Raw genomic sequence first — 56333 nt, 5'->3', positions numbered from 1 at the left:
CACAATCCAATGCCGGAGCCCACGCCGCTGTGCCCGGAACCGGACATTTCCGTGCTTTTACCGCACCTTATATAATTCTGGTCAGTGTAGGACATCAGAATGAGGGTCTCAGATGCGTTTCACCTACCGCCATAGACCCCGCACCGCGGCGCGCGAAGATGCCCCGGTTCTGCTGCAGCGTCTCGTGTCCGCCGGCCACCTGCGGTATTGGATCATCACGTGCTGGGCCCTGGCCCTTGCCACCGAAGTCTCCCTGTCTCACGTCGCCATCTGGTATGGGGTCACCATGGCCCTCGGCCTCGTCCGAGGCCTGATCGAGAACAAGGCGCGTCAGGCTTCGGTCCAGGGGATGTCGAGCCGCCACGTTGTCTGGGCAGCGTCGGTATCCTGCATCGCATGGGCCGCCGCGCCCCTCCTCGCCTTCCTGGAAGGCGGTCCCTACGGCGCCATGTTGGCGATCGCACTGCTCGGTGCGGGCTATACTCTGGTCTTCACCCAGATGCGGGCCGCGCCCCGCGAGGCGCTGATCGTCTCCCTGCCCTACACCGCCGTCCTCGGCGTCATGGTCTTCGGCCTCTGGGGAACGACCGGTTTCAACACGCTCATCGCGGTCATTCCGGTGCTGGGGGCCGCGCTCCTTATCAAGGTCGCCATCACCCAGATCAGGGACGGTGAGATCGCGGCGGCCGCGCAGCGGCAGGCGGATCTCATCGTGGAGCTCAGTGCGGCGCGAGACAAGGCCGATGCAGCCAGCCAGGCCAAGTCGAATTTCCTGGGGGTGATGTCCCACGAACTGCGGACGCCCATGAACGGCGTTCTGGGCGCCGCCCAGCTGTTGGCCGTCGGCGATCTGGCTCCCCAGCAGCGCGAATTCGTCTCCATCATTCAACAGTCGGGAGCCTCGCTCCTGACGCTCCTCAACGATATCCTCGACATCACCAAGATCGAGGCGGGCAAGATGGAAACGATGATCGCCGAGATCGCCTTCGACGATCTCTGCCGCAAGGTCGTCGGCCCCTTCCAGGCCCATGCCGAGGCCAAGGGTCTGTCTTTCACCGTCGAGATCGATCCAGCCGCGCCGGCTGTGATTCGTACCGACGCCCTGCGCCTGACCCAGATCGTGCAGAACTTCCTGAGCAATGCGATCAAGTTCACCGGCGAAGGTTCGATCAGGCTCGGCGTGGCCCTCCAAAGTCCGGCGGCGGGCGACAGCGCGCTGCTTTGTTTCTCGGTTCAGGATCAGGGCGTGGGCATCTCGCCGGACGATCTTGCGAGGCTCTTCCAGCCCTTCGCCCAAGTCGACGATTCCTCCACCCGCCGGTTCTCCGGCACCGGACTGGGGCTCAGCATCTCAAAACGCCTGGCGGAGGTAATGGGCGGAGAGGTGCGAGTGGAATCCTCGCCCGGAAAGGGTTCGACCTTCTCCGTCACGGTCAAGGTGGCGGTGGAAGCTTGGCGTGAGACGGTCGATGATCTCGACCCGGCTGAGGACACGACCCCGTCCGCTCAGCCCTACCATGGACTGCGAATCCTCGTCGCCGAGGATCACCCGGTTAATCGCCTGGTGCTGGAGGCCTACCTGAAGCCCGCAGGCCATGTTGTCACCTGCGCGACGGATGGACGCGAAGCCCTGGACGCCGCGCAGGTGGAGGCCTTCGACCTGATCATCATGGACGTCAACATGCCCGTCATGGACGGTCTCGCATCGACGCTGGCGATCCGGCGGTCGGACGGCCCCAATCGCGAGACGCCGATCGTCGTCCTGTCGGCCTCCGCCACCCGCGAGGATCACCTCAAGGGCTTCGCGGCCGGGGCGGACGCCTATCTCAACAAACCGATCGACTTCAGCGCCGTCGCTCACGTCCTGCAGGTAGCTCCGCGCGGCCGGGCCAGCGTCGCCACGATGGGCGCCTCGACACCCGGCGTCGAGGCCCGGGACGCCGCCTGATGCCTTTCAAACTGCAGCGGGTCGTCTACACCAGTCGAGGCGCCCCGGCCTCCCTTTCCCTTCTCGGAGTCGCCGAGATTCTCGGCGAGGCCAAGCGCAACAACGATCAACGCGACATCACCGGCGCCCTCGCGGTCGGCGAGACCCATTTCTTTCAGGTTCTCGAAGGCCCTGGGTACGCGCTCGACATGCTCATGCGGCGCCTTGAGCAGGACGTCAGGCATTCGGACATCCGTATCCTGGTCCGCGAGGGCGTCGCCGAACGCGCGCATGCGGGGTGGTCCATGCGTGGCCCGCTGTCCTCGACGCTGATCTCCCGGCTGGTCGCAGACGTCGTCAGCGGGCGGCGATCCGCTGAAGCCGCTGCGGCTGCGCTGGGTGAGGGAACCTCACCGTCTACGGCAGCGACGCCTCGCCTCTCCTGATGTTTGGTCATTCCCGGAGGCTGACGAGCTCAGGGCCCTGGCGGCGTTCCGACCAGGAGAATACGAGCCGCGGTGCGTGTTCCGGTCGCCGGCCTGGAGACGAAGGAGGCGCCGATGGCTCTCGCTTTCGCGTCACTCAGTACGGCCTTCCATGCCGTGTTATCCCGCGGCAGCCTGAGCGTCTCCTCTTTCCAAATGACGTCGCTTGTCATCGCTCATACCTTGTCCGCCGACATGTTTTGACCACGGCAGGCGGGCGACATCGCACGGGGCTGACGAAACCCTCCGCTTCTGACTTTCGCGGCCAAACAGAGTGGCCCGGCGAGCCGAAGGTCGCCGGGCCGCCGATCTGGAAGGATCGGGCCGCCTCCCCCGAGGACAGCCGGGGCGGACAGGGCCGCCCCTCTTCAAAGACGACGCCGACGTCCGGCCACCTCATCCCCCGGCAATGGGACGCGTCCCGCCGTTGGGACGGGGACGATCAGCCCGCCTTGAAGACGCGGTCCAGCGCGCCGACCGAAGGCTCTGAACACGACATCAGACCTGACCGGGAGCTCAGGCCGATACCCCGACCGCATGGTCGGAGCGTGGAGACACGCGTCTGCAAGCAGAGTCCCTCGGTCGCGCGGAACCGCCGGCTTCGTCGTCGCGTTTGAGCGGCTGGTCGTCAGGTCACATCAATAGACCTGATCTCGCGTCGAGCCTCCCGCGCGGCTCCGCGAAGAAGCCCGCCGTCTCCCGGAGGCGGCGGGCTTCATCACTCCCAGTCTCTAAGCATAGATTCATAGCCAATGGCGCGGGACCTCACGGGTGTATACGCCCTGAGTAGAGCGGATCCGCGAAACATTGAGCGACGCCGCCCCTGTTTTACGATCCCGCGCCATCATCCGAAAACCGTCTGCGCCCGTCCGACCCCATTGCGTTCCCGAAGCACAGGCCCGATGACGCCCCGCCCCGCCCGGAACGATATCTTCGCCGGATCATTCACAGCGCGGAACGGCCCAGGGCTCGGAAAAGACGATGATCAAACGCCTTCAGGAAGATCCGCCGCTGCTGATCGTCGGGCTCGCCACGCTTGCGGGTCTTAGCCTCACGCTTTCGGCGCTCGTAATCGCGTTCGTCTTCTGAAAGACGCCGGAGCGGGGTGAGTTCACCGCTCGACCGTGACGTCATCTCCATCAGTAGGCTCGCCCCGGGGACGTGCGGATGCTGATACTGTTCTACCTGGTCGTGGCCGCAGCTGCCGGGCTTCTCGCCTGGCTCTCGCTGCGGGATCCCCTGATGCGGCGAGGCCTCATCAGAAGGCCGAGACGAAAACGCCGCGGTGATTACGACTGAAGCGTCTCTCGCCCGGTGTGCGTTGCGCCGGCTCGAGGGCTGTCGCCTCTGACCAGGTTGGCGGCCTATGCAGCGATGCCCCGCAGGATCTTTCGTCTCGAGGCCCCGCCCCCGCGGCTGACGCGCCGGTCCCCCGCGGGCCAGAACTCAGCCGCCAGGGCGGCGCTCCAAGCCCGTCAGTAGACGGAATTGCTTCGCGGCCTGAACTGGCTGCTCTCCTTCGGGTTAGGCCATTATCAACAGCTCGAGGCCGTGATGATCTCTCTGGACCGTGTCGGCATTGCAGCCATGCCGTCGTTCACCAACGGCTTCCCCTTGGCGGGAATCGCCATGCTCGATCCCGTCGGTCACAGCCCCGGCAACCTGCACGATAAACAGTCCCGTGAGACGCTGGTCACGCGCCTGGCGACACTGCTCAGAATCCCGCGGCTCGGATCCGTCACCGACCCGGATGATGTGGGACCGGACGTTCTCCTGGTTCCTAGAGACACCCTCATCGCAGAGACGATGGCCTCGAAGACCCGGTTGTCGATCGGGACCTTGCTCGGCGGCCTGACGCCCTATCGCTTCGCCGCGACCAAGGCGATCACTCATGGATTGATCGGCAAGGATGCAGCGCATCCTGAAGGGTGGTGCGCCTCCATGGCCGAACGGCTCGGCGACGCCGCATTGGAAGGCTACACGGCCTTCACACCGGAGGACGCCGTTGAAGGGGGCCGCCGGCTCCTGCGCAACGGTCCCGCGCGGGTCAAGGAGGTTTGTGCTCGAGCAAGCCTCGGCCAGACCGTCGTGGAGACCGAACGGCAGCTCATTTCTGTGATCCAGGAGCAGGATCCGCGGCAGCTGGCGACGTTCGGCATCGTGATCGAGGAGAACCTCTTCGATGTCGAGACCTACAGCGTGGGCTCCCTCTCCGTGGCCGGACTGGAGATCAGCTATGTGGGCGACCAGCAGGAAACAATCGATCACAAGGGCCGCAACGTGTACGGCGGATCGAGCCTGCGATCGGTCCGCGGAGGGCTCGACCGGCTGACCCACCTCGGTCTGGACACAGAGGCCACCGAAGCTATTCGCTGCGCCGCCGTCTTCGACGACGCAGCCCGGCGCGCCTACCCATCCATGGTGTTGACGCGCCGAAACTACGACGTCATCGCGGGCCGCGACGCGCGTGGCCTGCGACGGGTCGGCGTCCTCGAGCAATCCTGGCGGATCGGCGGAGCTACCGGCGCGGAGATCGCCGCGCTAGAGGCGTTCGCCGACGCTCCGGAGCTGACTTCGGTACACACTGTCACCGTGGAGCGGTACGAGGTTTCCGAGACGCCGGAGGGGGCCGTTCTCTATTTCAAGGGCGTCGATCCCGTGGTCGGCCCGATGACCAAATATGCGATGAGGATTGCGTGAAGGCCGCCATTCAAATCGACGAAGGCCGGGTGAACCTCACCGTTGAAGGACAGACCCTCACCGGCACATTGCTTCAGCCGGAAGCGCCGGTGCCCGGCCTCCTCTTCGTTCATGGCTGGGGCGGCAATCAGGAGGAAGATCTCGGTCACGCGGAGGAACTCGCCCGCCTGGGCTGCATCTGCTTCACCTTTGATCTCAGAGGCCACGCGGGCAGTGACGCCCGGCGCGACGAGGTGACCCGCCAGGACGGGTTGGACGACGTCAGGACCGCCTATGATTATTTGGCGTCCCAGCCGCTGATCGATCCGTCCGCCATCGGCCTTATCGGCACGAGCTATGGAGGATACCTCTCCGCCCTCCTCACCGCGGAGAGATCGATCCGCTGGCTTGCGCTGCGCGTCCCTGCCCTTTACCCAGACGAGCATTGGGATGTTCCCAAGGCTCGGCTGGACAAGGACGACGTGCGAGCCTACCGCCAGACGCTCCGGTCGCCCGACGAGGATCGGGCGCTCGCCGCCTGCGCGGCCTTCGAAGGCGACGTCCTGATTGTCGAGTCCGGGGAGGATGACCGCATTCCGACGGAGGTCATCCTTTCTTACCAGGCGGCCTTCAAGCGCGCGAACTCCTTTACCCACCGCATCATCCCCGGTGCGTCCCACGCGATGCGCGATCCTGACCATCAGAAGGTTTACACGACGATTCTGATCAACTGGGTCGAGGAGATGGTGCGGGCCAGCCGTCGCGCATTTCGCTAGGATCGGACGCCGACCGCCTGATCGCATCGTCGGCTTGCGTCAGGGCGGTTATGATGGGGAAACGGCGTCCCGACCGGCTTGATCTTGGCCGCCGTCGCAGGCGGCCGGGCCGCGCTGCGCTGAAACTCGGCGTCTTGTCGCGCGATCCGGGCCGGAGCCGACGAACGCTCCAGGGTGACTGGCGGCAGTCCCGTTCAGGACGTGAACGGCAGACGCGCGGCGGCTACGGGAGGCTCTCCGGTCACAATAAGGAGGGGTGGATGTGACCCGGACTGTGAACACCGAAGCTTTGCGCAAGGCAGAGGCTCACAACATCGCATCCGGGGGCCAGGCGCGATCAGGCCTCATGTCATCAGCTGGCTTTCAGCCCCATCCCATTTGCCGGCGAGCCCCGGGACCTCCTCAAGCTGGCGCACGGCGTCGAACCCTCCCCGCTCCTCGCGGTAGCGGACGATCTCAAATCCGTGGCCTTGCAGTTGCGGGACACCATCCAGCTCGGCGGCGGTTGCGTGGTTCAAGTTGATCATACGGTCGCTCTCACGTGGTGTCCGCAACTCGGCGGTGCGGCCCAAAACTCCAGCGTGGTTCGCAGGCCCCGGTTCCGTGACCAGGCTGCGGACCGCACCGCCGCAGGCGCCTGCCCCAACGCTCCTGCAGCTCCACGATGCAGAGGCCTGATCTCTCGAGGTGCGGAACCGGCCATCGGCTCACGCACTGCTCCAACGGCTGAAGGAGCGCCCCTTTGAATAGGAATGCGAAGCGCCTGGTTCTCGATCTGCTCTCCCAACGACGGGCGGATGCGACGGTCTGCCCGAGCGAAGTCGCTCGCGCCGTCGCGGCTCAGGAAGCGACTCCGTCGGCATGGCGACAGGCCATGCCGGCCGTGCACCATGCCGTCGATGACCTGATGGCGGCCGGTGAGATCGGACTGAGCTGGAAAGGCGGAGCCCTGCCCGTGCGCAGGGGTCCTTATCGCATCGGTCGTTCAGGTGGAGTTGCTCCACCACCGCAAGTCAGCCGGGATGACCTTTGATCTCCGGCCGCAACCCGGTCGACGCCCTACGCAACGCCTGCGTCGGCTCCGCGGTCTACAGCGCCGAAGTCGGCCTGTCGCCTTCCCCTAACCGCGAGTGAAACATAGCCCCTTGAGCGCGCCAGAGCCGATCTCCTGAGCGGTGGGGGCGAGCCGGACGCCGGCGGCTTGGCGGCACAATGCACCACGCGCCCCCCGATCTGCCGGAAGGTCTGAGAGCGCCGCCGTAGGTGCAGCGTGCGGCGCTTACAGCCTTACCAACGGCTGCAGCCACCGTCCCAACCAACCGTCCAGATGGATCTGTCCATCAAGTGCGGCGACACACAGACAGGGCTCGGCGGAAACGACCCGCGGCTGGTGCGTCACGCTCTCGTCCGCCTCCTCGATATCGCCCGCCTCAAAGCGGGCGGTTTCTGTGGCGTAGGCGCCGGAGAGAACGCAGGTGAGCTCCACGCCGCCGTGGGTATGACGAGGCGTTCGCTGTCCGCTGTCGATCTTGAGCAGGATCACCCGGCAGTCCCCGTCCCGCAGTGCGCCGACATCGCGGACCCGTACGCCGGGGCCGAGCCAACGCCAGGGCCCCAGCGGGTAGATGCGAAGGCAGTCCGGCAGTTCAGGCATCTCGTTGAGAGTCGGAGCTGATACCGCAGGCGGCCGGGTCTCGATCCTGGCCAAGGCGTGATCTAGGGCATCTGACGACATCGCTGCGGGAGGCTGGGCGTCCAGGACCTGTCCGCCCAGGATCTGCAGATCCCGGACGAAGGCGGCCTCCTGCGGCTGAAACGAGAGCCAGGCATTAACGACGACCGCCTCCGGCGGGCTCAGGGCGCCGGCCGCGAAGGCCAGCAGGCGCTCTTCTGACAATCCTGTCTTGCCGCTCACTTCCTCACTCCATCACGCGACCCCAGGAGCTTTCTCAAGCGGATCATCCCCTTGCGGATCTTCGACTTCACCGTACCGAGCGGCATTCCGAGCTGGCGGGCGACCTCGGCATAGGGATGGTCCGAAAAATAGGCGAGTGTGAGAACCTCGCGTTGATCTTCTGGCAGACGCTCCATCGCGCGGCGGACGCGATCAGCGTCCTGTTCCGCGTCCAGGCGGGCATCGGGCAAGGCAGGGGCCTCGCCCGCCAGCTCGACCTCCGGCGCCGGCATGGGCAGCCTTTCGCGTCTCAACGCGTCGAGGCGGCGGTTGCGGGCGATCACATAGACCCAGGTCGCCGCGCTGGCCTTGCCGGCATCGAATAACGCCGCCTTGCGCCAAACGGTCAGCAGCGCGTCCTGCGCGAAGTCCTCGGCCGCCCCCGGCGTTGCTCCCGCCCGCATGAGATAGGATTTGAGGCGGGGCGCATAGAAGGCGAAAAGGTTCGCGAAGGCCTCCCGGTCCCCATGGGCCGCGATTGCCTGGATCCACCGGGCGTGCTCATCACCTTGTGACATCGCTCGCGACGTCACCCCGACTTCAGGCCGTAGAATTTCGATCTGTCCATACATCGGCCTGCATACGCGATTCAGCGCGCTTCGGATGCGCCTAGGTGAATCGTCCCGAACTAGGCCAGTCGTCACCCCATGATGGCCGGGAGGCGCCGCGACATCGCGCCGCTGTTGAGGATGCGGCCGGGGACGGTAGGTCACCCGTTCCATTGCCAAGAGGACCCTCCCCATGCGTGTGCCTCCCCTGCTCGCCGCCGGCCTCGTTGTCGCAACCGCAGCCTGCCAGACAGCCCCTGCTCCGCTGAGCGGCTATCTGACCGGCTACGAGGGTCTGGCGACCAAGCCGGGAACATTGCGGGTGTCTGTGCGCGAGCGCCGGGACGACGCTCGCGCCGCGACGGTGGAGACCCTGTACATTCAGCCCGCAGCCCTCCATCCCGGAGCCGCCGAGGGGTTGCCGCCGGCGGATGTGGCCCTGGTTCTCGGCGAGGTGGATCGCCAGGCCTGCTATGAGCTCAGCGAGCGTTTCACCCTCACCGAAACCCGCGGACCCGATGTCGGGGTCGTGCGTCTTGCGATTACGCGCCTGCGCGGTAGCGAACCGGCGGCCTCCGGCGTCGCCGCGGTGGCCAACACCTTCATCCCCGGCCCGATCGGCGTGCGCGCCGGGCGCCACAGGCGCCCTGGCGGCGGAGGCGGAGCTCGTCGGCGCCGACGGGGTGCAGATCGCCGCCCTCGCCTTCGCGCGACAGGCCAATGTTGTCGGAACCGACACCCCTTCCCTGTCGCGGGTCGGCGACGCGCTCCAGTTCGCGGAGGTGCTGGGCGACCAGGTCGGTGACAGCTTCGCCGCGCCCCTCCGAAAGGTGCGGGCCATTCCCACGCCTGATCCCTGCGAACGCTTCGGCCCGAGAGCTCAGCCTGCGGGCTTCCTCGCGCGACTGGTGACCGGCCTCTATGTGCCTCAGGCCCAGGGCGTCAGACCGCAACAACCGAGGGAGCAGGATTCGACGGTCGCGAGGCAAGATCTCGGGACGTCCGCCGAACCCTGAAAAGCCGCGCACCGGACTGACGAACCTTCGGAACGCGCGCCCTGTCCTGTCGTTGTCGCCTCCATGAAAAAAACATTTCCCCTCCTGCTTGTGACCGGCGCGACCCTGGCGCTCGGCGCCTGTGCGACCCTCCAGCGCGGCCCTGTGGGCAACATCAGCGTGCCGCAGCCCGCCCGGCCCGTCGATCTGCAGCGCTATTCCGGCCTCTGGTACGAGATCGGTCGCTACGAGAACGGCTTCGAACGGGGCTGTGAGGGCGTGACGGCGGAATACACACTGCGGGACGATGGGCTGGTGGGGGTCAGCAACCTGTGCCGCGAGGGTCCCAGCGGGCCGGAGCGGCGCTCGGAGGGACGCGCCAAAATCACGCCGGGCAGCGGCAACGCCAAGCTCAAGGTTTCCTTCTGGGGCCCTCTGTTCCTCGGCGACTACTGGGTTCTTGACCGGGCCGAGGACTATTCCTGGGCGATCGTGGGCGAACCTACAGGTCGCTACCTGTGGCTTCTCAGTCGGACGCCTCGTCCCTCAGAGGCGGTCTCCACGACGATCATGACCCGTGTCCGCAACCTGGGTTACGACACCAACATGATCAGAGCGACCCGTCACGACAGGTCTGAGTAAGGTCGCTCCGGACGTCTTCCGTCCCTTGGAGGGACGCGATGGGGCGTCGGTTCGGGCTCGATCAGACTATGGGGCTGCCACGCCCGCAGCGGGCGGCCCGGCCCGCCTTGACGCAGACCAGACCGCCTTCACTGCCGTCGAGGGACTGGAGCAGTGCGCCCGGCCTCGCGTGGGGGACGCGGGATAGCCGAACAAAGGCTTCAGCCTTCACGCTCCTCGTCGCACGCGACCCATGGTTTTACAATCCGCAAGACCGCGACCTGCGTGCTCTTGAGCTCCGGGAACGGCTGTCCGCGTCAGGCGGGCGGCCTCCTCCGGCCAAGATTGACGGATCCTCTCGCCCCAGTTCTTTTGGTCAGGCGGCGCAGATGAGAAACGAGGCTGGAGGGCTTATCGATCGGCGTGCTCTGCGCGACGGTACAGCCGTCAACGGGATCAACAGGCCGTGGCCGCGGGCGGACTAGCAGGCCCGTCCCGCGCCGAAGAGGAAGTCGTAGCTGCCGTCGGGGCCTCGCCGCGCCCGCTGCAGCGCGACGCCTGCTCGCGCGTTGAGGCTCAGCCTATGCCCTACCCGACCCTTCTTCCGCCTGTCATCTACCACCCGGCCTACGGTGCGCCCATGCCGCCCGGTCATCGCTTCCCCATGCACAAATACGCCAGGCTGGCGCAGATGCTGGGAGAAGAGAATCTGATCGGCCCGGAAGGGCTGTACGTCCCCGAGCCTGCCAGCTTCGAGATGCTGTCTGCAGTGCATGACCGCGCCTATGTCAGACAGGTTCTGGACGCGGCGGTTCCGGCGAGTCTGGAGAGGGTCATCGGCATGCCCGTGACGCCCGGTGTCGCCCGCCGCGCCCAGGCGGCCGTCGGCGGCACCCTCATGACGGCGCGTCTCGCCTTACGACACGGGCTGGCGTGTAACACGGCGGGCGGCAGTCACCACGCGCGGCAGGAGGGTGGAGCGGGATACTGCGTCTTCAACGACGTGGGCGTCGTCGGCCATGCCCTGCTGGAGGCCGGCGAGATCAGGCAGGCGCTTGTCGTCGATCTGGACGTGCATCAGGGCGACGGAACGGCCTTTCTGTTCGAGAACGAGCCGCGTGTCTTCACGTTCTCCATGCATGGCGCGAAGAACTATCCCACCCGACGCGGCCCGAGCGATCTGGACATCGATCTTCCGGACGGAACCGGCGACGAGGCCTATCTGGCTCAACTTCGCGCCGTCCTTCCCGCGCTTCTCGAGGGCGTGACTCCGGACCTGGTGTTCTACAATGCCGGTGTCGATCCACATGTCAGCGACCGTCTCGGCCGTTTGGCCCTCAGCGACGAGGGGCTCGCCGCGCGGGACGCCTATGTTCTGGAGACCTGTCTGCCCGTGGCGCCCGTCGCGGGACTTATCGGCGGGGGTTATGATGACGACATCGACCGGTTGGCCGATCGTCACGCCATTCTCCATCGCGCAGCTGCCGACGCTTGGCGCCGAGGTCTCGCCCAGGCCGGGATCTGACCATCCTGGAGCGTTGATCCCAACTTCCGCCCTCGACGTCGGCGCCTCCGCCCGGTTTCAGGGTTTGCGTGAGTCCATCTCCCACGACACGAAACCAGGGCCACGCTCACCTCCGTCTTCGATGCGCTTCCGCGAGCGCAAAAAAGTCCTCACCCACGCCGCGCCCCGGAGCGCCGCTCCTCATGCGCGCAGGCATGCCGGAGCCTCACCCGTGGAACACAGCGTCACTTTCAGGCTCACCGACTTCGAACTCGACGATTGTTCTGTCAATTCACCCGACCTTTTCGAAGGGCCTGCAGTCAGGCCCTTCGCGCAAGGCGCAATCCGGGGTGAAGGCCGCATCAGGACTGGGCATGGCCGAAGTCCGAGCGTTGGCGCCCGGGTCCGGTTCTCGCCCCGTTGCGCAGCGCGGCCTGAACCCGGTCAATGAGTTCCTTCGGCTTGTACGGCTTGCCGAGGACATCCATGGCTTCCGCCTGAGGGCCCTCAAGCGCCATCTGATCGTTATACCCCGTGGTCATGAGGATCGGGGTCGCGGGACTGAGACGGTGAATCTCTTGCGCCAGCGCCACGCCGTTGACCGGACCGGGCATGACCACATCGGAGAAGACAAGATCGAAGGCGCCGGCCTCCTGGGACGCCTTGAAAATTTCCAGCGCCTTGTCGGCGTTGTGAGCGACAACCGTGCGGTAGCCGATTTCTTCCAGGATATCCTTGGCCATCGCCGCGATCTCCGGCTCGTCCTCGACGATCAGTATGCGTGGCGGAGCTGTAAGATCGACAGGTCGGGGATTGAAATCCGACCGCGTCGACGGCGTATCATCCCGATCGGCGATGGCCGGCAGAAGAATGCGGATCGTCGCGCCCTCGCCCTCCTCGCTTTCGATTTCGAGCCGTCCGCCCGACTGCGACGCGAACCCGTGGGCCATGGCAAGCCCCAGGCCGGTTCCTTGCCCGGGAGGCTTGGTCGTGAAGAACGGCTCGGCGGCGCGGGTCTTCACATGAGGCGGCATGCCGGGACCGTTATCACTCACCTCGATCGAGAGGTAATCCCCGTCGGCCAGGCGGGGCGCAACGCTGTCGCCCTCCAGGCGCGCCAACTTCACCGACAGGGTGATTTCGCCTTCACCGCCCATCGCGTCGCGCGCATTGATGATCAGGTTCAGCAGGGCGGTCTCGAGCAGGATGGGATCGACCTTCACCGGCGGCAGACGACGCTGAAGATGGAACTGCAAGGTGCAACCGGCTCCAATCGTGCTGTCCAGCAGTTCGGCAACGGAGTTGACGAGCAGCGAGACGTCCGTGGCGCGCGGCTCGAGCCGGCTGCGGCGGGCGAAGGCCAGAAGTTGCTTGGTCAGCGCCGCCCCACGCGAGGTCGCCGTCCGCGCCGCGCCCAGAAACCGGTCCATGGCGACGGGATCGCCGCGCCGGCTGTCAATGCGCTCCAGGCTGCCGTCGATGATCTGCAGGATATTGTTGAAGTCGTGAGCGAGACCGGCCGTCAGCTGGCCGATGGCTTCCATCTTCTGCGACTGAAGCGTCTGTTGCAGCGCTTCACGCCGGGCGGTCACATCGAGCTGGCTTGCAAAGAAGTAGAGGAGCTCGTCATCCTGCCCATAGACAGGCCCAACAAAGACGGCGTTCCAGAAGGCCGATCCATCGCGACGGTAGTTGAGAATCTCAAGCGCGATGGCCTCACGCGCCGCGACCGCGCGCCGAAGCTCTGACACGGCGGCCGGATCCGTCTCTGCGCCCTGGAGGAAGCGGCAGTTTCGGCCGGCGATCTCCTCGGCCTCGTAGCCGGTCAGGTCCAGGAAGGCGTTATTGGCGAAGACGATGGGATTGTCCTCGAGTCTCGGATTGGTGAGGATCATCGGCATCCGGGTCATTTCGAGGGCTGCGAAGAAGACGCCGCCGCGCTCATCCAGGCCGTCATGGGAGATGACGCTCTGTTTCCAGTGCCGCATGCCCGTCCGCCCCATCAGGGTCTCGTTCGGTGTCTCCAGACCGCCGGCGGCCGGAACGCCGGTGGCGCTTTCGGTATCCTCTGTCATAGGCCGTGAATCCCCTGATGCGCCGCGCGGGTCAACCCTGAGCGTTAGCGACGCTTGGCAGGAAGAAAGCCTTTCCCATCCGACGGTTCCGGAGTGCGCCTCGGCCAATCCTCGGACGGCAGCAATGCTTCGCAAGGGCGCCGGATGCAGGGCTCTGCCAGTGTCGTAACGACACCCAGCATCAAGGGCTCCGCCAGCGGGCGCCGACATGCCAGTCGTGTCCTTGGGGTTGGAACCCTGTGTCGAGACGCGGCTTTATCGGACAGAGCCGAAGGCTCTGAGTAGCGTACCGATCGATTTGACGATCAGAAGCCCGTCGCCTCGTCGGAGGCGGCGGGCTTTGCGTATCCAAGGCCGCAGCCGCAAAGACCGCGCCGGCATGCCCGTCGTGACATCTGGGAGGCGGCCGCGATGGCGGCCCTGCCGCCCTTGCGCCGTTGCCCCCTCGGACTCGACGCCTCGCGTCGATGCTGCTCGGGAGCCGCACCCGACCGTCCTTCGCCGGACGCGAACACAGGGCGACGAATACCTGCGGATCTGACGCCTGCGCGAACGGAGCCGCGATGGGTTGCGGGCAAGCGCGTCCACGCCAGTTCGCCGAGGGGCCGACCGCCCCCGTCGGCGCATCCATGTCCAGACGCTCTCAGCCGGCGAGTTGGAGCGCTTCCCCATGCGAAGGAACCTTCGCACTCATGCGGTCTTCCCTGCCCTGTATGGGAGCCCGCACATGAACCTTCGTCTGGAACGCGTCATCTACGTCAGTGAGGCAACTCAGACGGATCCGACAATCGCGATCCTGGCCGATATTCTCGCGGTCTCCGATCGGAACAATCGTCGAGACGGTGTGACGGGAGCCCTCGTGGTGACCGCCACCCGCTTCCTTCAGATCCTCGAGGGCGCGCGGCAGGACCTGGACCGAACGCTGGATCGACTGCGCGACGACAGCCGGCACCATGATATCGCGATCCTGTGCCGTGGCCCCATTCACCACCGCCGGTTCGCAAACTGGACGATGGCCGCCGCCGGTATCTCGATCTCGCGGGCCCCCGAGATGGATGAGATTGTTGAACTGGCGTCGTCGGACCCTGAGACGGCGACCTTGAGGGTGCTCGCGCTTGTGGAGGCGCAGGTCCGGGCCCAGACCTGATCGAGCCGTCGAGAGCGGAAGGTCTTTCTCACCACCGCCGTTGCCCCTAGCCTCGCTGAATGGGCTTTGAAAACCTTTTCCTCGGGTGGCGAACGGCGGCGCTGGGTCTGTTGATCATAGAGATTGTCGTCCTCGCCGGGATGATCATGGTTGCGGACCCCGACAGGGCGCCGCCTCGTCTTCTGGCGGGCGCGCTTTTGGTGATCAGCGGGCTTCTCACCCCCTACGCCTTCGGGTTCGCCGGAGCTTATGATGTCTGGAGAGACCTGACTTTCGCGCCCTTCGCCATCCCGTTGGCGCTCGGCCCGCTGCTGTACGCCTACGCCTCTGCGCTCGAAACAGGCAGGACGCCCCGACATCTAGTTTGGCACGCCGCGCCCGCGGGTCTCCAGCTGGCCTATTTCATCGTCTGCTTCCTGCTGCCGACGGATCTCAAATGGGCCTGGTACACCGGAGGGCATAACGCCTTCGTCGCCCCCCTGTTCAGCAGCCTGACCCTGATCAGCCTGGGCGGATACGCCTGGGCGATCGGACGCGTTCTCGCCCGGTACCGCTCACGCCTGGCCGACAACCGCAGCGACGACGACCGCTTCTCGGCGAGATGGCTCACGCGCGTTCGGTTCACAATTCTGATCGCTCTCGTGGTCGAAGTCGGCTTCTGGCTGTGGGCGTTCCTGACCGGCGGCATCGACTATTTCCAGGAAACCGGCCTCTATCTCGTGCTCGGGGCGATCGGCCTCTATCTGGGCGTCGCCGGATGGCGCCAGACCGGACTGCCGGCTTTCGCCGAGGACACGGCTCTTCTTCCAGTACGGCCGCCAGCTGCGGATCCGACCGAGGCCGGACAGGGCCGCCCGGACTGGGCGACTATCGCCGCCGACTTCGCCGCACGCACGCGCGCGGAAGCCTGGTGGCGCGAACCGGGGCTGACCCTCCCGGGTCTGGCGCGACGCCTCGCCACCAATACCGGCAAGCTGTCGCGCGCCATCAACCTCGGTCTCGGAATGAACTTTTCCACCTTCATCAACAGCCTCAGGGCGGAGGGTGTGGCCGAGGCGCTTGCCGCCCGCTCTGAAGCCGACATTCTCGATCTCGCTTTCGAGATGGGCTTCGCCTCCAAGGCCAGCTTCAACCGGGCCTTTCACGCCCGTTACGGCATGACGCCTTCGAAATACCGGCGAAACGTCTCAGATCGTGACTCAATCGCGGCGGCTACGGATCTGAGGCGCGCCGGGACATAGGTTCGGTCACGGTCGCGCGATGACCTCTGCAGGAGCTTCCATGTCTTCGTTGAACCGACGCCGCCTTCTCCAACTTTCGGCCGGCCTCGGCCTTGTCTCCGCAACGCCGGCCTGGGCCCGTGTTTTCGACGACGACTGGAGCGGCGATGTCGCCATTCTGCGCCAGACGTGGGAGGCCATGCATCCCGGACTGTATCGCTACAACACCCCTGCAGACATCACCGGGCGACTGAACGGTCTGGCCGCGGCCTGGAAGGCTCCGACGTCCTTTCGCGACCGCTTTCTCGCCCTGACCCGCGTCACCGCCTCGATCCGGTGCGGCCACACCTATCCCAGCCCGTATAACGGCTCTGACGCCATGGTGGCGGCGCTCTACCCCGGCGCGTCCCTTGTTCCCTTCCGGTTCCGCTGGATCGACGGATGCATGGTCGTCACCGATGATCACAGTGCGGGACAGACGTTTTCTCGAGGGTCGGTGGTCACGGCCATCGACGCCGCCCCGACCGCCGAGCTCCTCGCCCAGCTTATCCCCCTCGCCCGCGCGGACGGTCACAACGATCCCAAGCGGATCAATCTGATGGAGGTTCGTGGCGAAGACCGGTTCGAAACCTTCGACATCCACCTGCCTCTGATTATGCCGATCAAGGACACCGCGACCTTCACGCTCGCGGACGGGAGCAGCGTCCAGGCTCCCCTGCTCTCTCTTGAGGAGCGGCGTCGCCGTCTCCCGGCCTCCGCCGATCCCTCGGGCGGAGACAACCCCTGGACGCTGCTGAAGCGACCTGACGGCATCGCGATCCTGACCATGCCCAACTGGGCCCTGTACGAAACAACCTTCGCCTGGGAGGCCTGGCTGGGTCAGGCGATGGATGATCTATCGGGCGACGGGATCAGAGGACTGGTCATCGACCTGAGGGGCAATGAAGGCGGACTGGATTGCGGCAACGTCATTCTCAGTCGGCTGGTAGAGAAGGATTTGCCGTTGTCGCGTAACCAGCGCTGGACACGCTATCGCAGCGCGCCGGACGCTGTGCGTCCCTATCTCCACACCTGGGATCGCGGCTTCCTGGATTGGGGAGATCAGGCTCAACCCTCGGCGGAACGTCCCGGCTACTACCGTCTGACCCGCTATGATGACGGCGACGACAGCGTCCTCATCAGACCGTCCGGCAAGCGGTTTCGCGGCAAGGTCACTGTGCTCTGTGACGCCTCCAACAGTTCCGCCACGTTCGGCTTCGCCCAGGCCGTTCAGGAGAGCGGCGCAGCGACCCTCGTCGGCCAGCCGACCGGGGGCAACCGGCGCGGCATCAATGGCGGCGCCTTTTTCTTCCTGAGACTGCCGGCCTCCGGTCTTGAAGTCGATCTGCCTCTGATCGCAAGCTTCCCGTCGACGCCGCAGCCTGATGCCGCCATTCTGCCGGACATCGCCGTACCGACGACCGCTGAAGACATCCGTCTCGCGCGCGACCCCCAGATGATCGCCGCACTTCACCATCTTGCCGCCTGAACCTTGCGAGCCTCGATGGCCCGCCTCTTTCCACGGAGCTTCCCCGTGCTGATCGCGACTCTCCTCACCATGACCGCCTTGTCCGCAGCCGCTGCGCCACCCGAAGCTTTGCGCCCCCAGGCCCTGTCCGGCGACTGGACGGTCGACCTGTCGACCGACCCGACGGCCCCATACTTGAAGCCCATGCACCTGAGGCTCTCGCCGGACGGCGCGGTCACCGGCGACTTCTATGAGAGCCCGATCGAGGCCGGCCGTTGGAAGGCTCAAAACGGAAGGCTGTGTGTCTCGTTTCGAACGACGGACGGGGTCGGCCCTTATCACACGGCCGCCTGCCTCGCAGGCGATCACATCGAGGGGCAGACCTGGGCCGAACACCGCAGCTTTGTTTTCATCTGGACCGCGACGCCGCAGAGCCCGGCGCCTTGACGCGCCCACCGCCATCCACGCGCATTCAAACGCGATCGCTGTGCGCTCGCTGCAGCCAAGCCTGAAGCCGCTCGGACCATACCGCGACCCCCTCGTCGGTCCTCAGATGGTCCTGACGGATCTCCAGTTCGACATAGGGAAGCCCGGCGGAAAAGGCATGCCGGGGCACGGTGTAGTCGATACCGTCCATCCGGTAGGGTTCATTGTCACCGATGGTCAGACCAGGCGTGGCCTTCATTTGCTTCAGCATGCTGAGCGCGAATGCCGGATCGCCGGCGTCGTGCAAAACACCCGCGTCCCAGGGCCGGTCGAAACCGCCCATCCGCGGCGCGAAACTGTGCAGAGCCACCAGTATCGTCTCGCGCCCTTCATCCGACCGTCGACGCAGTTCTGCGGCGATGGCCTCCTGGTAGGGGTTGTGGATTTCATGGATGCGCGCCGCCCGCTCCTCAGGTGTGAGATCCGCATTGCCCGCGATCGTTGATCCGTCGCTGACCTCGGGAATGGCGTCGGGCCGTTCCGGATCGCGATTGCAGTCGATGACCAGCCGCGACCAGGTCTGGGCGATGAAGACGGCATCCAGCCTGCCGGCCATGGCTTCCCCAAGCGCCCGGACGCCGATGTCCCAGGCGATGTGCCGGACCCGATCCTCTTGCGATAGCCCCAGATCACCGAGGGCTTCCGGAATGGCGCGCCCGGCGTGGTCCCCGATGAGCAGGAACGGAGAAGCTCCGGTCGGGTTTACAAGCGACACCGTTCGCGGATCCCGCGGCCCCAGAAGTCCGCCGCCGCTCATTCCGCTCTCCGTCATGCCAATCCTCACCCTCTCCCACCTGACCGTCTACCGGTACAACCAGCCGGTCGCCTTCGGCGAGCACCGGCTCATGGTGCGGCCGCGAGAGAGCTATGACCAGCGGCTGATCGAGGCCACACTCGACATCGATCCGGCGCCCGTCGACCTGCGCTGGGTCCAGGACGTGTTCGGCAACGCCGTGGCCCTGGCCCGGTTCGACCGCCGCGCGATGGAACTGCGCTTCGACAGCCGGGTGCGCATGGAGCACGCCCCCGTCGAGCCCGAGCGCGTCGACATCGAGGACTACGCCCGCGACTATCCCTTCACCTATTCGTCGGAAGACATGCCGGACCTGCTGCGCTCGATCGAGCGCCAGCATCATGATCCGGACCGGGTGGTCGACCAATGGGCGCGGCGCTTCCTCGACACCGACACCCGTACTCCGACGCTCGGTCTGCTGACCGAGATGACCCGGACCATCAAACGCGAGTTCACCTATATCCCGCGCCCCGAGAAGGGGACCCAGTCGCCGCTGGAGACTCTCAGGACTCGCCAGGGCACCTGCCGGGACTATGCCGTGCTGATGATCGAGGCGGTGCGGTCGCTCGGCTTCGCGGCCCGGTTCGTCTCCGGCTATGTCTATTCCCCCACGCAGCACGAGGGCCGGGTCGGCGGCGGAAACACCCACGCGTGGGTCCGCATCTTCATTCCCGGCTCGGGCTGGGTGGAGTTCGATCCGACCAACGGCATCATCGGCAACCGCGGCCTGATCCGCGTCGCCATCGCCCGCGATCCCTACCAGGCCCTGCCCCTGTCCGGCGCCTGGACCGGTTTTCCCGGCAGCGCGACGGGCATGGACGTTACCGTACAGATCGACGTCGAGCCGGAACCATTGCCCCCGGTTCCGCTTTCTCACGCGCCCCCTGCCCCCTCCGCCCCTCAGGACGTCCGCTGACCATGCTTATCCGCGTCGGATACGACATCCGCTTCGAGACCGACCGTCCGACGCCGATGCTGGCCCTGTTGAGCCTGCACCCGTCACGCCACCACGACCTGCGCACTCCGCACCGGATCGTCGCCTCGCCCGACGTGCCGATGTTCGAATACGCCGACAGCTTCGGCAATGTCGTCAGCCGCTTCACCCTGCCGGCCGGCGGCCTGGACCTGTCCTGCGACTTCGTCGTCGAAGACTCCGGCCAGCCCGACCCCGTCATCGCCGATGCGATCCAGCACCCGGTCGAGGATCTGCCGGAGGATGTGCTCGTCTATCTCCTCGCCAGCCGCTACTGCGAAACCGACCGGATGCTGGACGCCGCCTGGGCCGCCTTCGGCCATACGGAGCCGGGCTGGGCGCGGGTCCAGGCCATCGTCGACTATACTCATGAGCGGATCGCCTTCGGCTACCATCACGCCCGGGCGACCAAGACGGCCTACGAGGCCCACGATGAACGCGCCGGCGTCTGCCGGGACTTCGCCCACCTGGCCATCACCCTGTGCCGTTGCATGAACATCCCCGCCCGCTACTGCACCGGCTATCTGGGCGACATCGGCATTCCGCCGATTGATGCGCCGATGGACTTCTCGGCCTGGTTCGAAGTGTATCTGGGCGGGGCCTGGCGCACCTTCGACGCCCGTCACAACAGGCCGCGTATCGGTCGGATCGTCATGGCCCGGGGTCGGGATGCGGTGGATGCGGCCCTGACCACCGCCTTCGGGCAGGCGACCCTGACCCGGTTCAAGGTGGTGACGGAAGAAATCCAGTCTCTACCCTGACGACCAACGGCCAATCGGCGCGGAGCGTGATCAGATCACGTCCTGGATGAGCCCCAGCGCCTTGGCCTCCTGGGCTTCCAGATACCAGTTCTCCGGCGCGCGTCTCAGGACCTCCTCCATCGTCACTTGCGATCCGGCGATGAGGTTTTCAAAGCCCTCGTTCTGGATCGCGATCGAGTGTTCGATCTCGTGCAGCGCCGCCTTCACCCCGGCGATGCAGGTGGTCAGCGGCCCGTTGATCTCCAGCGTCTTGCACAGTTTGCGCTCGTGTATCATCAGCCGCGTCCCGCGCGTCAGATAGCGATTGCCGCGCGCGAAGAAGCTCATGAAGGTCGCACCGGCCGAATAGATGGCCGCCTTGCCGAGGAAGACGAACCGGCGCTCGGCGGACAGTTCGCTGTGAAAGCGAACGTCCTCGCCCATCATCCGCGCCACCTCGGGGTCCCCGCCGAGAGTCGACAGCTCGATCACGACCAGACCCGTCGCCGGCGCTGCGGCAAACTGATCCCGAAAGCGGTGATACATGTCGTAGTCGACCGGACCGGCCAGCAAAATCCGCGGCGCGTCGAACGCCTTGGGGCTCAGGGTCTCGTTCCAGTCCATAGTCATCGCGTCACTCCGGGGACGGCGAAGCGTCTGTCGGATCGACGGGTTCCGTCTTGGCCTCAGGCTCGGTGCCGGATGGACCAGATTTACGGTCGGACAAGGGATCTTCCGGAGCCCTGAGATCAAGGCCGTGCGGGCGAAGATCGCCCACGACATAGACGCCTTCGGCGGCGAGGGCGCGCGCCAGGCGCGCCGTGTTCTCGGCGGCGAGGATCTGGCGTTTTCGATCTCGATCCATCGAGGAGCCCTTCTCCGCATCCCGTTTCAGGGAACGGCGGCATAGGCCGCTTCCCTCCCCGCCGCCAGCGCCTTCATGATCTTCAAGCCCTTGTGTCCGCTAACGTTCTCGCCGGGCTTGGCGAGAGGGCAGGCCGCGACCCGACAAGGTCCCGGACAAGCGCGAGCATAAGGAACGCGCCGCCAGCGGCGGGGTTGTCTTGCACTCAAATCCCGGAGCTTCCTCATGATTTCATCGATCGCCTATGGCGCAAAGTCCGCCGGTTCAAAACTCGAACGCATGGAGATCGAACGCGAGGAGCCGAAGGACAACGAGATCCAGATCGAGGTGCTCTACGCCGGCGTCTGTCACTCCGACATCCACCAGGTGAAGAACGAGTGGAAGAACACCCTCTATCCCTGCATCCCGGGCCATGAGGTCGTCGGCAGGGTGACGAAGACGGCGACAGGCGGGCGGTTCAAGGAGGGCGACATCGTCGGGGTCGGCTGCATGATCGACAGCTGCCGCCAGTGCGCGCCGTGCCAGTGCGGCGATCAGAACTACTGCGAGGGCCACAACGGCTGGCTCGCCACCTACAACGGGCCGATGGTCCCGGCCGGCATGACCGACGACGGGATCAACACCTACGGCCGCGACAACACCTTCGGGGGTTATTCGGACACGCTGGTGGTGGCCGAGGACTTCGTGCTGTCGATTCCGGAAAAGCTCGACATCAAGGCCGCCGCGCCGATCCTGTGCGCGGGGGTCACCGTCTATTCGCCGATGAAGCACTGGGGCGTGAAGGCCGGAGACAAGGTCGGGGTGCTGGGGCTCGGCGGCCTCGGCCATATGGCGGTGAAGATCGCCAAGGCCCTGGGCGCCGAGGTCACCGTCTTCACTTCCACGCCGGAGAAGATCGAAGAGGCGAAAAAGATCGGCGCCGATGCGGCCTTCATCGAGACGGACAAGACCGCGCTCGCCCCTCTGACCGCCAGCTTCGACCTGATCCTGTCGACCGTGCCGGACAAGCATGAGGTGACGGGCATGCTGAAGCTGCTGAAGCGAGACAGGACCCTTGTCGTGGTCGGCAACCTCGACGTCATCGACGGCGTCGACAACTCCCAGATGGCCTTCCACCGTCAGGGTATCGCCGGCTCCCTGATCGGCAACCTGGCCGACACGCAGGAGATCCTCGACCTCTGCGCCGAGCATGGCATCGCGCCCGAGACCGAGCTGATCGACATCAAGAACGTCAATGAGGGCTATACGAAGGTCGAGAACGGCGAGAGCCGGTTCCGCTGCGTCATCGACATGAGCACCCTGTCCTGACCCCAGCGGCCGCCCCCTTTGCGGGGCGGCCGCTGATTCTTGCCGGTCCGGCTGGCGTCCGCTGGCATGTCCGCCTCACGACAATGGAACCAACGGCGTTCGCCGAAGTTTCTTCGGCAACTCAAACACTTCCCGGACAATCTCGATGATCAAGATCTTGCTTGCGGCAAGCGCCTTCGCCTGCCTGCTCGCCGGCGCCGCCTCGGCCCAGACGTTCGAATACAGCTGGACGCCCGCCGGCACTGTAGCCCCCGCGCCATCCGCTCCGACCTTCCTGATGTTCTCCGGCGCCGGCGATCTCTATGAAATCCAGTCGAGCCAGCTCGTGCTCCAGACCACGCAGAACCCCGAGATTCGCCGGTTCGCGCAGATGATGGTCGAGCACCACACGAAGACGACGCAGGACGCCGCCGCTGCGGCGATGCGCGCCGGTATCACCCCGCCGACGCCCATGCTCGACGCGCCGAAGATGGCGATGCTGGCGTCCTTGCAACGGTACGACGGCGTGGAGCGAGACCGTCTGTACCTGGCCCAGCAGATGATGGCCCACAAGGAAGCGCTGGGCCTGATGAAGACCTATGCCGAGACTGGCGACACACCGGAACTCAAGGCCGCGGCCCAGGCCACGGTCATGATCGTTCAGAGCCATCTGTCGATGGTCGAGCGCCTGATGCGCTGAGCGCCGACGCGCCACCTTCCCCTTTTTCTGATCAGAGACTTTCCATGAAATCGACGCTCACCCTGCTGGCGACCTCGGTCGCCCTCGCCGCCACTCTCACTGCCTGCGCCCCCGGCATGGGAATGGGCATGAAGCCCTCCGCTCCGCCGCCCAGCGCCATGGCTCCCATGGGCATGACCGCCCGGCCCGATGCCGATATGCAGGCCGTGATCGATGCCCAGTCGGCGCTCGGCGCCAAACCCATCGAGACCCTGACCGTCGAACAGGCGCGCACCCAGCCGTCGCCCGCCGACGCCGTCAACCGCGTCAAGATGATGACGGGGATGTCGACCCTGCCAGACGCCAGCGTCACGACCGTTGACCTGACCTATCCGACCGGCGGAACGACCCAGCCGGTTCGGGTCTACAAGCCCGCGGGAGCCACCGGCGCCAACCTGCCGGTCGTCGTCTACTATCACGGCGGCGGCTGGGTGATCGCCAACCTCGACGTCTATGACGCCACGCCGCGATCGATGGCCAAAAGCCTGAACGCGATCGTGGTCTCGGTCGAATACCGCAAGGGACCCGAGAACAAGTTCCCGGCCTTCTACGAGGACGCCAACAACGCCTGGAAGTGGGTGCAGGAGAACGCCGCCTCCTGGGGTGGTGATCCGAAGAACATCGCCATTGCCGGTGAAAGCGCCGGCGGCAACCTGGCCCTGAACGTCGCCATTGCGGCGCGCGACGGCGGCTGGACCCAACCCAAGGCCATTCTCGCGGTCTATCCCATCGCCGACGCCAACCCGCAGCTGCCGTCCAAGATGGAAAACATGGCCAGCCTGCCCCTGCGCACGCCCACGCTCGGCTGGTTCGGTCAGTATGCGCTGCGCAGCCCGGCCGATCACAACGATCCGCGCTACAACCTCGTCGCCGCTGACCTGCATGGTCTCGCGCCGGTCACCATCGTCAACGCCCAGATCGATCCGCTGCGCTCGGATGGCGAGACCCTGATGATGTCGCTGCGTCGCGCCGGCGTTCCCGTCGAACGCCGCGTCTGGGACGGCGCGACCCACGAGTTCTTCTCGATGGCCGATGTCGTCGCCGACGCCCGTGAGGCCCAGAGCTGGTCGTTCGGTCGCCTGCGAATGGCCCTGCGCTAGGACCTGGGGACTACCGCCCGGGATGGGAGCCGCCATATGTCGAGGATGAAGCTGTTCACTGTCGGATATGAAGGCGCCACCCAGGCGGAGGTCATCGGCCGGCTGAAGTCGGCCGGGGTCGAAACCCTGGTCGACGTCCGCGCCGTTGCGGCCTCGCGGCGCGCAGGCTTTTCCAAGACGATCCTGTCGACGAGCCTCGCGGCCGAAGGGATCGGCTACCGGCATATGCGGGCGCTGGGCACGCCGAAGTCCGGCCGTGACGCCGCCCGCAAAGGACGTGTCGCGGAAATGCGCGCCATTTTCGTGGATCACCTCGCAGAACCCGCTGCCCAGCTCCAGTTGGCGGAGTTGCAGGCCTTGGCCTCGGAGACGTCGGTCGCCCTTCTATGTTTTGAAGCCGACCATGCCGGATGCCACCGGGCGGTTCTGGCCGAGCGGCTGGCGACGCGCGACGGCTTTGAGATCGTCAACCTGTAAGGCCGCCTCCAGGGGGCTGCCTTGCCATGCGATCTTTCTGCCGCGCTGTCTCCGTTCGTGACCGGCTCGCACGGATGGTCTAGCGTGCGGACCGTATTCGAAAAAAGGTTCGTGAATGGCGCTGGTCAAGACGACAGCATTGTCAGGTCAGGGCGGCGGACGCACGCCAAAGGCTTCGCCCCCGACGCCCCGGCGGACGTCGACGACGATCACCGGGAGCGGCCAGACCGCCGTCGAACGCGTCGCCGCCGCGACCCAGGAACTTTCCGGCGGCATCGCGGAGGCCGCGAGCGCCGCAGAAGAGCTGCGTCGCGCCCTTGAACAAATCGCAGGCGGCGCCGAAGAGGCCGCTGGAGCAGCGCACGAGTCTCTCGCCTCCGTCGCCAGCCTCGGGGAGGCTTTCGGAGAGGCCCGAACTCGCGCCGAAAACGCGCGCTCGCGCACCGAAGCCCTGCAGACAGCGATCACCGAAAGCGTGGTGCAGGTCGAAGGCTCGATCGCGTCGGTGAGGTCGACGGCCGAGCGGCAACTCGCTGCGGTCGCCGCCATCTCGGCCCTTGAAGAGCATGCCGGCGCGATCGGGGAGATCACCCGGGCCGTAGCCGACATCTCGGACCGCACCAGTCTTCTTGCGCTGAACGCCGCCATCGAAGCCGCGCGCGCCGGCGACAACGGACGCGGGTTCGCCGTGGTCGCCGACGAAGTGCGGGCGCTGGCGGAGACGGCGGAAACTCGGGCTCGCGACGTTCAGAGCCTGGCCGACACCATCGCCTCCGAGGTCCAGACCATCGCGACACGCGTCAAGGCGGCCGCTGAAGCCGCCGCCGAAGGAGCCGCGTCCGCCGACAAGGTCTCTACCGACCTGCAGTCCGTTCGGCAGGAGGCGGGAGAGATGTCCCGCGACGCCGGGACAGTCCTTTCCTCCGCCGTCGAGGCCGACATCGCGCTGCGCGAAGCCCAGAAAGGCGCCGAAAGCGTCGCCTCCGCCGCCGAGGAACAGGCCGCGGCCGCCGGCGAAGCCCAGCGCGCCGTCCAGCAGCAGACCGTCTCTCTGGAACAGAGCCAGCAAACCTCCGAAGAACTGGCCCGGTTGAGCGAGGTCCTGCAGGGCGAGACCGGCGCCGCCGCCGCCGAACAGGTCAGCGTGTCCGCCGAGGAACTCTCGGCCGCCGTGCAACAGCTTTCCGGCGCGGCGACCGAAATCCTCGCCGCCGTCGACCAGATCAGTCGCGGCGCCCAGATCCAGGCCAGCGCGACCCAGCAGGCCACGACGGCGATGAGCCAGATCGAACGGTCGGCCGAGGTCGCGCGTGACGTCGCCGAACGTTCCCTGTCCCGCACCTCCGAAACCCGGACCCGCGTCGCTGACAGCCGCGCCGCCGTCGCCGCCCTGTCCGCCGGGGTCGCCCACGGCCTGACCGAAACCACCGAGGTGATCGCCCTGCTCGGCGGCCTTGAGACGCTCGGCCGCCGGATCGACAAGATCGTCGACGGCATCGCCCTGCTGGCCGTCCAGACCACGATGCTGGCCGTCAGCGGATCGGTCGAGGCCGCCCGCGCCGGGGACGCCGGGCGAGGCTTCGCCGTGGTCAGCTCCGACATTCGCGGGCTGGCCCGGGACGCGGGCGAGAACGCAGACCAGGTCAAGGATCGCGTCTGGCTCATTCAGGCCCAGACCCTCGCGTCACGGCGGGAGCTGGAGACCATCGTCGCCAGCGCGGGCGCGGAGGTCGTGCGCAATCGCATGATCGACGAACGTCTGGCGGAGGTGGAGAGCGATCTTTCCAACATTCGCGACGGCTCCGAAGCGATCCTGGACGGATCCCGCACGATCCTGACGACCGTCAATGAGGTGCTGGCCGGGACCCGTCAGATCGCCGCCGCGGCCGAGGAAGCCTCCGGCGCCGGCGTCCAGGCGGCGGCCGCCGCCCGCCAGCAGGCCCAGAGCGCGGAAGACCTCGCGGTGGCGATCGAGGAGATCGCCTCTCTCGCGGACGCGCTGAAAACCGGCACGGCATGAGCGCGCGCGAGGCCGCCACGGATGCGGCATCCATCCCTGTGCTGAGGTTCCGGGTGGATGGCGTGACCATGGCGGCGCCCTCGGCGATCGTCAGCGAGGTCGCTCGCGACCTCGCGATCACCCGTGTGCCCCATGCGCCTGCCTGCGTGGACGGGGTGACCAGCGCGCGCGGCGCCGTGCTGCCGGTGATTTCGGCGGCGCGGCTTCTGGAACGGGCGGAGACGCCAGTGACGGCTGCCAGCCGTTTCATCGTGATGGATCTCGAACGCCCCCTCGCCCTCAAGGTCGACGCGGTCATCGGCCTGGGCGAGATGGAAACGTCCGGGCACAGCCCGGCCTCGGTCTTCGTCGCCGAGGGCGAGGCGATCCGGGTGGTGGATCTGGACGCCGCACTTCTGGCGGCCTTCGGAACCGCAAGGACCGGGGGCGCGTCAATCCTTCCGCTCGCAGCCGGGCCGACGCCAGAGGTCACCGAACAGGTCGAAGCGACGACGCAGATCCTGACCTTCACCGTCGCCGGGCAGACCCACGGCCTGCGGATCGACGCCGTGGTCGAGGTGATCAACACGCCGCAAGGCATCGCCCCCCTGCCGCATGGAGAGCGCGCCGATCTCGGCGTGATCCCCTATCGGCGCGGCGTTCTGCCGGTCGTCGACCTCGCAGGTCTGATGGGACTGGCCACGCCCACGGCAGCCGGAAAATTGGTCGTCGTGCGGATCGGCGCCGCCCTGGCGGGGTTACGGGTCGACAGCCTGCAGGTCGTTTTGCGAATTCCGGACAGTGCCATCGGCTCCGCCCCCGCCCTGCTCAATCGCGGTGGCGGCGAAGCGGCCATCGAGGCGCTTGCGCGTGTCGGATCAGGTCGGGTCGTCAGCCTTCTGTCGCCCGAACGCCTGTTCCGGCCCGAGGCGCTCGAACAGATCATGGCCGATGGCCGACAGGAGCTCGAGACGGTGACCGTGGATACGACGCAGGACACGGAAACCTTCCTGATCTTCCAGCTGGGCGGAGAAACCTACGGCCTGCCCATCGCCGACATCGACGAGGTCGTGACGGCGCCCGAAACACTCACGCGGGTTCCCAACGCCCCGGCCTTCATCGAGGGCGTGATGGACCTGCGCGGCCGCGTCGTCCCGGTGATCGATCAGGGTAAGCGTTTCGGCGCAGACCGCGCGACCACAGGCGTCCGCAAGGTGATCGTCACGGCGGCGGGCGCACTCCAGGCCGGGTTTATCGTCGACGCCGTCGCCGGCATCCGGGCCATACCGCGGTCCGATCTGGCCCCGGCGTCCGAGCTGCTGGCCGACGACCGCGCGATCTTCGACCGGGTGGCCCGCAATTCCGACGGGACGGTGATCCTGATCGCCTCGGCCCGGACCCTGCTGGACCAGGCCGAGGCGGACGTCCTGACGGCCCTTTCCGCGGAGCTCGGCTCCCCCGCGTGATCAAGCTTCTGGTCGTTGACGATTCCGCCCTGATGCGTCGTCTGCTCGCGGACGTCTTTGGAAGGGACGACGGTTTCGAACTCGCCTTCGCCCGCGACGGCGTCGAGGCGCTGGAAAGGCTCGAGACTTTCCGCCCCGACGTCATCACCCTGGACATCAACATGCCGGGCCTGAACGGGCTGGAGACGCTGGACCGCATCATGCTCCAGCGCCCCTGCCCCGTGGTCATGCTGTCCGCCCTGACGACCGAGGGCGCCGAAGAGACGCTCGAGGCCCTGACCCTCGGCGCCGTCGATTTCGTCGCCAAGCCCACCGGGGCGGTATCGATGAAGATCGACGCCCTCGCTGATGAGCTGATCGAAACGGTGCGCTCCGCGGCCTCGGCGAAGGTCCGTCGCACGCATCGTCTGGCCGAGCGGGTCCGGATGAAGACGCAAGGCTTGGCGCGCTCCCCCATCGCCTCAACGCGCCAGACGCGCGAGCCTTTAGACGCGCCGTCTGGCGGTGATCTGCCCGGGCTGGTCGTGATCGGCGCCTCGACCGGCGGCCCGCCCGCGCTGGATGCGGTTCTCGGCGCCCTGCCCGAGGATTTCCCCTGGCCGGTCGTGATCGCCCAGCACATGCCCGCAAGCTTCACCGGCTCGCTGGCGCGTCGGCTGGATGGCTTTTGTCGCCTGCGCGTGGTCGAGGCGGCGCAGGCGACGCGTCTGGAGCCCGGTCTGGTCGTCGTGGCCCGCGGCGACGCCGACATGATCCTGTCGCGACGCGCCGGCGGCATCGTCGCCCTCCCCGCGCCCCAGGACGAACGCCGGCGTTGGCATCCCAGCGTCGATCGGCTCGTCGAAAGCGCGCGGCAAGTCATGCCGGCCGAGCGGCTCGCCGGGGTGCTCCTCACCGGCATGGGCAATGACGGCGCGACCGCCCTGGCCGCCCTGCAGGCCGACGGGGGCTGGACTATCGCGGAATCCGAACAGACTGCCGTCGTCTGGGGCATGCCAGGGGAGCTGGTTCGGGCGGGCGGCGCGACCGTCATCGCAGACCTCGGCGACATCGGCGCCCATCTGGCCGCAGCGGTTCGTGCGCGATGAGCCGGGGCACGCCGGGCATGGCGGATTTCCACCTGACCGCCGAGAGCCTGGAGCGGATCTGCGACTTCCTCTATCGCCGCACCGGCATGATCTTCGGCGAGAAGAAGCGCTATTACATCGAGCGGCGGGTGGCCGACCGAATGAAGGCGAACGGGACGGAGTCCTTCACCTTCTACTTCGGGCTTCTGCGTGCGGATCCGGCCGAGGGCGAAGCCCTGATCAACGCCTTCACGGTCAATGAGACCTACTTCTACCGCGAAGACCACCAGCTGAAATGTCTCTCGGAAAACCTGCTGCCGGAACTGATCCGCGGCAAGGCGCCGGGCTACAGGATCCGCATCTGGTCCAACCCCTGCTCCAGTGGCGAGGAGCCCTATTCCATCGCCCTGTGGCTGCTGGAGAACTGGCGGCTGGTGGACGCCTATAATGTCGAGATCGTCGGCTCCGACATCGACAGCCACGCCCTGGCGGCGGCGGCGGCCGGAGAATACGGTGACCGCGCGCTGTCACGGCTGCCGACCGCGGTGCTCGAAGGCTATTTCGAGCCGACGCGTCATCACCGGCGCCAGATCATCGACGACCTCCGGGAATCGGTCAGCCTGTCCCCCGCCAATCTGATCGACCGGGCCTCTATGGCCGACCACGGCCGGTTCGAGGTGATCTTCTGCCGCAACGTGCTGATCTATTTCGACGACGAATCCCGCAAGATCGCCGTGGGCCATCTGTTCGACGCCCTGGTCCCCGGGGGTTTCCTTTGCCTCGGACATACGGAATCCATGAGCCGGATTTCCGATGCCTTCGAGCTCCGGCGCTTCCCGGATGCGATGGTCTATCAAAGGCCAGTGTGATGGACGAACTGCTCGAACAGTTCCTGATCGAAGGCCCTGAACTGGCGCAACGCGCGGGCCAGGATTTGCTGGCGCTTGAGCGGACGCCTGACGACGCCGCCCTGATCGACAGCGCCTTTCGCGCCATTCACACCCTGAAGGGATCGGTCGGTCTTTTCGATCTGGCCCCCATGGCGCGAGTTCTTCATTCGTCCGAGGATGTGCTGGACGCGGTTCGCAAGGGCCGGCTCGCGGCGACCGGCGATCTGATCGACCTGCTTCTGGCTGTCGTCGACCGCACCGAGAGTTGGCTGGAGGAGCTTCGCCTCGAGGGTGCATTGGCCGCCGCCGCCGATAAGGACGCCGATCGTCTCGTAGCGCGGCTCACCGAAAACCTCGGCGGGGCCGACGACCGGGCGACGACAAAGGCCGCGTCGGATTTCGACTGGGTGGAAGCGCTCAGGCTGCGCCATCCAGACGCCCGGGGACGACTGACGGCCGTCCGTTATCGCCCGGACACCCAGGCCTTCTTCCGGGGCGACGATCCCCTGGCCATCGCCCGCGCGGTCCCGGACCTGCGCGCCCTGGAGGTTTCGACGGATCGTGCGGACCTGTCGCCCGACTACGATCCCTTCCTCTGCAGGCTGGCGTTTGAGTTGCTGTCCGGGGCTGCCCCTGAACAGGTCGCGGAGGCCTTCCGGTTGGTGAAGGACCAGGCGGATATCGTCCTGTCGACAGATCATGAGACTGTCGAAAGCGCACCGGCCGCTGTCCCATCCGACAAGACGAGCACAGCTTCGAGCAGCTTGCGGGTCGATGGACGCCAGATCGACGCCCTCGCCGATCAGGCGGATCAGCTCGTCATCGCCAAGAACGCCCTGCTGGGCCTGGCCGACCCGGACGGCGAACTGGCGCGGGTTCAGGCCATGATCGACCGGCTGACGACCGATCTGCACCGCAGCGTGATGCGCCTTCGCATGACCCCCCTGTCGCCGGTCCTGCGTCGGCTCGAACGGCAGGCGCGCCAACTCGCGGCCGAACTCGGAAAGGCCGTGGACATCGAGGTCAGGGGCCATGCGGTCGAGGCGGACAAAGGGGTAGTCGACGGCCTGTACGAGCCCCTGCTCCATCTCGTGCGGAACGCGCTCGATCACGGCGTCGAGGACACGGCCAAACGGCTGGTCGCCGGCAAGAGCGGTCGGGCCACCCTGTCCCTCCGCGCGCGTGTCGACGGTGACGAGGTGGAGGTCGAGGTGCGTGACGATGGCCGCGGCATGGACCCGGCGCGCCTGCGCGACGCCGCCAGGTCGCGAGGCCTCGGCGACCGCATCGATCTCGATGCCCTGAGCGACCAAGCGGCCATCGAACTCATCTTCACTCCCGGCTTCTCCACGGCGTCCAGCGTCAGCTCCGTCTCCGGACGCGGCGTCGGGATGGACGCCGTGCGGGAAGCCGTCACCGGACTGGGCGGCCGCATTGCGATCGACAGTACGCCGGGCCATGGCTCCGTCGTCACGCTGCGGCTGCCGCTGACAGTGGTGATGACGCGGGTTTTGATCGTCGAGGCGCGCGGCGAGCGGTTCGGTCTGTTGCTTTCCGAAGTTCAGGAAACCCTTCGCATAGGCGCCGAAGAGATCACGCCCGCTCGGTTGGGGGCCGCGATCGTCGTCCGGGAGACCGTGCTCCCCTATGTGCGTCTGGGTGATCTGGTGTCCGCGGGCGTTCCGTCGCCCGACGGTGGGCTGACGGTCCTGATTGTCGAGGGCGCGGAGGGTCGCCTCGCCCTGGGTGTCGACGCTGTTCAGGCCCGGCTGGACGTGGTGCTCAAGCCTCTGGCCGGCCTGCTGGCCACGGTTCCGGGTGCGACCGGCACCACCCTGCTCGGCGATGGAAAACTGTTGCTGATCCTCGACGTAAAGGCGCTCGTCCGATGAGCGTCACCATAGACTCCGACCGGATCATCATCGCAGGTGTGGCGCGGGTCGAGGACGCCGAGCCTCTGGCGAACGCCCTGATCGCATCACCGGACCAGACGATCGATCTGTCGGCCTGCACCGATCTTCACGGGGCCGTCCTGCAGGTCCTTCTGGTCTTCTCGCCGAAGGTCGCCGGTTGTGTCGGGAACCGGTCTCTTGAGACGTGGTTGGCGCCGATTCTATCGCCAAAGTTTCAAGCCAAACCCGAGACTTGACGGGACAGACCGCATAGCGACGCTTATAAGATGATAAAACCGACCATCCCGGGACCAGGGAAGTAACCGCGTATGACCACCCTTCTCATCGTCGACGACAGCAAGCTGGCCCGAATTGTTCTGGGCAAGGCCGTCGCGGCCCTGCAGCCGGATTGGACCCGGGTGGAAGCCGGGAATGCGGACCAGGCCCTGGCCCAGATCGCAGACGGCGCGGTGGACCTCGCCATTCTCGACTTCAACATGCCGGGCCGGAACGGGCTGGATCTGGCCGAAGAGCTTCGGGCGGCCCACCCGGCGATGCCGATCGCCCTGGCGACCGCCAACGTCCAGGACGAGATCATCGCGCGGGCCCGCGACGCCGACGTCTCCTTCATCGCCAAGCCGGTGACCGAGGACAGTGTCCGGGGCTTCCTGTCGGGCGCGGCCCTCAAGCTCCGGTCGACCAGGGCGTGACCCAGACCGGGGGATATCTGGACGAGCTTGAGCAGGACGCCCTGACCGAACTGGTCAATATCGGCGTCAGCCGCGCGGCGGCGAGCCTGCGCAAGATGATCGGCCATCAGGTCCTGCTCTCGGTGCCGGCTCTCGAGATCGTCAGCCGAACGGTCGCCGCGACCCTGATCCGTGAACGTGAGGGCGGGGATCTGGTCGCCGTCCGCCAGGACTTCGAAGGCGCCTTCTCGGGCCGCGCCCTGCTCATCTTCCCCGAGGCCAACAGCCTGGCCCTCGTCCGTGCCGTGACCGGCGACGAGCTGGACGAGGCCGGCGTGCTTGAGATGGAGGACGAAGCCCTGTCCGAGACCGGCAATGTGGTCCTCTACGGCTGCCTCGCAACCATGGCCAATATGCTGAAACGGCCCCTGGAAATGTCCCTGCCGGCCGTCATCCGCGGTGATGGCCAGGTTCTGTTCGAACTGTCCGATACCGACCCGACCAGCACGACCGGGGTGGTCCTGTTCCTTTACATCAACTTCTCGGTCAGCGGCCGCGACATCCGCGGCTATATCGCCATGTTGATGGACCTGCCCTCGATCGAGGCTCTCAAGGTGCTGATCGCCGAGTTCCTCGAGCGTATCGTCGGCGCCGATGCCTCCTGAGTTTTCGCTGACGCCCGAAGGGCGGCGGTCCCTTGAGGGCGCCAGCGGCGCCTGGGACTGGGACATCGCCGGAGACCGCCTGCGCGCCGACGCCCGGTTTGCCGAGCTGTACGGTCTTGATCGCGATACGGCCCGCGATGGCATGCCGACCGCGACCTTCTTTTCCGCGATCGACGAGGCGGACCGGATGCGGGTCCGGATCTCCGTCGCCGGTGTGCTGCACGGCGCGGAGGTGTTCGCCCGCGAATACCGGCTGCGGCATCCCGACGGCGGTATTCGGTGGGTGCTGGCCAAAGGCGGCCTGACTCTGGATGAATCCGGCGCGCCCGCGCGTTTCACCGGTGTGCTCAGCGACATCACCGAACAAAAGCGCGTCCAGCAACAGCTCCGCATCGCGCAAACCGCGGGCGGCGTCGGCAGTTTCGAATATGTCAGCGGCTTTGGCACGGCGACCGTCTCGGAGCAGTTCTGCAACCTGCTCGGCCTGCTTCCAGCCGACGCCCTGCCCGTCCGCACGATCAATGCCGTCGTGGCGCCGGGCGAGCCGCCGATCATCCTCGGCGCGGATACCGCGCCCGAGCAGCAGTCGGCCTATTCGGAATTCCTTATCCAGCGCGCCGATACCGGAGCCGAGCGCTGGCTCGCGCGGCGCGGCGAGCTGATCCGCGACGGCGGTCCGCTGGGCGTCCGCTTCGTCGGCGTGATCTATGACGTCACGGACGCCAAACAGGCCGAAGCTCGTTTGCGGGAGCTGGCGGCGACCCTGGAACAAAGAGTCGAGGCCCGGACCCAGGAACGCGACCGCGTCTGGGCCCTGTCGCGAGACCTTCTCGTCGTCGCCGACCGCTCCGGCCTGCTGCGCGCCGCCAACCCGGCCTGGAGCCGCCTTCTGGGACACGAAAGCGGCGATCTCGAAGGCAAGGTCTTCGACGCCCTGATCCATCCCGACGACCGGGCCGGTCTGCGCCGGATGATCGAAGGTCTCGGGGACCAGGGGCCGGTCGAGAGCTTCGAAAGCCGGGTGTGCGACGCGGACGGCGGCTATCGCTGGATCGACTGGAGCGGCGCCGGTCAGGACGACGAGCTCTTCCTCACCGGACGGGACATCAGTCAGCGCAAACAGCTCGAGGAACAGCTCCGCCAGAGCCAGAAGATGGAAGCGGTCGGCCAACTGACCGGCGGTCTGGCCCACGACTTCAACAATATGCTGACCGGCGTCATCGGCAGCCTCGACATCATGCGGCGTCGGATCGCCGACGGACGAACCCAGGACCTCAGCCGCTTCATGGATGCGGCCTCGACATCCGCCGAGCGCGCCGCCGGCCTGACGCACCGTCTTCTCGCCTTCTCCCGGCAGCAGTCGCTCGACACGAGGGCTGTAGACGTCAACGACCTGGTCGGGTCGATGGAGGATCTGCTCACGCGAACGCTCGGCGAGCAGACCCGCCTGCAGGTCCGCCTCGATGCGACGACCTGGCCGGCGTGGAGCGACGCCAACCAGCTCGAAAGCGCGATCCTTAACCTGGCGATCAATGCGCGCGACGCCATGCCGCGCGGCGGAGCCCTGACCCTTGAGACGTCCAACGTCGCCTTTGTCGCGGATACGGATCTCGGCCTTGCAGCGGGCGACTATGTTCGTATCCGCGTCGAGGACACCGGCGAGGGCATTCCTTCGGATGTGATCGACCGGGTCTTCGATCCGTTCTTCACCACCAAGCCGATCGGACAGGGGACGGGTTTGGGCCTGTCGATGATCTACGGCTTCATGCGCCAGGCGGGCGGCAGCGTCTCGATCGCCAGTGAGCCGGGCGCCGGGACGACCATCGACCTCTATCTGCCGCGCGCGGCTTCGGTTTCGGCCGTCGAGGACGATCACGCGGCTCCCACGCCCCGCGGCCAGGGCGAGACGATCCTCGTCGTCGAGGACGATCCGTCGGTGCGCCTTCTGGTCCTGGATGTCCTCACGGAGATCGGCTACGCGCCGCTGGAAGCCTCGGAGGCGGAAAGCGCCCTGGCGCAGTTGCGTGCCCAACATGTCGATCTGCTCGTCACCGATGTGGGCCTGCCCGGGCTGAACGGCCGGCAGCTGGCGGACATGGCGCTCAAGCTCCAGCCGCATCTGCGCGTGCTGTTCATGACCGGCTATGCGGAACAGGCCACCGATCGCGGCGCCTTCCTCGGTCCCGAAATGTCGATGATCACCAAACCCTTCACCATCGACACACTCGCCGGCCGGATCCGCGAATTGATGAGCGCCCTTCCCGCCGCCTAGCCGTCTCTTGGGGCTGAAATCCAGATTCCAGCTCTATTCATCTACCGCCTTCCGGCCACGTGCCGATGACATCTGGCGATGTACACGCTGGATGCGTTGTCATCCGGATCGCGACGTCCAAAAATGCCAACCGGTTCGTACGAACATTGTTTCCGCGAGCAGAAGTTCGGAACCGCCGCGTTCAGCCCTTACCGGACGTACGCCTAAGCCAAATCGGGTAGCTCAATAGATGATAATTTTTCCATCTAAAACGGTCGAGTTATCAGCTTTTAGCTACGAAGTTGGCTTGTAGGCGGTTGACTAATATTGCAAATGTATACGCTCCCCCCCACTTCGCTCATCGATACTCAATAAGCCTAAGCTCTTAATCAGCGGGTCGTAGGTTCGAACCCTACATCACCCACCATCGTCCTCTCATTTTCCTGACATGACGACGGCGCTTCCCCTCACGGGACAGGTCCGACCTCGTCTGGTCGGCGGTCATCGACGCCCCTCCGTAGCCTTCTGACATCAACGGAAACATCTCCCCGGACGACGCGACGGAAGAATCGACACAGTCTTTGTGCCAGTCTGCGACGGAAGCTTGGCGGAGCGCCGTTCAAGGGTATCAAAGTCTGCATCGCCCGGTCGTCCTCCCCTTTGGCGGCCCCGGATGCGTGGGATAGTCACGGGAGTTACGACATGGCGCGCGGCGATGGTGATACCGCCCCCAATCCTCATCCGGTTGACCGCGTGGTCGGTCGCAGGGTGGCCGAAAAGCGTGTGGCCCTGGGATACAATCAGGGCGACCTCGGCCGGGCTCTGGGCCTGACCTTCCAGCAGATCCAGAAATACGAGAAGGGGACCAACCGGATCTCCGCCTCCAAGCTGTGGATGATCAGCCAGTTCTTCGGGGTCGATATCAGCTACTTCTTCGAGGGCCTGCCGCGCGAGACGGCGGAAGGCGAGCCCGAGACCCTGACGCCTACGCCCAACCTCGACTATCCGCCGACGCGGATGACGCTGGAAATGTCCGCCCTGGCCCCGCAACTCACGAGCCGCCGCCAGAAGATCGCGCTCGAGATGATCCGCGAGATGCTCAACACGGCGCCCCCCGAGAGCTGAGACCTCGCGGTTTCAGGCCTGACATTCGCAACCCCGCGAACCATGCGAGATCGGGGCATGACCGATCCCGTTCCCCACTATCAGGCCCGGACCCTCGACCTAATCCGGCGCGCTATCGTCGAGCCGGATCAGGAGACGCGGGCGGATCTGCTGCGTCAGGCCGCATACTGGCTGGACCTGTCCAGGCGCGCTGTTAAGGCCAAGCTTCACTAGCCGACGCCCCTCTTCTCATCAGCTCAAAAAAGGGCCGTGCGATCACGCACGGCCCTGAAAGGTTTTGGGAGGGAAACGCCCGGGAGGGGCGTGCGCCGTGGCGCATCCCTCATCTAGCCACGCGACGAGGCGGTACGAAGGCGGCTTTGTTGCAGATCGGCGACGCCGGTCAGCGGCTTGCCGTATTTCCGGCGGCTTCCACTATCCGGGCCCGCGGCGCGCCGGGTCCCCGAACGAAGACCGTGAACTCCCGGACGGTCCAGGACCGGTCGGACGGGCTCTGTCCTCCCGCCGGGGCCTCGACGATGCGGACGCCCCGGTCGCCATGGCTCTGCCAGGCCTTGGCCACCTTCAGCGCGGTCACAGCCTCCATCGGGTCGGAGCTGGCCCGCAGACCGTTATGTTCGACGTGAACGACGTACATCATCGTCCGCAGATAACACAGTCGCAGGTTGTAGAAAGTTAATTGCAGCTATAACTTTAGCTATAATATCCGTGGTTTACGCCCGGCTCGCGAAGTCTTCGTGCGTCAGAAGAATTTGGGGATCGGACCCAGTTGCGGCGTCTGGTCAGGCAGGTCGACCTGGACCTCGTCGACATAGCACCAGCCCCAGCCCTCGGGCGGATCGTAGCCCTCGATGATCGGGTGATGGGTCGCGTGGAAATGGGCGCGGGCATGCTTGCTCGGAGAGTCGTCGCAGCAGCCGACGTGGCCACAGCGGCGGCACAGGCGCAGATGCACCCACCAGCCGCCGGTCTTCAGACATTCCTCGCAGCCGCGCGCGCTGGGCGTGACGGTCAGAATGGTAGGGGAATGGCCGCACGACAGGGTCAAGATCAGGCTCCCGGATGACGGAAGGCATCGTGCAAAGCAAAGGCGGCCCCGGTCAAGCCGGAGCCGCCTTCATGGTCTCGGAGATCAGACCTCAGGCCTTGCGGGCGTGGGTGGTCTCGCGGTTGATCCACAGGGCGATCAGGGTGCCGGCGGCGCCCGACAGCAGATAGACGCCCGCGGCGCCCAGACCGAAGTTCGAGGCCAGCAGCAGGGCCGCCAGCGGAGCGAAGCCCGCGCCGAACAGCCAGGCCAGGTCCGAGGTCAGGGCCGAGGCGGTGTAGCGGTTGATGGCGGCGAAGTTGGAGGCCAGCGAGCCCGACGACTGGCCGAACGACAGGCCCAGCAGGATGAAGCCGCTCATCATGAAGACGATGCCGCCGATTTCCCCTCCGGCCAGCATCTGGGGCGCGAAGCCCGAGAAGGCGGCGATGGCGGCGGCCGTGGCGGCCAGCAGGTTGCGGCGGCCGTAGCGGTCGGCCAGCGGCCCCGACAGGATCACGCAGATCAGGCAGACGACGGCGCCGATCAGCTCGATGACCAGGAAGCGGGCCGGCGGCTCCTTGGTGTAGAGCAGCACCCACGACAGCGGGAACACGGTCACCATGTGGAACAGGGCGAAGCTGGCCAGGGGGGCGAAGGCGCCGATGACGATGTTCTTGCCCTCGGCGCGGACCGTCTGGCGGAACGGCGTCGGCTGCAGCTCACGGTCCTCATAGGATTCGATGAAGGCCGGGGTCGCCGAGATCCGCAGGCGGGCGAACAGGGCCACCACGTTGATGGCGAAGGCCACGAAGAACGGATAACGCCAGCCCCAGTCGAGGAAGTCGGCGGTCGACAGCAGGGACACGAAGAAGGCGAACAGGGCGCTGGCCAGGATCAGGCCGATCGGGGCGCCGATCTGGCCGAGCATGGCGTACCAGCCCTTCTTGCCGGCCGGGGCGTTCATGGCCAGCAGCGAGGCCAGACCTTCCCAGGTGCCGCCGAGCGCCACGCCCTGACCGATGCGCAGCAGGGCCAGCAGGACGACCGACCACAGGCCGATAGTCTCGTAACCGGGCAGGAAGGCCGTCGCCACGGTCGAGGTGCCGAGCAGCAGCAGGGCGATGGTCAGCTTGGTCCCCCGACCGAAGAAGCGGTCGATGGCGATAAAGCCCCAGGTGCCCAGCGGGCGGGCGATAAAGGCCAGGGCGAAGATGGCGAACGAATAGACTGTGCCCAGCAGCGGCCCGGCGAACGGGAAGACCAGCTGCGGGAAGACGATGACCGAGGCGATGGCGAAGACGAAGAAGTCGAAGAACTCCGACGCCCGGCCGATGACGACGCCGATGGCGATCTCGCCCGCGTCAATCTTGTCATGCGACCGCGCATTGATCTGTTTGGCGTCTCTCTCCAGGGGAGTAGAGGAGGCTCCGGTGGTGGCGCTCATCGACTGATCGCTTCCTTGTAAATTCTGGGTGTGACGCGCGACGACGAGTCACGGACTTGTGGCGCGCTTATTGGAACCCAACGCGTCAAAAGGAGATAGGGCAGATTGTCCAATGTCGTTCCCTGTCCTTCCGCACTAGAGGCCCGCACCATGCCTCCCCAGCACCCGATTCGATCCGCCGCGCGACGTGTCGCCCCGTGGATCGCCCTGCCCGCCCTCGCCCTTCTGGCGGGATGTAACGCCGTCGTCCTCGCCCCCTCGGGCGACGTCGCGGCCCAACAGCGCGATCTGCTGGTCATCTCGACCATCCTGATGCTGTTTATCATCATTCCGGTGATCGCCCTCGTCGTCATCTTCGCCTGGAAATACCGCCAGTCGAACAAGGACGCGAAGTACGAGCCGGACTGGGACCACTCCACCTATCTGGAAGTGGCCATCTGGGGCGCGCCCCTGCTGATCATCATCTGCCTTGGCGCCGTGACCTGGGCCGGCACCCACCTGCTGGACCCCTATCGTCCGCTCGACCGGATCGCCGCGGGCCGTCCCGCCGAGAAGTCCGTCAAGCCGCTGCAGGTCAATGTCGTCGCCCTCGACTGGAAATGGCTGTTCATCTACCCCGAGTACGGCATCGCCACGGTCAATGAACTGGCCGCCCCGGTCGACCGTCCGATCCAGTTCACGATCACCTCGTCCTCGGTGATGAACTCCTTCTACGTCCCCGCCCTGGCCGGCCAGATCTACGCCATGCCGGGCATGCAGACGACGCTGTACGGCGTGATCAACAAGCCGGGCGAGTACAAGGGTTTCTCGGCCAACTACTCGGGCTCGGGCTTCTCGGGCATGCGCTTCAACTTCCACGGCCTGCCCCAGGCCGGGTTCGACCAGTGGGTCGCCCAGGTGAAGTCGAGCGGCCTGGCCCTGGACCGCGACGGCTACCGCCGCCTCGAGGCCCCGAGCGAGAACGTCCCGGCCATGCGCTTCGCCCAGGTCGACAGCGGCCTGTTCAGCGCCATCGTCAACCTGTGCGTCGAGCCGGGCAAGATGTGCATGCACGAGATGGAAGCCATCGATGCGAAGGGCGGCCTCGACATGGAAAGCGCCCACAACATGCTGGCCCTGACCTATGACAAGACCGAGCGTCGCGGCGCCGTGTTCGGCCCCACGCCGACCTATGTCGCCACCCTCTGCTCCCCGACCGACCCCGAGCCGACGAACAGGACCCAGACCCGTCTGGCCTCGCTCGGTTCGCCCGCCGATCTGGCCCGCTCCGCTCCCATGATGGGCGCGGGCCTTGTCGCTCCTGCCGCCTTCAGCCCTGCAGCGCCGACGGCGCCGCGGGCCGCCTCCTGATCGGACCGCATCCCATGTCCGCCGACAAGATCATTCAATTCGTCTTCGGGCGCCTCAACATCGAGGCCCTGCCCTTCCACGAGCCCATCCTGGTGGCCACCTTCGCGGTCGTCTGCCTGGGCGGCGTCGCCCTCGTGGGCGCCATTACCTACTTCAAGCTCTGGACCTATCTCTGGAAAGAGTGGTTCACGACCGTCGATCACAAGAAGATCGGCATCATGTACATGATCCTGGGTCTGATCATGCTGCTGCGCGGCTTCGCCGACGCCATCATGATGCGCCTGCAGCAGGCCATGGCCTTCGGCGGGTCCGAGGGCTACCTCAACGCCCACCACTACGACCAGGTCTTCACCGCCCACGGCGTGATCATGATCTTCTTCGTGGCCATGCCCATGGTCACCGGCCTGATGAACTACATCGTGCCGCTGCAGATCGGCGCGCGCGACGTCTCCTTCCCGTTCCTGAACAACTTCAGCTTCTGGATGACGGCGGGCGGCGCGATCATCGTCATGATGTCGCTGTTCGTCGGCGAGTTCGCCCGCACCGGCTGGCTGGCCTATCCGCCCCTGTCGGGCCTGGCCTACAGCCCTGACGTCGGGGTCGACTACTACATCTGGGCGCTACAGGTCGCGGGGGTCGGGACATTGCTGTCCGGGGTCAATCTGATCGCGACCATCGTCAAGATGCGCGCGCCCGGCATGGGCCTGATGAAGATGCCCGTCTTCACCTGGACCGCGCTCTGCACCAACGTCCTGATCGTCGCCGCCTTCCCCGTCCTGACCGCCGTCCTCGCCCTGCTGGGCCTGGACCGCTACGTCGGCACCAACTTCTTCACGAACGACCTCGGCGGCAACCCGATGATGTACGTGAACCTGATCTGGATCTGGGGTCACCCCGAGGTCTACATCCTGATCCTGCCCGCCTTCGGCATCTTCTCGGAAGTCGTCTCCACCTTCTCGGGCAAGAAGCTCTTCGGCTACACGTCGATGGTCTACGCCACGGTCGTGATCACCATCCTGTCCTACCTGGTGTGGCTGCACCACTTCTTCACCATGGGATCGGGCGCGAGCGTCAACTCCTTCTTCGGCATCACCACCATGATCATCTCGATCCCGACGGGAGCGAAGATCTTCAACTGGCTGTTCACGATGTACCGGGGCCGCATCCGCTTCGAGCTGCCGATGATGTGGACCGTGGCCTTCATGATCACCTTCACCATCGGCGGGATGACGGGCGTGCTGCTGGCCGTGCCGCCGGCCGACTTCGTCCTGCACAACTCCCTGTTCCTGGTCGCCCACTTCCACAACGTCATCATCGGCGGCGTGCTGTTCGGCCTGTTCGCGGGGATCAATTTCTGGTGGCCCAAGGCCTTCGGTTTCAAGCTCGACGAAAAGTGGGGCAAGATCTCCTTCTGGTTCTGGGTCGTCGGCTTCTGGTTCGCCTTCATGCCGCTCTACGTCCTGGGTCTGATGGGCGTGACGCGCCGCATGCGGGTCTTCGACGACCCCTCGCTGCAAATCTGGTTCATCATCGCCGGCGTCGGCGCGGCCATGGTCGCCGTGGGCATCGCCGCCATGCTGATGCAGTTCTACGTCTCGATCCGCGACCGCGAGAAGCTGCGCGACAAGACGGGCGATCCGTGGGGCGGCCGTACGCTGGAGTGGGCCACCTCCTCGCCCCCGCCGGACTACAACTTCGCCTTCACGCCCGTGATCCATGACTCGGACGCGTGGTGGGACATGAAGAACCGCGGCTACAAGAAGCCTGTCGACGGCTACCGCGACATCCACATGCCCTCCAACACGGGCGCCGGCATCATCCTGGCCGGGCTGAGTGTCGCCTGCGCCGTGGGTCTGATCTGGTACATCTGGTGGCTGGCCGCGATCAGCTTCGTCGGCATCATCGGCTACGCCATCTTCCACACCTTCAACTACAAGCGCGACTACTACATCCCGGCTTCGGAAGTGACCGAGACCGAGGCGAAGGCCCGCGCCCTGGCCGCGGAGGCCTGATCCATGGCGAGCGCTGTGAAACCTCTCGCCCCCGGCGAGGAAGTCGTCTTCCACCTGAAGGAGGAGCCGCATCATCCGGAGGGCTCCAGCACCATGCTGGGCTTCTGGCTCTATCTGATGAGCGACTGCCTCATCTTCGCGATGCTGTTCGCCGTGTTCGGCGTGATCGGCGGCAACTACGCCGGTGGTCCGGGGCCCAAGGCCCTGTTCGAGCTGCCGCTGGTGGCCCTGAACACCGCCATGCTGCTGTTCTCGTCGATCACCTACGGCTTCGCCATGCTGGCCATGGTCCGCAAGAACGTCTCCCAGACCCTGATCTGGCTGGCGATCACCGGCGTCTTCGGCCTCTGCTTCCTGGGCATCGAACTCTATGAGTTCGCGCACCTGATCCACGAGGGCGCGACGCCGCAACGCAGCGGCTTCCTGTCGGCCTTCTTCACCCTGGTCGGCACCCACGGCCTGCACGTCACCTTCGGCCTGATCTGGCTGGTGACCCTGATGGTGCAGATCAGCTGGAAGGGCCTGATCCCCGCCAACCAGCGCCGCCTGATGTGCCTGTCGCTGTTCTGGCACTTCCTCGACGTCATCTGGATCGGCGTCTTCACCTTCGTCTACCTGATGGGGATGCTGCGATGAGCAAGGCTCCGACCAAGACCACCCCCGCCCGCAAGCCTGCCGCCCGTAAGGCCGCCGCACCCAAGGCTTCCGTCGCCGTCAGCGCCGCCGCCGTCGAACCGCAGGGCCACACCCATGCCCACGACGTCGATCATGGCCATGGCCACGACGACCACGGTCACCACGACGAGCATGCCCACGGCTCGATGCGCGACTATCTGATCGGCTTCGGCCTGTCGGTCGTGCTGACGGCCATTCCGTTCTGGCTGGTGATGTCGGGGGTGTTCGCGCCCCAGCTGACCGGCGGGATCATCATGGCCTTCGCCGTGGCCCAGATCGTGGTCCACATGATCTTCTTCCTGCACATGAACGCCAAGTCCGAGGGCGGCTGGACCATCCTGGCCCTGATCTTCACCCTCATCCTGGTGGTCATCGCCCTCACGGGTTCGCTGTGGGTCATGTACCACCTGAACACCAACATGATGCCGCACGGCATGGACATGAACCCGGCTCCCTGAGCCGGGTCGTCAGGACCAGCCGATGCCCGAAGGGCCTCACGAAACGCCGAGGAAGCCGAGGTCGACCCTGACCCTGGTCATCCTCGGCGTCTTGATTCCGGGCATGATCCTCGGGCTGCTGGCGCTCGGCGTCTGGCAGGTCGAGCGATTGCAGTGGAAGCAGGACCTGATCCGTCAGGTCGACGCCCGCGTCCACGCCGCCGCTGTCCCCGCCCCCGGTCCAGACCACTGGCCGACGATCACCCGCGACAGCGACCAGTATCGTCACGTCACCCTCCGCGGCCGTTTCGACAATGACCGCGAGACCCTGACACAGGCGGTCACCGACTATGGCCCCGGCTTCTGGGTCATGACCCCCTTCACGACCGACGCCGGCTTCACGGTTCTGGTCAATCGCGGTTATGTGCCGACGGATCGCCGCGCCCCCGACAGCCGGGCGGCGGGCCGAATCGAGGGAGAGACGACCGTTCAGGGCCTGCTGCGCATCACCGAGCCGAAAGGCGGCTTCCTGCGCGCCAACGACCCGGCGACGGACAGCTGGCGCTCGCGCGACGTGCAGGCCATCGCGGCGAAGCGCGGCCTGACCAAAGTCGCCCCCTATTTCGTCGACGCCGACGCCACGGCCAACCCCGGCGGCTGGCCGAAAGGCGGGCTGACGGTCATCCGCTTCCCCAACAGCCATCTGGTCTATGCCCTGACCTGGTTCGGTCTCGCCCTGATGCTGACGGCGGGCGGGGCCTTCCTGGCCTGGGACGAACGGCGCGTCCGCCGCGCCTTCGCAGGCGAGGTTTGACCGTGGCGGCCGAAACCCTGAGCAAGCTGGCCGGCCTCGGCGTCTGGCGCGACCGCAACGCCGACGTCGCCGCCTCGACCGGCTGGCGCAATATGCAGCTGCTGATCCAGCTGCGCTGGATCGCCGTCGCCGGCCAGATCCTCGCCATCCTGGTCGTCCATTTCGGCATGAAGATCACCCTGCCGTTGGGGCTGATCCTCGCCGCGCCCCTCGCCCTTCTGGCCTTCAACATCCTCGGCCTGCAGCGGCTGAAGCTGCATCCGCATGTGTCCGAGGGCGAGTTGGTCCTGTCCCTGCTGGTCGACGTCGCGGCCCTGACCTGGCAGCTCTATCTCAGCGGCGGCGCCGCCAACCCCTTCACCCCCCTCTATCTGCTGCAGGTCGTGCTGGCCTCGGTTCTGCTCCGACCCCTGTCGGCCTGGCTGATGGTCGGGGTGACCATGCTCTGCTCCCTGCTGCTGCTCGGCGTGCACCGCCCGCTGCTGCTGCCCGAGCGGCTTCAGGACAACGACTTCAGCCTCTATCTGCAGGGCAGCCTCGTCTGTTTCGGCCTGATCGCCTTCCTGCTGGTGGTCTTCGTGACGCGGATCAGCGGCAACCTCAGGGCCCGGGATTCCTATCTGGCCGAGATGCGTCAGCGCGAGGCCGAGGAGGACCACATCGTCCGCATGGGCCTGCTGGCCTCCGGCGCCGCCCACGAGCTGGGCACGCCCCTGTCGTCCCTGGCGGTGATCCTCGGCGACTGGCGGCGCATGCCGACCATCAAGGCCGACCCGGAGCTGTCGCAGGACATCGCCGACATGCAGGCCGAGGTCGAGCGCTGCAAATCCATCGTCACCGGCATCCTGATGTCGGCCGGCGAGGCGCGCGGTCAGGACCCGGTCGTGACCACGCCCCGCGCCCTGATCAACGACCTGATCGCCGGCTGGAAGCCGACCCGCCACGGCGTCGCCGTAACCCTGCGCGACGCGCTGGGCGAGGACGTCAATGTCGTCTCCGACCCCGCCCTGCTGCAGGTTCTGGTCAATGTGCTGGACAATGCCGCCGAGGCCGGCGCGACCGACATCGTCATCCTCGCCGGGCGGGAGGCGGACGACCTGTCCATCACCGTCAGCGACAACGGCTCGGGCTTCGCCGACGCCGTCCTCAACCGCTTCGGCCAGCCCTATCAGTCCACCAAGACCCGGCCCGGCGCCGGTCTGGGCCTCTTCCTTCTGGTCAATGTCCTGCGCAAGCTGGGCGGCGGGGTCGAGGCCCGCAACCGCAAGGACGGCGGCGCGGTGGTCGTTCTGCGATTGCCCCTGTCGGCCATCGCCCTGCCCGGAAAGGCGTCCTGATGTCGTCCGACAAGCTGCTGGTCCTCGTCGAGGACGACGAGGCCTTCGCCCGCACCCTGAAACGGTCGTTCGAGCGCCGCGACTACACCGTCGTCACCGCCGCCAACCACGATGAGCTGGTCACGGTGCTGGAGGTGCACAAGCCCGCCTATGCCGTGGTCGATCTGAAGCTGGCGGGCGGCGCCTCGGGCCTGACCTGCGTCCAGACCCTGCACGCGGCCGATCCGGCGACCACCATCGTGGTCCTGACCGGCTTCGCCAGCATCGCCACCGCCGTAGAGGCCATCAAGCTGGGCGCCTCCCATTATCTGGCCAAGCCCTCCAGCACCGATGACATCGAGGCCGCCTTCGGCAAGGTGGAGGGCGACCCCGACATGGCGCTGAGCGCCCGCCCCACCTCGATCAAGACCCTGGAGTGGGAGCGGATTCACGAGACCCTGGCCGACACCGGCTTCAACATCTCCGAGGCCGCCCGCCGTCTGGGCATGCACCGCCGCACCCTGGCCCGCAAACTGGCCAAGCGCCAGGTGACCTGAGCAGTCAAATCCGCAACGGTCGCCGGCTTTCTTAACCGTATCTCTCACCCGGCACGGGAAGGCGGTTGCCGAACGCCGGTCGCCTCCCCTAGGGGAAGATGATGCTGGGGTTTGATCGCATTTTCAGGGGCTTGGCCTCCGGAGCGGCCATCGCCGTGCTCGCGGGCGCGGCGAGCCCTGCGCTTGCGCAACAGGCCGCCCAGCCGGCAGCCCTGCCGCCCCCGCCGCCGCGGTCGACCGGCACCCTGATCGCCCCGACCCTCAGCCGCCCCGTTTCTTCCGGCGTGACCTGGCCCAAGGTCTTCGAGGTCGAGCGTCGCGACGGCAATGGCGTCTCCTTCTACGGCGGCGTGGCCACCATCGACGGCAGCGACCAGTACGGCCTCAGCGTCCTGAGCTTCGACCCGTTCCAGTCGCGGGTCCGCGCCACCTATATCGACGCCTGGGCCCTGAACGCGCCCAATGCCGCCTCCTGTTCGGTCACCTTCCGCGCCGTCGAGCGTCCCCTGACCCAGGATCAGGCCAACGCCCTGAACCCCGAGCTGGCTACCGCCGAGTTCGAGACGATCAAGCGCGACCACCCCGATCTGGTCCGCAACGGTGAACGCACGCGCGAGGGCTCGGGCGACACCCGCGTGGTCGATCGCTTCAGCTGGGGCGGGACCGACGGCGCGGGTCCGCACTTCGACGGCCTGAGCAAGTCCTGGGTCTTCGTCCGGTTCGGCAAGGCCTATTACGTCAACAAGATCTGCCTGTCGCAGACCGGTATCGGCGACCTGAGGGTCATGGACCAGCTGATCGGGCTGAACTACCGCACCGGCGACGCCCCCGATCCCCTGCCCGCCGACCAGGTTCCCGAAAACCCGCCGGCGCCGCGCCAGCTGATCTATCTGCCGCCGCCCGTCGGCAACATCGTCGCCCGCGATCAGGACCGGCAGGCGCTGGAATCCCAGACGGCCGCCGGCGCCGAGGCCGAAGCAGCCCCTGCCCGCGCGCCCGAGCCGACGCCAGAGCCCACGCCCCGGCCCGCGCCTGTCGAAGCCCCGCCGCCCGCCGCGCCTGTGGCCGCGCCGGAACCACAGCCGGAGCCTCAGCCCCCCGCAGAGGCCCCCGCCCAGCCTGCCTTCGTCGCCAGCCCCGCGCCGGTCGTGGCGCCGACGCCCGACCAGAGCCAGGCGCGCAGCCTGACGCGGTCGCTGAACGGAACCCCGCCCGCGTCCTGACGGCGGGCTTGCGCAGCGCCCGCGAGCGCCGCCATACGGAACATCGGCATGCGACGGCGGTTCTTCGGACCCGTAGCGTCCTGATTGTCATGCCTCCCCGCAAAACCCGTGAAGAGTGTCTGCAGAAGATCAGCGAGATGATTGGTGAAGCCGTCGTCGAGGACGACGGCGCGCGCCGCGAAGGCCTCCTGACCCTCGCCGACATGTGGATCGAGGTCGCGGACCGCCGCAAGGATGACGAGGCGCCGGGGCCGAAGGGCTGCTGCAACTAGACGATCAGCCCACGGTCCAGGAAATCACCTCGGCGACCTCGGCGGCCTGCAGACGGATATCAGGGACCGAGGTCACCTCCCAGAAGGCGCCGCGCGTCATCGGCCCGACGGCATAGAGCTCGTCCTGGGCCGCGCCGTCGATGTCGCGCACCCGGCAGTCGTCATCGACGTCCAGACCCAGCCCATCCGGATCGGCCCGCGCCAGACCGCCCGCGACCAGCTCCCGGATCAGCGGGATGCGGCTGCCCGCCACATCGGCCAGCGGCCCGGTGCAGTTGATCACGGCATCGACCTTGCGCGTCGTGGTGCGGGTCGCGCCGCGCGGCCGCCAGGTGACCAGAACCTTGTCCTCCGCCGGCTCGATGCGGACGATACGGCCCGCGTCGATCGACAGCTCGCCCGCCGCCAGCATGGCCTCGACGCGGCCCGCGACCCCGGGCGCCAACCGGTGGCGGTGAACATCCCAGATCGGCCGAAGGTGCCTCAGGAACCGCCCGCGCTGGGCCCGAGTCCACGACCGCCACAGCGACCGCGCCGAGCGCCTGAGGTCGTCGGTCACCGCCCGCCAGTCCGAGGTCAGGGCCGCCTCCCGCGCCCGCCGCAACACCGCGCCGGGCGATCCGGAATAGGGCCGCGAGCCGACTGCCAGATCCGCCGCCTTGTGCGCCCGGGGCCTGAAGCCCCGCCGCGACAGGGCGAAGAAACGCCGTCCCGTCCGGGCGTGCGACAGGGCGACATCGACCATGGTCAGGCTGGACCCGATCAGCAGAATGCGTCGCACGTCGCCGCTCAGCGCCGTGGCCCCGCGCCAGGGATCGGCGATATAGCGGCCCGCCTCGACCACCGCCGGATCCAGCCCCGGCGGATCCGCGGGCTCCAGATTGCCGAGCGCAAGCACCACCACATCGACATCGAGTCGGTCGTCCGAGGCGAAGCCGATACGCCAGCCGCCGCCCTCGCGCGCCAGCACTGTGCTTTCGTCATGGATCAGCTTCAGTCGCGATCCGGATTGGCCGAGCGTCTCGGACAGAATGGCGCGGAGATAGCGGCCATAGTCGCCGCGAGTGATGAAGGCGCCCTGGGCCGACCAGTGGGGCTGGGTCGCCAGCCAGCGCGACAGGTGATCCGGATCGTCGGGAAAGGCGCTCATATTGCCGAGCCGCACGTTCAGCACATGGTCGGCCTCACGCGTGCCGTATGCCGCCCCCTCCCCGAACCGGGGCGCCTTCTCGATCAGCCAGAGCTCGGCATCGGGCAGTTTGCGGGACAGATGGACGGCGGTCAGCAGACCGCTGAACCCTGCCCCGATCACGGCGATGCGCGGGGCGGTCACCGCCAGCCTCGCCGGGCGACGGAAACCTTGGGCTGTGGGGGACAGTGTTCGACCATGCCCCAGCATGGCGCGACCCTCGCCGGAGAGCGACGGAAATATCCTATCTCATGGATAGAGAATTATTCGTGGAACCGTCTCAGGCTTGCAGGCGCCGCCCCTCGTCCAGCCGAAACGTCTCCGGTAGGCTGCGTTCGAAGGTCTTGGTCATGCCCGACATCTTGGCGGCGCGGGCGAAGGCGATCTTGGCCAGCGCGGTCGGATGCGGCGCCTGTTGCACGCGCGGCCGGGCCCCGGCCCTGCGCATCACCCCGTTGGCGTACAGCACATTGGCGCGCATCAGGGCGGCCGGGGTCATGAATTCCACGCTCAGCGAGACGTTCAGCATCGGGCCGTTCTCGATCCGGTGCGGAGCATTCTGGCGCCAGGTGACCATCTTGCCGGGCGTCAGGTCGAAGACCTCGGCCTCGGCGTCCATCTCGGGCCGGAAGGCCAACTGCTCGGCGGTCTCCTTGAGGACCACGCGTTCCAGTTGCTCGGCCCCGACGCAGGGTTCGGCGACGGGATAGACCCAGACCTTCTTCTGCCCGCGCAACTGCCACAGCGACACCAGAGGCACATCGAGGTGGTAGAAGACCTGGGCGTTGGCCGAGGAGATCAACATCCCCAGATCGCGCTTGAAGGTCTTGATCCCGGCATGGGCGCGCTTCTCGTTGAAGATCTCTTCCTCGAGCGCGGCGTATTCCGGCAGATAGTCGTTGGCGTGGCGCAGGTTCAGCCAGATGCGGCCCTCCTGCGCGGCGCGCAGCAGGTCCTCGCCCGACAGATCGCCCGCCGAGCCCCGGCGCCAGCTCTGCCAGTCGACCGGGTCGTGGCCCATGGTGAAGACGCCCAGCTTGTCGCGCGGATAGCGGTCCAGCAGGGAGATCAGCCCCTCGTCATTGAACATCGGGCGTTCGTGCAGGCCGTGGTCGAAGCCGAGGTTCGCCTTGGTCAGCTGCGCGGCCTTTTCGGCGCTCCAGTCGGTGATGATGCTCATTCGCCGGCTCCGGCGTTCGAGCCCAGCGACCGGCGGCGGGTGGCGGAAACCGCTTCCATCAGGCCCTGCACCCGACCCCGCACCGAGGGATCGGCGGTGGCGATATGGTCCAGACGGCGGCGCACCTTGTCGACCGCCGAGGAGCGCCCAAGCGGCCCCAGCGTCCAGGCGGCTTCCTCGGCGCGCTTGAAGGTTCCCCCGGGGGCGGAATGGAAGCCCGATCCGACCAGGCTGATCGTCGGGGCGAAGGGGCGCTTGTAGTGGTCGTGGCCGCAGCCGAGGTCATAGACCTCCAGCCCCAGCTCCGGCATGGCGCGGATGGCCTGATCGAGGAAGGTCTGGCCGGGCGAGAAGGCCGCCATCTCCGGCGACATCGAGGCGATCCAGGGGTGATAGACGCCGCCCTCGCGCACCCCGAAATGGCCGCCGACGAGGGTGTCGCCCGCATAGAGCGACAGCAGCAGCCCGGTCATCGGCCCGGTCCGCCGTTCAAACAGCGTCTGCATCAGCTCGCCGGCCCACTGCGGACGCAGCACGTCCTGGACCCCCGTGCGGAAAAACTGGTCGCTCTTCCATTCCATCACGGCGTTGAAGGCGTCCTGCGAGGTGTCGGCGCGGATCGTCAGCGGTCCGACCTCGGCGAGGCGGTGGGCCAGACGGCGGTAGTTCTTGAACTTCTTCGGGCTCGCGGCGCGCACCGCCTCCAGATAGTCGTCCGGTGTTCCGGTCAGTTCGATGGCGAAGGCCTCGACCCCGTCTTCGGTGGCCGGGAACAGGCCATGCGGGTCGATCAGACTGTTGTGGCGGAAGGCCTTGAGGCCCGCCAGGGCGATGATCTGGCCCGGCGCCAGCCCCGTATCGGCGGTCGAGACCACGCCGTGATAGTCGCTGAACGGCGCGCCGAGGGGCCGGCCGAAACCACCCGGACGCCTGTGGAAGCCGAAGAAGGCGACCCTCTCCCCGCCCCGGCTGACCATCGCCACCCGGGCGTCATCGCGCACCTTGCCCACGGCGCGGGCGAAATGGGGACTGAGCAGCGGACTGCGGAAGGCCGGATCGGCGCGCTGGATGGCCGACCATGCGGCGGTGTCAGCCACCCTCAACATGGAGGGCCGGACGATCTCGACTTCGAAAGGCGTGGTTCGGACAGTCATTTTGACACACTCGCAAACGGCTCTGTTTCAGCCCTGCAATGCGTCGGCCAAACTGTCGCACCCCATCTTCAGGGTTCGGCCGTCAGGGTTCCTGCGTCGTCGGCGTCGCCCCGACCATGGCGTAGCACTCCGCGCGGGTCGGACGATCGCCTTCCAGCGCCCCATAGGCCGAGGCCACCGAGCACCGGTCCGCCGCGCTCAGTTTCCCTTCCCACCGCTTGTCGTTGCAGTAGTTCATGATCGAGTCCGCGTCGTAATAGCTCTCGGCCTGATTGATCGCCTCGGGCGTCGCCGTCCGGGCCAGACAGTTGGGCGCACGCGGGCTGACGTGGTCGTGCGAGAAGCCCAGGGCGTGCCCCAGCTCGTGCAGGGAGTCGGCGTAGAAGCATTTGAACTCGCCCAGCGTCCCCCGCGGCCCACACAGCCGGTTGGTGACCAGATATTCGGCGTTCAGGGTGATCTCCCCACCGTTCAGCAGGCTGCGGCCGAGGTGGCTGGACGAGGCGAACATCTCCGGGTCGTGGACGATGCGGATCGGTACGGCCCGCCCGTTGCCTCCTGTCGCGCAGTCGTCGGCGATCCTGAAATGCACATCGGCGGCGCCCTCCCAGGTCGTAGCGGCCGAACGGACCTGCTCGCGCGCCCAGTCGTCCTCGGCCTGGGGCGCTTCGAAGCACATGGGCACGATGCCGCCGTCCCAGGTGTCGCTCTGCGGCGGCGGCGCAGCCATGACGATGGGCGGCGGAGGCGGCGGTGGGACGTAGGGGGGCGGAGGCGGCGGCGTGACCTGCGTCGCGCAACCGGCCAGCAGACCGATCGTCAACAGGGCCAGAACTCGCCGGAACAGGCTCATACCCAACGGGTCTCGGTCAGGGTCAGGACGACCTCCAGCGCCAGCCCTTCCGTATTGGCGCGCTGGACTGTCGGCGTCAGGTCCTCGGCGTCGACGGTGACCACCACCGGCCCCGCATCGCGCGCCAGCAGGTTCAGGATCTCGGTCCCGAACTGGAAACTCACCCCGTAATCGTCGCCGGTCGTATGGTCGTGGACCATGCCCGGCATGCTGTGATCCATCCCGCCCATCGGCCCGACGTGGACAAAGGTCGGCGACGACCCCAGCGCCAGCTTCCGCTCCCCCGCCAGAATGTCGATGTTCAGACAGCGATCCAGCAGCCGTTCGTCCCGCTTGTAGGTCGCCTGCCCCACGCCCTGGATCACCAGCGTATCGTCGGCGGCGCGCAGCCGCGCGGCGATGTCCGCGGGGATCGTCACCGACATCTTGGTCTGGCCGGGCTCGCAGCGGGCCTTGAGCGTGACCGAGGTCTGGCCGATCGGCTCCTGCCGCGTCGCCCCCGCCGGCCCGTTGCTGGCCACGCTGAACATCGGGAAGGGATAGAGCCGGTCATAGCTGTAGCCCAGCGACCGGGTCTCCACGATCGCGCCCGGCGTCCAGGTCCCCGTGTCCTCGCCGTTCGCCCCGACATAGCCGGTCAGCGGAACCTTGCCCCAGTCCGAGGGGTACACGGGCTTGGCCAGAGTGTGCCAGGTCGCCCAGACCCGGTCGATATTGCAGTGATGCAGCCAGAAGACCGCGTCCGCCGCCGCCGTCTCGGTCCGCCCCATCAGGCCGCCGACCAGCACATGGATATGGTTGTGGCCATAGGCCTCGACCGCCCCGGCCGAGCGCGGCAGGCCGGCGAAGACCTCGAAACTGTCCGACGCCAGCCGCGCGACGTTGCGTGAGGTCGCCCAGCGCGCCTTGGCGAAGTCCATGGTGTTGGCGTTGGGGCCGCGCTGACGCTCGTACAACGGCGAACCCGGCGTGGTCACCCAGGTCGGCAGGAAGCGATCCTCCTGCCAGTCCCAGTACGGCAGGGCGAAGGTCGAATGGCCGGTCAGCCGGGCGATGATCCGCTCCAGATGGGCCAGCTCCAGCCGGTGCCAGGGCAGGAACAGGCCGCTGCCGTGCTGGGCCTTCTCGCGGTGCAGACGGGTCTGGCGCGCCCAGGACCGGTTGTCGGTGCGCCGCTTCATCGCCGCCACGCCGTCGCGGAAAGCGACCAGATCGTCCGAGTTCGGCGACAGGGTCGAGGCGCCCTTGCGCACCCGTCCGGTCTGGCCCCACGCCGGCAGGGCCGTCGCCGCCGCGATGGCCGCGCCTGCCCCCGCAAGCGCCTGACGTCTGTCGATGGTCATGGTCAGCCCCCCGGCCGATCGTTCGTCCTTAACGACAGTCCAGCAAACGCCGGTCTGTGTCCAGTCAGCTAACCGATCCGGCGAGTGAGATCAGACTCTTAGGGTTAGTCCTCGCCCTTCTGCGCCGGCTTCTGGCCGGGGAAGCGCAGGCCATGGAGGCCCTCATAGGCGTCGCGGACGATCTGGCGCGGCTGGTCGGCGCCCAGCTGGGCGATCTGGGCGCACCAGACGTCGGACAGCTGCTGCACGGTCGAGGTCACCCAGCCCGGCGCCTGCTGCCGCGACCAGTTCTGGATCGAGGCGGCGTTGAAGACCAGCAGGAAGACCGTCACCAGCAGGATCACATGGCTGGTCCAGCGCCGGTCGCGCGCGGCGACCCCCTCCTCGTCGGGCGGCGGGCCGGGCGGGAAGGCGAAACGGCCCAAGGCGGCCAGAGGCTCGGGGACCAAGGGATGGCGTGTCGGCAGATCGTGCGGATTCGCGGTCTCGATCCAGTCGCTGGGCGGATCGGCCGGGACCTCCCCGTCCAGCGGTGGGAAGGGCGAGGCGCCGGTCGCCGCGGGGAACGGCTCGACGGGCGGGTCTTCGGGGTGATCGGTCATCGCTCTCGAACCTCCCTCAGAACTGGAAATAGATGAAGGGGGCGACGCCGTCCGGCCGCACCGCCTCGACCAGCAGGATGGCCACGCCGATCAGGACAGCGACCGTCAGGGCGGGGGCCGGCTTCAGCCGCTCGGCGACCCCTTCCACCATGCGCGGCGGCAGCCAGTGCATGGCCAGCCCCCCGACGATCAGAAGCAGCAGGAAGGGCGTGGTCAGCAGCACCGGTCCCGCGCGGCCCAGCCCTTCCAGCACATCCATCGCCATGCCGAAGCTCTCGGCCCGGAACAGGATCCAGCCCAGACAGACGATGTGGAAGGTGATCAGCACCCCCAGCCAGTTCGGGATGAACGGCTTCTCGACGAACCCCGCGCTCAAGTAGCCCGAAGGGCGGTAGCGCCCAAGAATGGCACGCCCCAGCCGCTCGACGACCTGGGCCGCGCCGTGCAGACCGCCCCAGGCCACGAAGGTCCAGGCCGCCCCGTGCCACAACCCGCCCAGCAGCATGGTGATCATGACGTTGACGCAGGACATGATCAGGCCCTTCCGGCCCCCGCCCAGCGGCACATAGAGATAGTCCCTCAGCCAGCTCGACAGGCTGATGTGCCAGCGCCGCCAGAAGGACTGCATCGAGTTGGCCCGGTACGGCTGATCGAAATTGCGCGGGAAGGAATAGCCCAGCAAGGCCGCGATCCCGATCGCCATGTCCGAATAGGCCGAGAAGTCGCAATAGATCTGGACCGCATAGCCATAGACGGCCGCCGCGATATCCAGCCCCGAATGGGCCGAGGGGTCGAAGAAGACCGGATCCACCAGTCGGATCGACAGCTCCGACGCGATGACCGTCTTCTTGAACAGGCCCCAGGCGATCAGCAGCAGGCCGTGGATCGCCATCTCCTTGGTCAGGCGCGGCACGCGGTCGAACTGGGGCAGCAGGTCCGAAGCCCGCACGATCGGCCCGGCGACCAGATGCGGGAAGAAACTCATCAGCAGCATGACGTCGAGCAGCGACTTCGCCGCCGGCGTCCGCCCCCGGTTCACATCGACGACATAGCTGATGCCCTGGAAGGTGAAGAAGCTGATCCCCACCGGCAGGACCACCTGCAGCAGGGGCAGGTCCCGCTCCCAGCCGAACCGCGTCAGCAGCTCGCCCGCCTGCACGGCGAAGAAGCCGTAGTATTTGAAGAAGCCGAGGATCAGCAGATTGGCCGCGACGCCCAGTCCGACCAGCCAGGCCGTGCCGATGCGGCGGCCTTCGCCGTCGACGGGCTTGCGCGCGATCATCGCGGCGACGGCCCAGTTCATCACCGCCGAGGCGATCAGCAGGCCGACGAAGCGCCAATCCCACTGGGCGTAGAAGAACCAGCTGGCCAGCAGCAGGAACAACTTTCGTCGTCCATTTTCCCGGTCCAGCGACCAGGAGGCGAAATAGACGAACAGGAAGAAGACGCCGAAGGCGAGGGTCGGGAACAGCATCTAGCGCGCACCCCCACGGTACCAGTTACGCCCCGCCGTCATCAGGTCCTCATAGAGAAGGCCGCCGATCCAGTCGGCCCCGGCCTGGGTGAAATGCACATGGTCCCCGCGCATCATCGGGTCCTCGCCGTTCGCGCCCGGCAGGGTCAGGCGGAAGGCCGAACAGTCGCCGCCCATCCGACCGCGCCAGTCCCAGTAGGCGACGTTCAGGCTGGCCGCGACGCGCTGCTGAATGTCGCGCACCACCGCCAGCATGGCCGGCGATCGCCAGCGGGCCTCGGCGTCGCCGGGACAGGTTCCGCCACCCTCCCCGCGCTGAGCCTCGGGCGCCCCCATGATCAGCACGGCCGCGCGCGGCGCCTCGGCGCGCAAGCGCATGATCTCGGACCGCAGCAGCCGCTCATAGGCGGCGGGGTCGAGGGTGTCGTCGAAGCCCTCATTGACCCCGTATTCCAGCACGATCAGG

At 66.8% G+C, this 56333-nt stretch carries 56 protein-coding genes (1 of these 56 cut by a window edge); 38 read left to right on the top strand and 18 right to left on the bottom strand.

Features of this window, described 5'->3' with window-relative positions; all coding sequences use genetic code 11:
• The first annotated feature begins 112 nt into the window (after positions 1–112).
• From AC07U0_RS14360 to AC07U0_RS14345, 4 genes are all read left to right on the top strand, one after another.
• Positions 113–1948 (top strand): ATP-binding protein, encoded by a 1836-nt coding sequence (locus AC07U0_RS14360; protein WP_494720687.1) that lies wholly within the window; start codon positions 113–115, stop codon positions 1946–1948.
• A complete protein-coding gene (locus AC07U0_RS14355; RefSeq protein WP_494720686.1) occupies positions 1948–2373 on the top strand; it encodes a BLUF domain-containing protein in 426 nt (141 codons plus the stop codon). Before AC07U0_RS14360 ends, AC07U0_RS14355 begins: the two co-directional genes overlap by 1 nt.
• A gap of 1527 nt (positions 2374–3900) precedes the next feature.
• Positions 3901–5112, top strand: coding sequence for a DUF3182 family protein (locus tag AC07U0_RS14350; RefSeq protein WP_494720685.1), 1212 nt, complete (start codon positions 3901–3903; stop codon positions 5110–5112).
• Positions 5109–5867 (top strand): alpha/beta hydrolase family protein, encoded by a 759-nt coding sequence (locus AC07U0_RS14345; RefSeq protein WP_494720684.1) that lies wholly within the window; start codon positions 5109–5111, stop codon positions 5865–5867. The genes AC07U0_RS14350 and AC07U0_RS14345 overlap by 4 nt, the downstream gene beginning before the upstream one ends.
• A 344-nt stretch (positions 5868–6211) precedes the next feature.
• Here AC07U0_RS14345 and AC07U0_RS14340 read toward each other — a convergent pair whose 3' ends face one another.
• A complete protein-coding gene (locus tag AC07U0_RS14340; RefSeq protein WP_492947559.1) occupies positions 6212–6394 on the bottom strand; it encodes a ComEA family DNA-binding protein in 183 nt (60 codons plus the stop codon).
• A 215-nt stretch (positions 6395–6609) separates the two neighbouring features.
• On the opposite strand from AC07U0_RS14340, the gene AC07U0_RS14335 reads away from it, so the two are divergent.
• Positions 6610–6900, top strand: coding sequence for a DUF3253 domain-containing protein (locus AC07U0_RS14335; protein ID WP_494720683.1), 291 nt, complete (start codon positions 6610–6612; stop codon positions 6898–6900).
• A gap of 246 nt (positions 6901–7146) precedes the next feature.
• Here the strand turns inward: AC07U0_RS14335 and chrR are convergent, their stop codons facing one another.
• Together chrR and AC07U0_RS14325 are read right to left on the bottom strand one after the other, a co-directional pair.
• A complete protein-coding gene (gene chrR / locus AC07U0_RS14330) occupies positions 7147–7782 on the bottom strand; it encodes a cadmium/peroxide/UV radiation responsive anti-sigma factor ChrR (RefSeq protein WP_494720682.1) in 636 nt (211 codons plus the stop codon).
• Entirely contained in the window at positions 7779–8393 is a 615-nt protein-coding gene (locus AC07U0_RS14325; protein ID WP_494720681.1) for a sigma-70 family RNA polymerase sigma factor, read from the bottom strand. The genes chrR and AC07U0_RS14325 overlap by 4 nt, the downstream gene beginning before the upstream one ends.
• A gap of 169 nt (positions 8394–8562) precedes the next feature.
• On the opposite strand from AC07U0_RS14325, the gene AC07U0_RS14320 reads away from it, so the two are divergent.
• The 3 genes from AC07U0_RS14320 to AC07U0_RS14310 all read left to right on the top strand — a co-directional run bounded on the left by AC07U0_RS14320 (position 8563) and on the right by AC07U0_RS14310 (position 11510).
• Positions 8563–9174 (top strand): DUF3313 family protein, encoded by a 612-nt coding sequence (locus tag AC07U0_RS14320; RefSeq protein WP_494720680.1) that lies wholly within the window; start codon positions 8563–8565, stop codon positions 9172–9174.
• 274 nt (positions 9175–9448) lie between these two features.
• Positions 9449–10006: a lipocalin family protein gene (locus AC07U0_RS14315; RefSeq protein WP_494720679.1), complete on the top strand. Its 558-nt coding sequence runs from the start codon at positions 9449–9451 to the stop codon at positions 10004–10006.
• 562 nt (positions 10007–10568) lie between these two features.
• Entirely contained in the window at positions 10569–11510 is a 942-nt protein-coding gene (locus AC07U0_RS14310) for a histone deacetylase family protein (RefSeq protein ID WP_494720790.1), read from the top strand.
• A 341-nt stretch (positions 11511–11851) separates the two neighbouring features.
• Here AC07U0_RS14310 and AC07U0_RS14305 read toward each other — a convergent pair whose 3' ends face one another.
• Positions 11852–13774: a response regulator gene (locus AC07U0_RS14305; RefSeq protein ID WP_494720678.1), complete on the bottom strand. Its 1923-nt coding sequence runs from the start codon at positions 13772–13774 to the stop codon at positions 11852–11854.
• Between the two features lie 517 nt (positions 13775–14291).
• Between AC07U0_RS14305 and AC07U0_RS14300 the strand changes: the two genes are divergently transcribed.
• From AC07U0_RS14300 to AC07U0_RS14285, 4 genes are all read left to right on the top strand, one after another.
• A complete protein-coding gene (locus AC07U0_RS14300) occupies positions 14292–14711 on the top strand; it encodes a BLUF domain-containing protein (RefSeq protein ID WP_494720677.1) in 420 nt (139 codons plus the stop codon).
• Positions 14712–14911: 200 nt separating this feature from the next.
• On the top strand, positions 14912–15952 hold the full coding sequence (locus AC07U0_RS14295; RefSeq protein ID WP_494720676.1) for an AraC family transcriptional regulator: 1041 nt from the start codon (positions 14912–14914) through the stop codon (positions 15950–15952).
• Between the two features lie 40 nt (positions 15953–15992).
• On the top strand, positions 15993–17459 hold the full coding sequence (locus AC07U0_RS14290) for a S41 family peptidase (protein WP_494720675.1): 1467 nt from the start codon (positions 15993–15995) through the stop codon (positions 17457–17459).
• Positions 17460–17504: 45 nt separating this feature from the next.
• The gene (locus AC07U0_RS14285; RefSeq protein ID WP_492947547.1) at positions 17505–17885 is read left to right on the top strand and encodes a hypothetical protein; all 381 of its coding nucleotides are present in this window, start codon (positions 17505–17507) and stop codon (positions 17883–17885) included.
• 25 nt (positions 17886–17910) lie between these two features.
• Here AC07U0_RS14285 and AC07U0_RS14280 read toward each other — a convergent pair whose 3' ends face one another.
• Positions 17911–18681: an N-formylglutamate amidohydrolase gene (locus tag AC07U0_RS14280; protein ID WP_494720674.1), complete on the bottom strand. Its 771-nt coding sequence runs from the start codon at positions 18679–18681 to the stop codon at positions 17911–17913.
• A gap of 13 nt (positions 18682–18694) precedes the next feature.
• On the opposite strand from AC07U0_RS14280, the gene AC07U0_RS14275 reads away from it, so the two are divergent.
• Positions 18695–19633, top strand: a complete 939-nt coding sequence (locus tag AC07U0_RS14275) for a transglutaminase family protein (RefSeq protein WP_494720673.1) — start codon at positions 18695–18697, stop codon at positions 19631–19633.
• 2 nt (positions 19634–19635) lie between these two features.
• The gene (locus AC07U0_RS14270) at positions 19636–20451 is read left to right on the top strand and encodes a transglutaminase-like domain-containing protein (RefSeq protein ID WP_494720672.1); all 816 of its coding nucleotides are present in this window, start codon (positions 19636–19638) and stop codon (positions 20449–20451) included.
• A gap of 30 nt (positions 20452–20481) precedes the next feature.
• On the opposite strand, the gene AC07U0_RS14265 is transcribed toward AC07U0_RS14270, so the two are convergent.
• Both AC07U0_RS14265 and AC07U0_RS14260 read right to left on the bottom strand, forming a co-directional pair.
• Positions 20482–21060 carry an ATP-dependent Clp protease proteolytic subunit gene (locus AC07U0_RS14265; RefSeq protein ID WP_494720671.1) on the bottom strand — a complete coding sequence of 193 codons (579 nt, stop codon included), beginning with the start codon at positions 21058–21060 and terminating at the stop codon, positions 20482–20484.
• A 4-nt stretch (positions 21061–21064) separates the two neighbouring features.
• Positions 21065–21295: a hypothetical protein gene (locus AC07U0_RS14260; RefSeq protein WP_494720670.1), complete on the bottom strand. Its 231-nt coding sequence runs from the start codon at positions 21293–21295 to the stop codon at positions 21065–21067.
• Between the two features lie 225 nt (positions 21296–21520).
• Between AC07U0_RS14260 and AC07U0_RS14255 the strand changes: the two genes are divergently transcribed.
• From AC07U0_RS14255 to AC07U0_RS14185, 15 genes are all read left to right on the top strand, one after another.
• Positions 21521–22603 (top strand): NAD(P)-dependent alcohol dehydrogenase, encoded by a 1083-nt coding sequence (locus AC07U0_RS14255; RefSeq protein ID WP_494720669.1) that lies wholly within the window; start codon positions 21521–21523, stop codon positions 22601–22603.
• Between the two features lie 145 nt (positions 22604–22748).
• Entirely contained in the window at positions 22749–23282 is a 534-nt protein-coding gene (locus tag AC07U0_RS14250) for a DUF4142 domain-containing protein (RefSeq protein WP_494720668.1), read from the top strand.
• 44 nt (positions 23283–23326) lie between these two features.
• Positions 23327–24421: an alpha/beta hydrolase gene (locus AC07U0_RS14245; RefSeq protein ID WP_494720667.1), complete on the top strand. Its 1095-nt coding sequence runs from the start codon at positions 23327–23329 to the stop codon at positions 24419–24421.
• Positions 24422–24466: 45 nt separating this feature from the next.
• Positions 24467–24898, top strand: coding sequence for a DUF488 domain-containing protein (locus AC07U0_RS14240; protein ID WP_494720789.1), 432 nt, complete (start codon positions 24467–24469; stop codon positions 24896–24898).
• 115 nt (positions 24899–25013) lie between these two features.
• A complete protein-coding gene (locus tag AC07U0_RS14235) occupies positions 25014–26918 on the top strand; it encodes a methyl-accepting chemotaxis protein (RefSeq protein ID WP_494720666.1) in 1905 nt (634 codons plus the stop codon).
• Entirely contained in the window at positions 26915–28363 is a 1449-nt protein-coding gene (locus tag AC07U0_RS14230; protein ID WP_494720665.1) for a chemotaxis protein CheW, read from the top strand. The genes AC07U0_RS14235 and AC07U0_RS14230 overlap by 4 nt, the downstream gene beginning before the upstream one ends.
• Positions 28360–29451, top strand: a complete 1092-nt coding sequence (cheB, locus tag AC07U0_RS14225; protein WP_494720664.1) for a chemotaxis-specific protein-glutamate methyltransferase CheB — start codon at positions 28360–28362, stop codon at positions 29449–29451. Before AC07U0_RS14230 ends, cheB begins: the two co-directional genes overlap by 4 nt.
• A 17-nt stretch (positions 29452–29468) precedes the next feature.
• Positions 29469–30299 (top strand): CheR family methyltransferase, encoded by an 831-nt coding sequence (locus AC07U0_RS14220; RefSeq protein WP_494720663.1) that lies wholly within the window; start codon positions 29469–29471, stop codon positions 30297–30299.
• Positions 30299–32212 carry a chemotaxis protein CheA gene (locus tag AC07U0_RS14215; RefSeq protein ID WP_494720662.1) on the top strand — a complete coding sequence of 638 codons (1914 nt, stop codon included), beginning with the start codon at positions 30299–30301 and terminating at the stop codon, positions 32210–32212. The genes AC07U0_RS14220 and AC07U0_RS14215 overlap by 1 nt, the downstream gene beginning before the upstream one ends.
• Positions 32209–32469 (top strand): hypothetical protein, encoded by a 261-nt coding sequence (locus AC07U0_RS14210; protein WP_494720661.1) that lies wholly within the window; start codon positions 32209–32211, stop codon positions 32467–32469. Before AC07U0_RS14215 ends, AC07U0_RS14210 begins: the two co-directional genes overlap by 4 nt.
• A gap of 72 nt (positions 32470–32541) precedes the next feature.
• The gene (locus AC07U0_RS14205) at positions 32542–32922 is read left to right on the top strand and encodes a response regulator transcription factor (protein ID WP_494720660.1); all 381 of its coding nucleotides are present in this window, start codon (positions 32542–32544) and stop codon (positions 32920–32922) included.
• On the top strand, positions 32919–33566 hold the full coding sequence (locus tag AC07U0_RS14200; protein ID WP_494720659.1) for a chemotaxis protein CheX: 648 nt from the start codon (positions 32919–32921) through the stop codon (positions 33564–33566). The genes AC07U0_RS14205 and AC07U0_RS14200 overlap by 4 nt, the downstream gene beginning before the upstream one ends.
• Positions 33556–35838 (top strand): hybrid sensor histidine kinase/response regulator, encoded by a 2283-nt coding sequence (locus AC07U0_RS14195; protein ID WP_494720658.1) that lies wholly within the window; start codon positions 33556–33558, stop codon positions 35836–35838. The genes AC07U0_RS14200 and AC07U0_RS14195 overlap by 11 nt, the downstream gene beginning before the upstream one ends.
• A gap of 681 nt (positions 35839–36519) precedes the next feature.
• Positions 36520–36942, top strand: a complete 423-nt coding sequence (locus AC07U0_RS14190; RefSeq protein WP_494720657.1) for a helix-turn-helix domain-containing protein — start codon at positions 36520–36522, stop codon at positions 36940–36942.
• Positions 36943–36999: 57 nt separating this feature from the next.
• Positions 37000–37155: a hypothetical protein gene (locus AC07U0_RS14185; RefSeq protein WP_494720656.1), complete on the top strand. Its 156-nt coding sequence runs from the start codon at positions 37000–37002 to the stop codon at positions 37153–37155.
• 169 nt (positions 37156–37324) lie between these two features.
• Here AC07U0_RS14185 and AC07U0_RS14180 read toward each other — a convergent pair whose 3' ends face one another.
• The 3 genes from AC07U0_RS14180 to AC07U0_RS14170 form a co-directional block, all read right to left on the bottom strand.
• Entirely contained in the window at positions 37325–37582 is a 258-nt protein-coding gene (locus AC07U0_RS14180; protein ID WP_494720655.1) for a hypothetical protein, read from the bottom strand.
• Positions 37583–37684: 102 nt separating this feature from the next.
• Positions 37685–37990, bottom strand: coding sequence for a UBP-type zinc finger domain-containing protein (locus tag AC07U0_RS14175; RefSeq protein ID WP_494720654.1), 306 nt, complete (start codon positions 37988–37990; stop codon positions 37685–37687).
• A gap of 91 nt (positions 37991–38081) precedes the next feature.
• The gene (locus tag AC07U0_RS14170; protein WP_494720653.1) at positions 38082–39416 is read right to left on the bottom strand and encodes an MFS transporter; all 1335 of its coding nucleotides are present in this window, start codon (positions 39414–39416) and stop codon (positions 38082–38084) included.
• A 150-nt stretch (positions 39417–39566) separates the two neighbouring features.
• On the opposite strand from AC07U0_RS14170, the gene cyoA reads away from it, so the two are divergent.
• The 9 genes from cyoA to AC07U0_RS14125 all read left to right on the top strand — a co-directional run bounded on the left by cyoA (position 39567) and on the right by AC07U0_RS14125 (position 48072).
• Positions 39567–40766 carry a ubiquinol oxidase subunit II gene (cyoA, locus tag AC07U0_RS14165; protein ID WP_494720652.1) on the top strand — a complete coding sequence of 400 codons (1200 nt, stop codon included), beginning with the start codon at positions 39567–39569 and terminating at the stop codon, positions 40764–40766.
• 14 nt (positions 40767–40780) lie between these two features.
• Complete coding sequence (cyoB, locus tag AC07U0_RS14160) at positions 40781–42778, top strand: cytochrome o ubiquinol oxidase subunit I (protein ID WP_494720651.1); 1998 nt, start codon at positions 40781–40783, stop codon at positions 42776–42778.
• Positions 42779–42781: 3 nt separating this feature from the next.
• Complete coding sequence (gene cyoC, locus AC07U0_RS14155; protein WP_207867910.1) at positions 42782–43414, top strand: cytochrome o ubiquinol oxidase subunit III; 633 nt, start codon at positions 42782–42784, stop codon at positions 43412–43414.
• Positions 43411–43911, top strand: coding sequence for a cytochrome o ubiquinol oxidase subunit IV (gene cyoD, locus AC07U0_RS14150; protein ID WP_494720650.1), 501 nt, complete (start codon positions 43411–43413; stop codon positions 43909–43911). Before cyoC ends, cyoD begins: the two co-directional genes overlap by 4 nt.
• A 22-nt stretch (positions 43912–43933) precedes the next feature.
• Positions 43934–44704, top strand: a complete 771-nt coding sequence (locus AC07U0_RS14145) for an SURF1 family protein (protein ID WP_494720649.1) — start codon at positions 43934–43936, stop codon at positions 44702–44704.
• A gap of 2 nt (positions 44705–44706) precedes the next feature.
• A complete protein-coding gene (locus tag AC07U0_RS14140) occupies positions 44707–46041 on the top strand; it encodes an ATP-binding protein (protein WP_494720648.1) in 1335 nt (444 codons plus the stop codon).
• A complete protein-coding gene (locus tag AC07U0_RS14135) occupies positions 46041–46577 on the top strand; it encodes a response regulator transcription factor (protein ID WP_492947483.1) in 537 nt (178 codons plus the stop codon). Before AC07U0_RS14140 ends, AC07U0_RS14135 begins: the two co-directional genes overlap by 1 nt.
• Positions 46578–46708: 131 nt before the next feature.
• Complete coding sequence (locus AC07U0_RS14130) at positions 46709–47800, top strand: hypothetical protein (protein WP_494720647.1); 1092 nt, start codon at positions 46709–46711, stop codon at positions 47798–47800.
• Positions 47801–47889: 89 nt separating this feature from the next.
• Positions 47890–48072, top strand: coding sequence for a hypothetical protein (locus AC07U0_RS14125; RefSeq protein ID WP_494720646.1), 183 nt, complete (start codon positions 47890–47892; stop codon positions 48070–48072).
• 4 nt (positions 48073–48076) lie between these two features.
• Here the strand turns inward: AC07U0_RS14125 and AC07U0_RS14120 are convergent, their stop codons facing one another.
• From AC07U0_RS14120 to AC07U0_RS14085, 8 genes are all read right to left on the bottom strand, one after another.
• Positions 48077–49405: an FAD/NAD(P)-binding protein gene (locus AC07U0_RS14120; RefSeq protein ID WP_494720645.1), complete on the bottom strand. Its 1329-nt coding sequence runs from the start codon at positions 49403–49405 to the stop codon at positions 48077–48079.
• A 136-nt stretch (positions 49406–49541) separates the two neighbouring features.
• Complete coding sequence (locus AC07U0_RS14115) at positions 49542–50441, bottom strand: hypothetical protein (protein ID WP_494720644.1); 900 nt, start codon at positions 50439–50441, stop codon at positions 49542–49544.
• Positions 50438–51595, bottom strand: coding sequence for a GNAT family N-acetyltransferase (locus AC07U0_RS14110; protein ID WP_494720643.1), 1158 nt, complete (start codon positions 51593–51595; stop codon positions 50438–50440). The genes AC07U0_RS14115 and AC07U0_RS14110 overlap by 4 nt, the downstream gene beginning before the upstream one ends.
• 82 nt (positions 51596–51677) lie before the next feature.
• Positions 51678–52448, bottom strand: coding sequence for a zinc metalloprotease (locus tag AC07U0_RS14105; RefSeq protein WP_494720642.1), 771 nt, complete (start codon positions 52446–52448; stop codon positions 51678–51680).
• Positions 52445–53791 (bottom strand): tyrosinase family protein, encoded by a 1347-nt coding sequence (locus AC07U0_RS14100; protein WP_494720641.1) that lies wholly within the window; start codon positions 53789–53791, stop codon positions 52445–52447. Before AC07U0_RS14100 ends, AC07U0_RS14105 begins: the two co-directional genes overlap by 4 nt.
• Before the next feature lie 104 nt (positions 53792–53895).
• Positions 53896–54393 (bottom strand): hypothetical protein, encoded by a 498-nt coding sequence (locus AC07U0_RS14095; protein ID WP_494720640.1) that lies wholly within the window; start codon positions 54391–54393, stop codon positions 53896–53898.
• Between the two features lie 16 nt (positions 54394–54409).
• Positions 54410–55867, bottom strand: a complete 1458-nt coding sequence (locus tag AC07U0_RS14090; RefSeq protein WP_494720639.1) for an MBOAT family O-acyltransferase — start codon at positions 55865–55867, stop codon at positions 54410–54412.
• A protein-coding gene (locus tag AC07U0_RS14085; protein WP_494720638.1) for a GDSL-type esterase/lipase family protein crosses the window boundary here: on the bottom strand, positions 55868–56333 show its 3' portion. It continues 347 nt past the right edge of the window; only the last 466 of its 813 coding nucleotides appear in the window; its start codon lies beyond the right edge, outside the window — the gene reads right to left on this strand; the stop codon is at positions 55868–55870.

The sequence above is a fragment of the Brevundimonas sp. GW821-FHT02A10 genome (genome assembly GCF_059422025.1).
Note: the sequence above shows the minus strand (reverse complement) of the source record. Positions and strands in the feature narration are given on the sequence as shown.

Excerpts from the sequence above, each read along its gene's own strand:
- AC07U0_RS14270 (WP_494720672.1), top strand. The coding sequence starts at position 19,636 with ATGCTTATCCGCGTCGGATACGACATCCGCTTCGAGACCGACCGTCCG.
- AC07U0_RS14125 (WP_494720646.1), top strand. The coding sequence starts at position 47,890 with ATGCCTCCCCGCAAAACCCGTGAAGAGTGTCTGCAGAAGATCAGCGAG.
- AC07U0_RS14325 (WP_494720681.1), bottom strand. The coding sequence starts at position 8,393 with ATGTATGGACAGATCGAAATTCTACGGCCTGAAGTCGGGGTGACGTCG.
- AC07U0_RS14220 (WP_494720663.1), top strand. The coding sequence starts at position 29,469 with ATGGCGGATTTCCACCTGACCGCCGAGAGCCTGGAGCGGATCTGCGAC.
- AC07U0_RS14280 (WP_494720674.1), bottom strand. The coding sequence starts at position 18,681 with ATGAGCGGCGGCGGACTTCTGGGGCCGCGGGATCCGCGAACGGTGTCG.
- AC07U0_RS14340 (WP_492947559.1), bottom strand. The coding sequence starts at position 6,394 with ATGATCAACTTGAACCACGCAACCGCCGCCGAGCTGGATGGTGTCCCG.
- AC07U0_RS14195 (WP_494720658.1), top strand. The coding sequence starts at position 33,556 with ATGCCTCCTGAGTTTTCGCTGACGCCCGAAGGGCGGCGGTCCCTTGAG.
- AC07U0_RS14310 (WP_494720790.1), top strand. The coding sequence starts at position 10,569 with ATGCCCTACCCGACCCTTCTTCCGCCTGTCATCTACCACCCGGCCTAC.
- AC07U0_RS14190 (WP_494720657.1), top strand. The coding sequence starts at position 36,520 with ATGGCGCGCGGCGATGGTGATACCGCCCCCAATCCTCATCCGGTTGAC.
- AC07U0_RS14250 (WP_494720668.1), top strand. The coding sequence starts at position 22,749 with ATGATCAAGATCTTGCTTGCGGCAAGCGCCTTCGCCTGCCTGCTCGCC.
- AC07U0_RS14305 (WP_494720678.1), bottom strand. The coding sequence starts at position 13,774 with ATGTCGGCGCCCGCTGGCGGAGCCCTTGATGCTGGGTGTCGTTACGAC.
- AC07U0_RS14110 (WP_494720643.1), bottom strand. The coding sequence starts at position 51,595 with ATGACTGTCCGAACCACGCCTTTCGAAGTCGAGATCGTCCGGCCCTCC.
- AC07U0_RS14255 (WP_494720669.1), top strand. The coding sequence starts at position 21,521 with ATGATTTCATCGATCGCCTATGGCGCAAAGTCCGCCGGTTCAAAACTC.
- AC07U0_RS14290 (WP_494720675.1), top strand. The coding sequence starts at position 15,993 with ATGTCTTCGTTGAACCGACGCCGCCTTCTCCAACTTTCGGCCGGCCTC.
- AC07U0_RS14205 (WP_494720660.1), top strand. The coding sequence starts at position 32,542 with ATGACCACCCTTCTCATCGTCGACGACAGCAAGCTGGCCCGAATTGTT.
- AC07U0_RS14275 (WP_494720673.1), top strand. The coding sequence starts at position 18,695 with ATGCCAATCCTCACCCTCTCCCACCTGACCGTCTACCGGTACAACCAG.
- AC07U0_RS14100 (WP_494720641.1), bottom strand. The coding sequence starts at position 53,791 with ATGACCATCGACAGACGTCAGGCGCTTGCGGGGGCAGGCGCGGCCATC.
- AC07U0_RS14105 (WP_494720642.1), bottom strand. The coding sequence starts at position 52,448 with ATGAGCCTGTTCCGGCGAGTTCTGGCCCTGTTGACGATCGGTCTGCTG.
- AC07U0_RS14170 (WP_494720653.1), bottom strand. The coding sequence starts at position 39,416 with ATGAGCGCCACCACCGGAGCCTCCTCTACTCCCCTGGAGAGAGACGCC.
- AC07U0_RS14090 (WP_494720639.1), bottom strand. The coding sequence starts at position 55,867 with ATGCTGTTCCCGACCCTCGCCTTCGGCGTCTTCTTCCTGTTCGTCTAT.
- AC07U0_RS14355 (WP_494720686.1), top strand. The coding sequence starts at position 1,948 with ATGCCTTTCAAACTGCAGCGGGTCGTCTACACCAGTCGAGGCGCCCCG.
- cyoB (WP_494720651.1), top strand. The coding sequence starts at position 40,781 with ATGTCCGCCGACAAGATCATTCAATTCGTCTTCGGGCGCCTCAACATC.
- cyoD (WP_494720650.1), top strand. The coding sequence starts at position 43,411 with ATGAGCAAGGCTCCGACCAAGACCACCCCCGCCCGCAAGCCTGCCGCC.
- AC07U0_RS14320 (WP_494720680.1), top strand. The coding sequence starts at position 8,563 with ATGCGTGTGCCTCCCCTGCTCGCCGCCGGCCTCGTTGTCGCAACCGCA.
- AC07U0_RS14265 (WP_494720671.1), bottom strand. The coding sequence starts at position 21,060 with ATGACTATGGACTGGAACGAGACCCTGAGCCCCAAGGCGTTCGACGCG.
- cyoC (WP_207867910.1), top strand. The coding sequence starts at position 42,782 with ATGGCGAGCGCTGTGAAACCTCTCGCCCCCGGCGAGGAAGTCGTCTTC.
- AC07U0_RS14240 (WP_494720789.1), top strand. The coding sequence starts at position 24,467 with ATGAAGCTGTTCACTGTCGGATATGAAGGCGCCACCCAGGCGGAGGTC.
- cyoA (WP_494720652.1), top strand. The coding sequence starts at position 39,567 with ATGCCTCCCCAGCACCCGATTCGATCCGCCGCGCGACGTGTCGCCCCG.
- AC07U0_RS14185 (WP_494720656.1), top strand. The coding sequence starts at position 37,000 with ATGACCGATCCCGTTCCCCACTATCAGGCCCGGACCCTCGACCTAATC.
- AC07U0_RS14115 (WP_494720644.1), bottom strand. The coding sequence starts at position 50,441 with ATGAGCATCATCACCGACTGGAGCGCCGAAAAGGCCGCGCAGCTGACC.
- AC07U0_RS14215 (WP_494720662.1), top strand. The coding sequence starts at position 30,299 with ATGGACGAACTGCTCGAACAGTTCCTGATCGAAGGCCCTGAACTGGCG.
- AC07U0_RS14135 (WP_492947483.1), top strand. The coding sequence starts at position 46,041 with ATGTCGTCCGACAAGCTGCTGGTCCTCGTCGAGGACGACGAGGCCTTC.
- AC07U0_RS14230 (WP_494720665.1), top strand. The coding sequence starts at position 26,915 with ATGAGCGCGCGCGAGGCCGCCACGGATGCGGCATCCATCCCTGTGCTG.
- AC07U0_RS14095 (WP_494720640.1), bottom strand. The coding sequence starts at position 54,393 with ATGACCGATCACCCCGAAGACCCGCCCGTCGAGCCGTTCCCCGCGGCG.
- AC07U0_RS14360 (WP_494720687.1), top strand. The coding sequence starts at position 113 with ATGCGTTTCACCTACCGCCATAGACCCCGCACCGCGGCGCGCGAAGAT.
- AC07U0_RS14300 (WP_494720677.1), top strand. The coding sequence starts at position 14,292 with ATGAACCTTCGTCTGGAACGCGTCATCTACGTCAGTGAGGCAACTCAG.
- AC07U0_RS14235 (WP_494720666.1), top strand. The coding sequence starts at position 25,014 with ATGGCGCTGGTCAAGACGACAGCATTGTCAGGTCAGGGCGGCGGACGC.
- AC07U0_RS14245 (WP_494720667.1), top strand. The coding sequence starts at position 23,327 with ATGAAATCGACGCTCACCCTGCTGGCGACCTCGGTCGCCCTCGCCGCC.
- AC07U0_RS14260 (WP_494720670.1), bottom strand. The coding sequence starts at position 21,295 with ATGGATCGAGATCGAAAACGCCAGATCCTCGCCGCCGAGAACACGGCG.
- AC07U0_RS14315 (WP_494720679.1), top strand. The coding sequence starts at position 9,449 with ATGAAAAAAACATTTCCCCTCCTGCTTGTGACCGGCGCGACCCTGGCG.
- AC07U0_RS14180 (WP_494720655.1), bottom strand. The coding sequence starts at position 37,582 with ATGATGTACGTCGTTCACGTCGAACATAACGGTCTGCGGGCCAGCTCC.
- AC07U0_RS14145 (WP_494720649.1), top strand. The coding sequence starts at position 43,934 with ATGCCCGAAGGGCCTCACGAAACGCCGAGGAAGCCGAGGTCGACCCTG.
- AC07U0_RS14210 (WP_494720661.1), top strand. The coding sequence starts at position 32,209 with ATGAGCGTCACCATAGACTCCGACCGGATCATCATCGCAGGTGTGGCG.